The 57,671-nt window shown below is 55.7% G+C and carries 38 protein-coding genes (1 of these 38 running past the window's edge); 17 read left to right on the forward strand and 21 right to left on the reverse strand.

Translation table 11 applies throughout. The features are described from left to right. The 3 genes from VFO10_RS13615 to VFO10_RS13625 all read right to left on the reverse strand — a co-directional run. The coding region (locus VFO10_RS13615) for a (2Fe-2S)-binding protein (protein ID WP_325141003.1) at positions 1-448 on the reverse strand (448 nt) is incomplete at its 3' end. 175 nt (positions 449-623) lie between these two features. After that, on the reverse strand, positions 624-2,744 hold the full coding sequence (locus tag VFO10_RS13620) for a prolyl oligopeptidase family serine peptidase (RefSeq protein ID WP_325141005.1): 2,121 nt from the start codon (positions 2,742-2,744) through the stop codon (positions 624-626). Between the two features lie 199 nt (positions 2,745-2,943). Next, positions 2,944-5,454, reverse strand: a complete 2,511-nt coding sequence (locus VFO10_RS13625; protein ID WP_325141007.1) for a glycogen/starch/alpha-glucan phosphorylase — start codon at positions 5,452-5,454, stop codon at positions 2,944-2,946. Positions 5,455-5,542: 88 nt separating this feature from the next. Between VFO10_RS13625 and VFO10_RS13630 the strand changes: the two genes are divergently transcribed. From VFO10_RS13630 to VFO10_RS13645, 4 genes are all read left to right on the forward strand, one after another. Next, the gene (locus VFO10_RS13630; RefSeq protein ID WP_325141008.1) at positions 5,543-7,228 is read left to right on the forward strand and encodes an alpha-amylase family glycosyl hydrolase; all 1,686 of its coding nucleotides are present in this window, start codon (positions 5,543-5,545) and stop codon (positions 7,226-7,228) included. Positions 7,229-7,358: 130 nt separating this feature from the next. Beyond that, positions 7,359-9,311, forward strand: a complete 1,953-nt coding sequence (locus tag VFO10_RS13635; RefSeq protein WP_325141010.1) for an amylo-alpha-1,6-glucosidase — start codon at positions 7,359-7,361, stop codon at positions 9,309-9,311. A 34-nt stretch (positions 9,312-9,345) separates the two neighbouring features. Continuing rightward, the gene (locus VFO10_RS13640; protein WP_325141011.1) at positions 9,346-10,626 is read left to right on the forward strand and encodes a glycosyltransferase family 4 protein; all 1,281 of its coding nucleotides are present in this window, start codon (positions 9,346-9,348) and stop codon (positions 10,624-10,626) included. Further along, on the forward strand, positions 10,623-11,882 hold the full coding sequence (locus VFO10_RS13645) for a glycoside hydrolase family 57 protein (protein WP_325141013.1): 1,260 nt from the start codon (positions 10,623-10,625) through the stop codon (positions 11,880-11,882). Before VFO10_RS13640 ends, VFO10_RS13645 begins: the two co-directional genes overlap by 4 nt. 3 nt (positions 11,883-11,885) lie before the next feature. Here the strand turns inward: VFO10_RS13645 and VFO10_RS13650 are convergent, their stop codons facing one another. Continuing rightward, complete coding sequence (locus tag VFO10_RS13650; RefSeq protein ID WP_325141015.1) at positions 11,886-14,759, reverse strand: ATP-binding protein; 2,874 nt, start codon at positions 14,757-14,759, stop codon at positions 11,886-11,888. Between the two features lie 119 nt (positions 14,760-14,878). Between VFO10_RS13650 and VFO10_RS13655 the strand changes: the two genes are divergently transcribed. Continuing rightward, the gene (locus VFO10_RS13655) at positions 14,879-16,111 is read left to right on the forward strand and encodes an ABC transporter substrate-binding protein (RefSeq protein ID WP_325141018.1); all 1,233 of its coding nucleotides are present in this window, start codon (positions 14,879-14,881) and stop codon (positions 16,109-16,111) included. Between the two features lie 13 nt (positions 16,112-16,124). Here the strand turns inward: VFO10_RS13655 and VFO10_RS13660 are convergent, their stop codons facing one another. Next, positions 16,125-18,152: a 7TM diverse intracellular signaling domain-containing protein gene (locus VFO10_RS13660; RefSeq protein WP_325141020.1), complete on the reverse strand. Its 2,028-nt coding sequence runs from the start codon at positions 18,150-18,152 to the stop codon at positions 16,125-16,127. Beyond that, positions 18,149-20,920, reverse strand: coding sequence for an ATP-binding protein (locus tag VFO10_RS13665; protein ID WP_325141022.1), 2,772 nt, complete (start codon positions 20,918-20,920; stop codon positions 18,149-18,151). The genes VFO10_RS13660 and VFO10_RS13665 overlap by 4 nt, the downstream gene beginning before the upstream one ends. A 242-nt stretch (positions 20,921-21,162) precedes the next feature. Here VFO10_RS13665 and VFO10_RS13670 point away from each other — a divergent pair, with 242 nt between their 5' ends. Continuing rightward, positions 21,163-22,107 carry a pentapeptide repeat-containing protein gene (locus tag VFO10_RS13670; RefSeq protein ID WP_325141024.1) on the forward strand — a complete coding sequence of 315 codons (945 nt, stop codon included), beginning with the start codon at positions 21,163-21,165 and terminating at the stop codon, positions 22,105-22,107. Between the two features lie 44 nt (positions 22,108-22,151). Here VFO10_RS13670 and VFO10_RS13675 read toward each other — a convergent pair whose 3' ends face one another. The 5 genes from VFO10_RS13675 to VFO10_RS13695 all read right to left on the reverse strand — a co-directional run bounded on the left by VFO10_RS13675 (position 22,152) and on the right by VFO10_RS13695 (position 29,145). Beyond that, positions 22,152-23,513, reverse strand: coding sequence for a carbohydrate porin (locus VFO10_RS13675; RefSeq protein WP_325141026.1), 1,362 nt, complete (start codon positions 23,511-23,513; stop codon positions 22,152-22,154). A gap of 293 nt (positions 23,514-23,806) precedes the next feature. Next, positions 23,807-25,393, reverse strand: coding sequence for a hypothetical protein (locus tag VFO10_RS13680; protein ID WP_325141029.1), 1,587 nt, complete (start codon positions 25,391-25,393; stop codon positions 23,807-23,809). A 111-nt stretch (positions 25,394-25,504) separates the two neighbouring features. Further along, complete coding sequence (locus VFO10_RS13685) at positions 25,505-25,924, reverse strand: MarR family winged helix-turn-helix transcriptional regulator (protein ID WP_325141031.1); 420 nt, start codon at positions 25,922-25,924, stop codon at positions 25,505-25,507. A 24-nt stretch (positions 25,925-25,948) separates the two neighbouring features. Further along, positions 25,949-26,722, reverse strand: coding sequence for a trehalose-phosphatase (gene otsB, locus VFO10_RS13690; RefSeq protein WP_325141033.1), 774 nt, complete (start codon positions 26,720-26,722; stop codon positions 25,949-25,951). Beyond that, positions 26,719-29,145, reverse strand: coding sequence for a trehalose-6-phosphate synthase (locus VFO10_RS13695; protein WP_325141035.1), 2,427 nt, complete (start codon positions 29,143-29,145; stop codon positions 26,719-26,721). Before VFO10_RS13695 ends, otsB begins: the two co-directional genes overlap by 4 nt. A 51-nt stretch (positions 29,146-29,196) precedes the next feature. On the opposite strand from VFO10_RS13695, the gene VFO10_RS13700 reads away from it, so the two are divergent. Next, on the forward strand, positions 29,197-30,978 hold the full coding sequence (locus VFO10_RS13700; protein WP_325141037.1) for a glycoside hydrolase family 15 protein: 1,782 nt from the start codon (positions 29,197-29,199) through the stop codon (positions 30,976-30,978). A gap of 197 nt (positions 30,979-31,175) precedes the next feature. Here VFO10_RS13700 and VFO10_RS13705 read toward each other — a convergent pair whose 3' ends face one another. After that, positions 31,176-34,517 carry a WD40 repeat domain-containing protein gene (locus VFO10_RS13705; RefSeq protein ID WP_325141039.1) on the reverse strand — a complete coding sequence of 1,114 codons (3,342 nt, stop codon included), beginning with the start codon at positions 34,515-34,517 and terminating at the stop codon, positions 31,176-31,178. Between the two features lie 13 nt (positions 34,518-34,530). Then, entirely contained in the window at positions 34,531-35,142 is a 612-nt protein-coding gene (locus tag VFO10_RS13710; RefSeq protein ID WP_325141041.1) for a hypothetical protein, read from the reverse strand. A gap of 209 nt (positions 35,143-35,351) precedes the next feature. Between VFO10_RS13710 and VFO10_RS13715 the strand changes: the two genes are divergently transcribed. The 4 genes from VFO10_RS13715 to VFO10_RS13730 all read left to right on the forward strand — a co-directional run bounded on the left by VFO10_RS13715 (position 35,352) and on the right by VFO10_RS13730 (position 39,581). Next, the gene (locus VFO10_RS13715) at positions 35,352-36,212 is read left to right on the forward strand and encodes a TSUP family transporter (protein WP_325141043.1); all 861 of its coding nucleotides are present in this window, start codon (positions 35,352-35,354) and stop codon (positions 36,210-36,212) included. 18 nt (positions 36,213-36,230) lie between these two features. Then, positions 36,231-37,118, forward strand: coding sequence for a cation diffusion facilitator family transporter (locus VFO10_RS13720; protein WP_325141045.1), 888 nt, complete (start codon positions 36,231-36,233; stop codon positions 37,116-37,118). A 412-nt stretch (positions 37,119-37,530) separates the two neighbouring features. After that, positions 37,531-38,295 carry a sugar transferase gene (locus VFO10_RS13725; RefSeq protein WP_325141047.1) on the forward strand — a complete coding sequence of 255 codons (765 nt, stop codon included), beginning with the start codon at positions 37,531-37,533 and terminating at the stop codon, positions 38,293-38,295. Positions 38,296-38,378: 83 nt separating this feature from the next. Then, positions 38,379-39,581, forward strand: a complete 1,203-nt coding sequence (locus VFO10_RS13730) for a hypothetical protein (RefSeq protein ID WP_325141049.1) — start codon at positions 38,379-38,381, stop codon at positions 39,579-39,581. Here VFO10_RS13730 and VFO10_RS13735 read toward each other — a convergent pair whose 3' ends face one another. Beyond that, entirely contained in the window at positions 39,582-40,508 is a 927-nt protein-coding gene (locus VFO10_RS13735) for a hypothetical protein (protein WP_325141050.1), read from the reverse strand. Positions 40,509-40,604: 96 nt separating this feature from the next. Continuing rightward, entirely contained in the window at positions 40,605-42,251 is a 1,647-nt protein-coding gene (locus tag VFO10_RS13740; protein WP_325141052.1) for a hypothetical protein, read from the reverse strand. Positions 42,252-42,468: 217 nt separating this feature from the next. On the opposite strand from VFO10_RS13740, the gene VFO10_RS13745 reads away from it, so the two are divergent. Genes VFO10_RS13745 through VFO10_RS13760 form a run of 4 tightly spaced genes read left to right on the forward strand, consistent with a single transcriptional unit; the run spans position 42,469 to position 47,506 of the window. Next, complete coding sequence (locus VFO10_RS13745) at positions 42,469-44,982, forward strand: Hint domain-containing protein (protein ID WP_325141054.1); 2,514 nt, start codon at positions 42,469-42,471, stop codon at positions 44,980-44,982. 15 nt (positions 44,983-44,997) lie between these two features. Then, a complete protein-coding gene (locus VFO10_RS13750) occupies positions 44,998-45,684 on the forward strand; it encodes a hypothetical protein (protein WP_325141055.1) in 687 nt (228 codons plus the stop codon). Beyond that, positions 45,668-46,426, forward strand: a complete 759-nt coding sequence (locus VFO10_RS13755; protein WP_325141056.1) for a PulJ/GspJ family protein — start codon at positions 45,668-45,670, stop codon at positions 46,424-46,426. Before VFO10_RS13750 ends, VFO10_RS13755 begins: the two co-directional genes overlap by 17 nt. A gap of 3 nt (positions 46,427-46,429) precedes the next feature. Next, the gene (locus tag VFO10_RS13760; protein WP_325141057.1) at positions 46,430-47,506 is read left to right on the forward strand and encodes a hypothetical protein; all 1,077 of its coding nucleotides are present in this window, start codon (positions 46,430-46,432) and stop codon (positions 47,504-47,506) included. Here VFO10_RS13760 and VFO10_RS13765 read toward each other — a convergent pair. The 5 genes from VFO10_RS13765 to VFO10_RS13785 all read right to left on the reverse strand — a co-directional run bounded on the left by VFO10_RS13765 (position 47,503) and on the right by VFO10_RS13785 (position 54,516). Continuing rightward, positions 47,503-50,262, reverse strand: coding sequence for a 7TM diverse intracellular signaling domain-containing protein (locus tag VFO10_RS13765; protein WP_325141058.1), 2,760 nt, complete (start codon positions 50,260-50,262; stop codon positions 47,503-47,505). The two genes, VFO10_RS13760 and VFO10_RS13765, sit on opposite strands and share 4 nt — an antisense overlap. 93 nt (positions 50,263-50,355) lie before the next feature. Further along, positions 50,356-50,550, reverse strand: coding sequence for a hypothetical protein (locus VFO10_RS13770; RefSeq protein ID WP_325141059.1), 195 nt, complete (start codon positions 50,548-50,550; stop codon positions 50,356-50,358). An 8-nt stretch (positions 50,551-50,558) separates the two neighbouring features. Beyond that, positions 50,559-51,113 (reverse strand): polysaccharide biosynthesis/export family protein, encoded by a 555-nt coding sequence (locus tag VFO10_RS13775; protein WP_325141060.1) that lies wholly within the window; start codon positions 51,111-51,113, stop codon positions 50,559-50,561. Continuing rightward, on the reverse strand, positions 51,049-52,494 hold the full coding sequence (locus VFO10_RS13780; RefSeq protein ID WP_325141061.1) for an O-antigen ligase family protein: 1,446 nt from the start codon (positions 52,492-52,494) through the stop codon (positions 51,049-51,051). Before VFO10_RS13780 ends, VFO10_RS13775 begins: the two co-directional genes overlap by 65 nt. Before the next feature lie 3 nt (positions 52,495-52,497). After that, positions 52,498-54,516, reverse strand: coding sequence for a hypothetical protein (locus tag VFO10_RS13785; RefSeq protein ID WP_325141063.1), 2,019 nt, complete (start codon positions 54,514-54,516; stop codon positions 52,498-52,500). 168 nt (positions 54,517-54,684) lie between these two features. On the opposite strand from VFO10_RS13785, the gene VFO10_RS13790 reads away from it, so the two are divergent. After that, positions 54,685-55,686, forward strand: coding sequence for a glycosyltransferase family 2 protein (locus VFO10_RS13790; RefSeq protein WP_325141066.1), 1,002 nt, complete (start codon positions 54,685-54,687; stop codon positions 55,684-55,686). Beyond that, positions 55,676-56,266 carry a serine O-acetyltransferase EpsC gene (gene epsC / locus VFO10_RS13795; RefSeq protein WP_325141068.1) on the forward strand — a complete coding sequence of 197 codons (591 nt, stop codon included), beginning with the start codon at positions 55,676-55,678 and terminating at the stop codon, positions 56,264-56,266. Before VFO10_RS13790 ends, epsC begins: the two co-directional genes overlap by 11 nt. Here the strand turns inward: epsC and pulA are convergent. Beyond that, positions 56,263-57,671 carry the end of a pullulanase-type alpha-1,6-glucosidase gene (gene pulA, locus VFO10_RS13800; protein ID WP_325141069.1) on the reverse strand. 2,131 nt of this gene lie beyond the right edge of the window, so only the last 1,409 of its 3,540 coding nucleotides appear in the window; its start codon lies off the right edge, out of view; it ends in the stop codon at positions 56,263-56,265. The two genes, epsC and pulA, sit on opposite strands and share 4 nt — an antisense overlap.

Consider the following 57,671-nt stretch of genomic DNA (forward strand, 5'->3'; position numbering starts at 1 on the left):
CCGCGGCCTTATGAATGGCGCGGCGAATGTCAGCATAGGTTCCGCAGCGGCAGATATTTCCGGCCATCGCCGTATCGATATCCTGATCGCTGGGTTTGGGTTTTTGCGTCAGCAGCGCGGTTGCAGCCAGAATCTGCCCCGATTGACAGTAGCCGCATTGAGGCACGCTCAATTCCTGCCAGGCATTCTGAAGGGCAGCCCCGACCTTGCCTTCCAGACCTTCGATCGTCGTGATCTTACGACCAGCGACGGCGCTGATCGGCGTTACACAGCTGCGCAGGGGTTCACCATCGACGAGTACGGTACACGCTCCACACTGGGCCATGCCGCAGCCGTATTTGGTGCCGGTGAGTCCAACCAGATCACGCAGGGCCCAGAGCACAGGCATCTCGGCCTCGGCGTCCACCTTCACGGTTTGGCCATTGATGTTTAAATCATAGGCTGCCATCTTGAACCTCATATCTTGCAGGGTTGAAAAACGGGAAATTTTTCATTGCGAACAATGGGATGACTTTCGCATAACCGATGGGGGCTTGGATAGGGATTTTGAGTTGACGGGGGGTTGATACCAGGCCGGGAAGCATGGATAAGGCGGGACCGAAGCCCCACCTTGTCAGACGTGATCAGGGAGCGGCCGCAGGTTTTCCGGTCGCAGGTGCAGGACCAAGCTTCTCCCAAAGGTAGACGAAGCTCAAGGCCTGGCGTTCGGCCAGCTGCTGCAGGTTTGCGCTGGCGCTGTGTCCGCCTTCGATGTTTTCAAAGTAAAGGAAAGGTTTCTTCAGATCAGCCATGCGCGCCGCCATTTTCCGCGCGTGACCAGGATGCACGCGGTCATCCTTGGTCGACGTCATGAAGAAGACTTCCGGATATTTCTTATCAGCCTTCAGATTCTGAAACGGCGAATACTTCGCAATGTAAGACGCCTGTTTCGGATCATCAGGGTTGCCGTATTCCGCCATCCAGCTGGCGCCAGCGAGCAGACGGTGAAAGCGCATCATGTCCAGCAAAGGCACCTGGCACACGACGGCATTGAAAAGCTCAGGATTCTGGGTGAACGTCGCGCCCATCAAAAGACCACCGTTGCTGCCGCCTTGGATACCAAGATGTGCGGGCGTCGTGACCTTTTTAGCGATCAGATCTTTGGCCACCGAACTGAAATCATCAAAAGCCTTCTGGCGATTTTCCTTCAGAGCCGCCTGATGCCAGGTCGGGCCGAATTCCCCGCCGCCGCGGATGTTGGCCAGGACGTAAACCCCGCCGCGTTCCAGCCACAGCTTACCTGCCACGGTCAGATACGAGGGCTGCATGGAGACTTCAAATCCACCGTAAGCATAAAGCAGGGTGGGATTCTGTCCATTCATCGCCAGATCTTTGCGATGGATCAGGAAATAAGGGATTTTTGTGCCATCGGTGCTGCTGGCGAATTCCTGGCGAATCTCGAGTCCATCCGCTTTGAAACGCGCCGGCAGCTGCATGACGAGCTGCTTTTGCATCGTCGCGCCATCCATCGCATAAAGGCTGGTGGGAGTCAGGAAATCTTCGTAGCTCAGAAGGATGCGATTGCTGTCTTCATCCACCGAACGGAAATTGATCGTGCCCTTGTCATCCAAAGGCAGAAGCTGCGACGCCCATTTTTTGTCTTTCAACTCAAAGCGCAGCACCTTGTTCCGCACGTTATCCAAAAGCGCCACGTACACATAATCCTTGCTCACGCCCACACCATCAAGGGCCTGCGTAGCCGTTGGACCATAGACGAGGGCGATCGGTGTCTTGCCCTGAACGAGTTCATTCAATGGCGCGGTCAGGAGCGAACCCGGCTCGAAACCTGCAAGTTTCGTGCGATTGGCAAAAAGCAGCTGGCCTTGAAAAATACCTTTCACATCGACATCAGTTGGCAAAGGCAAACGGGTGATCTTGCCATCCTTATAAACAGAAACCTCTGCGGTGAAGAAGGTATCCGCACGCACCATCAGCACATGATTGTCTTTTCCATCATGCAGAACGAGCGAGCTGACGGAGACATCGGCTTTTTGCCCTTCGAAAACTTTGGTTGCGGCGCTGGGGGGCGTGCCGCGTTTCCAGATTTTCACCTGCATGGGGTAACCGGAATCCGTTTTCGGCGTACCTTCCAGAGCATCAGCCAGGAACACAGTGTCCATATTCAGCCATTCCAGGCGGGACTTGCTGGCGGGCAATTGGAAGCCGTCTTTCACGAATTCTTTTTTCGTCAGATCAAACTCACGAACCTGGGCCGCGTCGCTCCCACCTTCCGATAGGACAAGCAGACAGCGCTCGTATTGGGGCCGCAGACAGTCCGAGCCACCGAAGACAAAGCTCTTGCCTTCCTTCTTGGCCAGGGCATCGACGTCCAGCAGGACTTCCCACTGTGGTTTATTATTCTTGTAGGCATCCCAGCTGGTCCGGCGCCAGATACCGCGGACGTGCTCGGCGTCCTGCCAAAAGTTATAGACGTAGTCGCCCTGAATACGTCCGTCGGCTATTTTATCCTTGGCTTCCAAGATCTCCAGGGCCTGGGCTTTGAAGCTTTTAAAATCTTTGTGAGCGTGCAGCTTATCGAGAGTACGGGTATTCTGTTTCCGCACCCAATCCAACGCCTCCTTGCCTTCCACCTCTTCCAGCCATTGGTAATCCGAGTCATTCTTCGCTGCGGTCATCGCCGGTTTTCCTTCAACATGAGGCGTGATAAGGAGAGCACCCAGGGTCACCCCTTTCCAGAAATTCATTCGCACAATGATATCCTTCCTTCTGAAACAATTATCCGTGGCTCAGGGATGTATCGACGACACCTTAAAAGCCGATGGTTTTCTTGTAAAGGGGATTTCCGCAAGCCGCCCCGCCTACGCAGCCATTCGGCGCGCAAGTCCGGCGCATCTCACGGGTTAGAACACCGATGCGGATCAGAGGCAGGCCAGGGCTCGAGGCTTAGAACCCAAAGCGATCCTCACCCTCCTGCAGTTCCAAGGGACAAGGGTGCAAGTGCCACACATCGCGCGTATACTCCTGCACAGCGCGGTCGGATGAAAACCAGCCGATCCGCGCGATGTTCATCAGAGACTTCTGCTGCCAGGCCTTCTGATCGCCGTAGACGCGATCCACCTCTTCATTGATGCGCACATAATCCGGGAAATCCGCCAGGTGATAATAGTGGTCGCCCCAGGTCATGAGCGTATCCCAGATCGGTTGGAAGTGCTCCCGATCACTGCGATAGAAATAGCCTCTTTGGATTTCATCCAGGATGCGGCGAATGTTTTCGTGCTTATGATAGTAGTCCTGCGCGCGATAGCCCTGGGCCTGAAGCGTCCGCAATTCATTCACAGTATGCCCGAAAATAAAAATGTTGTCCTGCCCGACGTGATCGCGGATTTCGATATTCGCGCCATCCAGAGTCCCGAGGATCAAAGATCCATTCAAGCAGAACTTCATATTCCCCGTGCCCGACGCTTCCGTGCCTGCCGTGGAAATCTGTTCGGAAAGATTCGCCGCGGGGATGATGCGTTCCGCGAGCGACACGTTGTAGTTGGGCAGAAATACGACCTTCAGCCGATCGCGGGTCAGAGGATCACGGTTGATCATGGCCGCGGCCGCGTGAATGAACTGAATGATGAGCTTGGCCATCTTATAACCGGGCGCGGCCTTGCCCGCGAAGACCACGGTCCGAGGCTGCTGCTGTTTATCATAGTTGGTCCGCAGCTCGTGATAGAGATGAAGGCAATGCAGGATTTTGAGGAGCTGCCTTTTGTATTCGTGGATTCGCTTCACGAGCACATCATACATGCTGTTCGGATCGACCTTCTCGCCCAGCTCCTGGTGAATGAGAGTCGCCAGACGCTCTTTGTTATGCCGCTTGATCAAAGCCAGTTTCTCTAAAAACAACTGGTCATCGACGAACTTTTCCAGACCCTGCAGCTGCTCCAGGTCGGTCACCCAGTTCTCGTGCCCCAGGCTTTCGGTTATGAGCGCGCTCAATTCGGGATTCGCGAGGCGCAGCCAGCGCCGGGGACTTATGCCATTGGTCTTGTTATGGAACTTGTTCGGAAAGATGCGGTTGAACTCGGGAAAGACCTTTTCCTTTAGAAGAGTCGTATGCAAAGCCGCGACCCCGTTCACGGAAAAACTGGTGGCCACTGCGAGATTCGCCATGCGGACTTCGGGATTCGGTCCCTGCCCAAGGATGGAAACGCGATCTATGAAGTTCTTGTCATAGATCGGCTTATCCTTCAGCGTTCGCAGGAAACGCCGATTCATTTCTTCGATGATTTGATAATGCCGCGGCAGGGTTTGCCGGAACATGCTTCCTGGCCAGCATTCCAAGGCCTCAGGCATCACCGTGTGGTTGGTGAACGCGATGGTCTGCTGGGTGATGGCCTGGGCCTCTTCCCAGGACAGGCTTTCCTCATCAATCAAAAGCCGCATGAGTTCCGGTATGGCCAGCGTCGGATGGGTGTCGTTGAGCTGAATCACCACCTTGTTCGGCAGATCCAGGATGGAATCGTTGGCGTTCTTGAAGCGCCGCAGGATATCCTGGAGGGACGCCGCCACCAAAAAATACTGCTGCTTCAAACGCAGAAGTTTTCCCAGCTCATTTGAATCGTTCGGATAAAGGACTTTGGACAGCACCTCGCTTTGCACCTTGTCCATCACCGCACCGACGTAATCGCCGGAATCAAAGATATTGAAGTGAAACTCCTCGTCAGCTTTGGCCGCCCAGAGTCGCAGGGAATTCACATTATGCGTGCCGTAGCCGGGCACCGGCAGATCGTGCGGAACGGCCAGCACGCGGTACTCAGGTTCCCAGGCCGCAAAAATATGGCCCTGGACGTTTTCATGAAAGACGCTGCTGCCTCCGAAGCCTATTTCATAGGCATGGATATTCTTCTCGATCTCGATCGGATGACCGAAGCGTAGCCACGGATCCGGCACTTCCTTCTGCGCGCCGCGCTCGATGACCTGGCGGAACATGCCAAACTCAAAGCGGATGCCGTAACCGTAGGCGGGCAAATTCAAAGTGCTCAACGAATCCAGGTAACAGGCCGCAAGACGTCCCAGTCCACCGTTGCCAAGGCCGGGATCGACTTCAAGATCCGCGATGGCATCCAAATCCAGGCCCATCCCGCGCATGGCTTCTCGCCCGACCTCAAGAAGATCGAGATTGATGAGAGCATTCTTGACCAAACGCCCTAAAAGGTATTCCATGGAGAGATAATAGAGTCGTTTGCCATTACTCCGAAAGTAAGTTCCTTGAGTCGCGATCCAGCGACTCATCAGGAGTTCTCTTACGGTGTGGCATAGTCCGAGCAACTGTTCGCGTGCTGTGGAATGCTCCAGGACGGTACCAAAATTGTGCTCAAGACTTTTGCGAAAAGTGATCTGAAATGCCGCCACTTTCTCGGCGTCGGACGGATGATCCAGGATCACGTCTATGATGTCACGCATGGTGGGCCTCTTCGGGTCGGAAATTATGTGCAAGACTTACATTCAGCAACACGCCCCTACCTTAGCAAAGGGGTTCGAGGAAACCAATATGCATGCGAGATTAGATCGAAGATGCCGCCTACCCGCGAGTGGACTCCAAATCGGCAAGGAATCACAGGTTTTGATGATGGTGAAAGGCGGTCGCCACGGTCGCGTAAGGCTTAGGCAAGGCGACGTTCTGCAGATCGAACTGCAATTCAAAGAGAAGGCTTCGGCACCAGCCGTCAGGCTTTATTCGAATCTGACGGCCTCGGGTGACTTCGCGGACCTTGATGTCGTCGCCGATGCGAGCGGCTCTTTCAAGATCCAGGTCCCGACGCCCCAGGCGGGGACTTTCTTCTTCACTCTTCAATATACCATGGACGGCCAGCAATGGTTTTGGATGCGCGGCGATCTTTGGCAGCTGCTCGTCTTCCCCAAACCGCTTCAGGCACTCCGGCTCTATACTCTTATCCCAACAGCCAGCGGTCCGATGTCTCAGTGGAAAGCTGTACTGCAAAGAGCCGCTGAACTCGGCTTTAACATGGTTCATATTCTGCCAGTCACGAAACAGGGCTATTCCGAAAGCCCCTATGCCGCCACCGATCTCTTTGCGATCGAGCCGGATTTTCTGCCTGCCGGAGCCGATCCTGCCAGCATGAAAGACTTTGAAGAACTGGTCGACGAGGCCCGAAAACTCGGGCTGGGTCTTTGTTTGGACCTTGTGCTCAATCACGTGGCGATCGACAGTGAAATCGTCAGGCTCTGCCCGCACTGGATCCACCCCGACGCCATCGAAGACGATGGGCTCAAGCGCAACGGCTTCATGAATCATGATGGCTTTCACAAGTGGAATGATCTGGCCCTGATCAACTACCAGCATCCTGATCCCCATGTCCGGCGCGAGATCTGGGAGCATATGGAGAACTATGCGCTGTTCTGGGGAGCTTACGCCGCCGAGACAGGCGGCATGATCCGCCTGGATAATCTGCACAGCACAGACCCGTCGTTCGCCATGCATGTCACGCACAGACTGCGCCGCGAGTATCCTGGCCTTGGCATACTCGCCGAACTCTTCACGCATCCAGAAGCGACTCAAAAAGTCTTGCAGCATTATGAAGTCGACCTTCTTTTGGCGACGACCTGGGAACACCACTTCTCGGAAGAATTGCGCCGCTACTTTCGCTACATTCATGAAACCGTGCCGATGATCCCCTGGTTTACGCCGATCAATTCCCACGACAGCGGCGTGCCCGCCGAGGAATTCGCGGACGTCCTGGCCACGCGTCCACGCTATATTCTTTGTGCGCTGCTCGGCATTGGCGCCACGGGCCTGACGCAAGGAGTCGAGGATGGCATCGAGGAGAAAGTCAACTTCATCGGTCGTAATCCCGGTGTGCCACCAGCCGCGAACGCCAGCGATTTCTGGCCGATGATCCAACGCACGCATGAGCTGCTGGCTCAGCATTCCGTGTTTCAGCAGCAAGGCAATGTTGAGTTTCTCGATCATGGCCATGTGGCCATCATCGCAGCCCTGCGCCTTTCCAAGCAGACTGGAGAAGCTCACGCACTCGTCATCGCCAATCTCGACATTCATCAGCCCCAGAGCATTCATCTCGATTTGCAGTCAATCGGCCTTGGGCAATACTCGCTAACGGATGCGTTTAGTGCTGAGCGTTGGGCCCTGGACGGTCATGATCTCAGCTGCACCTTGGACGCCTGCGGTTTCCGGGTGATCCTGATCCAAAAAAACTGACATTGGTGATTTACGTCGACCTCTATCCTACCGGGCGGTGCTTGCCGTCCATCATTTACCTATTGATTTTTGACGAAATTCCTCTAAAGATGCGATCCAGGACAACATTGTCGGCAAAGCGAGATTCAACATGCTCCCTATTACCAAGGCCGCCCTCGCTGACCTTCCGCAGCTCCTTCAACGTGAGTGGCTTGATGCCAATTGTCGTGGCAGTTACTCAAGCAGCACCATCCTCGACTGCCCCACGCGGCGCTATCACGGCCTTCTGGTCAGTGATGCGGGCATGTTGAATGAAAAACATGTTTGCCTCGCGAAGCTTGAAGCGAGTCTGAGCCTGCGCGGGCGCACGATAGATCTTTACACGAATAAGCACCCAGGTTCGGTCTACTACCCCGAGGGTTACTCCCATTTTGAAACCTTCGAATACGATCTTTATCCCGTCATCACATGGCGCGTGGGTGCCTTTCTCCTGCAGCGTTCCTGTATGCTGCTGCACGACCGCGATGCCGTCGTCCTTCGCTATAAGCTCCTGGGCACAGAATCCATCCAGGTGGCTTTAAGGCCGCTCCTTTCGTATCGCAATCATCATCATCTGCAGCATGAAACCAGCGAATTCCAAGTCAAGACGTTTCCTGAGTCCACGGGCCATAAAATCGAACCTCTGCCGGGCAAGCCCGCTTTTTTCATGGGCAGTGATCGCGAGATACCCTTCTATCCCGGGCCCTATTGGGTCAAGCAGGTGGAATACGCGCGCGAGCAGGAGCGTGGCTTCGACTACCAGGAAGACCTTTTCTGCCCAGGCGTTTATGAAACGGTTCTGGAACCGGATCAGGACCTTTACCTGATCTTTGGTTTCGAACCGATTGCGCGCAGCAGCATCCGCGAACTCTGGAAGAAGGAAGAGCAGCGGCGGCGCTCGCTGCACCAGCGCTTTCTTGGGGAAGGCGAACCCATCGCCCAGGTGAAGTTCGAGGCGGAAAAATTTTTAGTCCAAAGGGCTGATGGCAGTCCCTCGATCGTCGCCGGCTATCCATGGTTCGGCGAATGGGGCCGCGATACGATGATTGCGCTGCCGGGCCTCACGCTCGGTCGTGGGGAACCGGAACGGCTGCTGCCTATCGTTCGCACCTATCTCCGTCAGGCGAAAACTGGCCTGATTCCAAATTATCTGGGCATCGGCGAGCACAGCGGCAGCTATAATTCCGTCGACGCCACATTTTGGATGGTTTCGGCCTTGCAGCAATACTGGACAGCCACGCGCGATCTGGAAGGCATGAAAAGTATCCTGCCGGATTTGGTACACATTATGGATGATCTGGTGCAGGGTCGTAATCATTTGGTACGGATCAGCGACGACGGGCTCATGCAAGCAGGCTCGGCCAATACCCAGGTGACCTGGATGGATGCCACAGTCGATGGTGTTCCGGTCACACCCCGCGGCGGCTATCCCGTCGAGATCAACGCGCTCTGGATTGCGACTCTGGCCTTTTTGCAGGATTTTTCGGCCCACATTCGGGTACCAGCCTGGATTGGCCTTCTGGAAAAGGCTCCGGCAGCTTTCCGCAATAAATTTTGGATTGCCGAAGGCGGTTACCTTGCGGATTGCGTGAGTCCCCATGGGGCTCCTGATCGCCGCATTCGGCCGAATCAAATCGTGGCCGTGAGCCTCGATTATTGCCCCCTGAACAAAGAGCAGCAGCAATCCGTGCTGGATGTCGTCACGAGTCACCTCATCACGCCCTATGGCCTGCGCACGCTGAGTCCCGAGGATCCTGCCTTCGTTCCCTTTTATCAAGGCGGCCCGAAGGAACGCGATGCGGCCTATCATCAGGGCACGGTCTGGCCCTGGCTGATCAGCCCTTATATGAAGGCTGTGCTGAAAGTCCATGAAGATCCCGAGAAGGCGCGGGAATTTCTGCGTCGCAACTTCTCTGCGCTCTGGCAGGAACACTTAATGCAGAGGGACGTGATGGGTGTTTCGGAAATTTTTGATGCCCTGCATCCATACAAACCGGATGGCTGTCTCACGCAGGCCTGGAGCATGGCGGCCCTGATCGAACTGTTGAACGAGTTAAAGGTCTGACGCAAAAAAATCTGACAGATGGTGGGATGGAGCTATGCGGATACTGATGTTTGGATGGGAGTTTCCGCCGTTTATCAGTGGGGGGTTGGGCACGGCTTGCTACGGCATGACCCGCCACCTGGCCGAAAGCGGTGAAGAGGTGCTGTTCGTCCTGCCCAAAGCCATGGACGGCATGCCACGCGATGGTTATCAGGTGATGTCCGCGGAAGAGGTCTGGAAGAAGCGCGAACAGGGCGACTTTCCCCTGCCCGAGCAGGTGACGGTCCTGACCGTCGAGACCGCGCTTTATCCTTACATCGAGAACAGGGAATACGCGCGCATGATCCGCCGCTTCGAAGGCGCGATCCCGCACGAAGGCAAGCCGGCTTCCAGCATCATGAGCATGTCGGGGCACTATTCGCACAACCTTTTCGAAGAGGTGCAGCGTTTTGCCGAAGTCGGCTGGCATCTGGCCGAGCAGTCGGAATTCGATGTGATCCATGCGCATGATTGGATGACCTTTCCCGCTGCGATTGCCGCAAAAAAACGGTCCGGCAAGCCCATGATTGCTCATATTCACGCCACCGAATACGACCGTACGGGTGATCATCCCAATCAAAGGATCACGCAACTCGAAAAACTTGGCATGGAGCATGCGGATCGCGTGGTGGCCGTCAGCCATCGCACCAAGCAGACTCTGGTGGATCGCTATCATGTCGATGAGGCGAAGATTGATGTCGTTCACAATGCAGTCAGCCACGATAAGCTGGTTGATCCTTTGACCATCAAGAAAAGCTTCAAGGAAAAGCTGATCATCTTCGTCGGTCGCGTGACCCTGCAGAAGGGTCCTGAATACTTCCTGCGCGCGGCGGCCAAAGTTTTGGAAACCCATCCCAACTATCGTTTCGTCATGTGCGGCGCCGGCGATATGCTGCCGCGCATGATCGAGGAAGCAGCCTCCCTTCGCATTCAAAACCGCTTCCATTTCACAGGTTTTCTGCGGGGCGCCGCTGTCGATAGACTCTATTCCATGGCCGATCTTTTTGTCATGACCTCGGTTTCGGAGCCCTTTGGTTTGACCCCTTTCGAGGCCATGCGCTATGATGTGCCGGTGATCGTCTCCCGCCAGGCGGGGGCCTCCGAGCTTATTCCGAAATCCATGCATGTCGATTTCTGGGATCGCGACAAGCTGGCGAAAATGATGATTGAATTCTGTGAGAACAGTCAGCTTCATAAGGATCTGCTGGAGCATCAGAAGAAAACCCTTTCGAAGATGTCCTGGCGGACGGTGGCCGAACAATTGAAATCCATCTATCGAAAGGTGATCCATGTATGACCAGCGTATGCTTTTACTTTCAGGTTCATCAGCCCTTTCGTCTGCGCAAGGATTATGATTTCTTCCGTATCGGCACCGATTCTCATTACGAGGATGATGAGGCCAATGCTGGCATCCTGAACAAGGTCGCCGATAAGTGCTACCGTCCGATGAATCAGCTTCTTTTGGAGGAAATTCATCGGTGGAAGGGCAAGTTCCGCGTGGCCTTTTCCATCAGCGGCGTCTGCCTGGAACAGATGGAACGGTGGACCCCGGATGTGATCGAATCGTTTCAGCGTTTGGTGGACACGGGCTGCGTCGAGATCCTGAGCGAGACCTATTATCACTCCCTTGCCAGTCTCTTCTCGCCTGATGAATTCATCGAACAGATTGCTCTGCACCGCGCGAAGGTATTGGAACTCTTCCATTACGACCCCGTGGTCTTCCGCAATACGGAGCTGATCTTCCAGGATCGGATCGCGACGGTTATCGAAGAGCTGGGTTATCGCGGTATGATTGCCGAGGGCGCGGATCGCATTCTGGCTTGGCGTTCCCCTAATTATCTCTATCAGCCGGCTCCCTGTCGCCGCATGGCTCTGCTTTTGAAGAATTATCGCCTATCGGACGATATCGCCTTCCGCTTCTCCAACCGCGGCTGGGAATCCTGGCCCCTCCGCTCCGAAACCTTTGCCAGCTGGGTGCATCAGGTCGCCGGCAATGGTGAAGTCATCAACCTGTTCATGGACTACGAAACCTTTGGCGAGCATCAGTGGGTGGACACCGGCATCTTCGACTTCATGCGAGCCTTGCCGGGGGATGTCCTCGCTCATCCTGATTTCTCGTTCGCAACGCCGCGCGAAGTCATCGAACGCTATCAGCCCATCGGCAAGCTGTCCTTCCCCGATCCTGTCTCCTGGGCCGATGTGGATCGTGATCTGACCGCGTGGCTCGGCAATTCGATTCAGGATTCCTCGGCGGAACGCATCTATCGACTGGAAGGCCTTGTGAAATCGCTGGGCGATCCCGAGCTGCTTCACACCTGGCGCAAGCTGCAGACCTCCGATCACTTTTATTACATGTGCACCAAATGGTTTGCCGATGGGGACGTGCATAAATATTTCAGTCCCTATGAATCCCCTTATGATGCGCATGTGATCTATAACAATGTCGTCAGCGACTTTGAAGAAACACTGCTCCGCATCTGGAATGCGCGTGATAAGGAAATCGACCCCGGATCCCGCCGCAGTCCCTTGCTTGATATGGCATTTGTGGACTGACGTTCAGGCGACCTGCTCATCCATGCCGCTCGCCATGGATGGGTGAATCGTCATACTCATGCGGAACCGGAAGCGCACGAACACCTGATCACCCCGAATCTGGTCGGGCAGCATGATTTCGATATTCCCTTGTTCTGTTTCCAGGAACCGCTTCACAGCGCTCATACCAATCCCACGGCCGGAAATTTGAGAAAGGCTTTGGGCGGTCGAGACGCCTTCATGAAACACTGTGTTCGCAATTTCAAGGGCGGGCGCGGAAGGCGTCAGCAGGCCGAGTGTGAGCGCTCTTTCTTTCAAGCGCGGCAGCGCCAGGCCTCGCCCATCATCCCAATATTCAATGACAAGCTGTTCTTCGACGCGCCAGGCCTTCACGAAAAGAGTCGCCTGCCGCGCCTTTCCCTGAGCCTCGCGTTCCGGGGCCTCTTCAATGCCATGGTCCAGGGAATTGCGGAGCAGATGCAGGAAACAGTTCTTCAGAACATTCTCCTGTCGATGATTGATAAGGATGTCGTCGACCTCAAGCTGAAGCCTCGGCGCTTCCTTTTGCAGATCCCGCGCAATCGTTGCCACCTGGCCCAGGATATCATCCAGAGCCGCTCGCAGGGAGACAAAAACAGCCTGAGCCAGCGTGTCCCGGCTCCGCTGAAGCGAGGGCTTAAGGTCAGCCGGCACCCCAGGCCGCTGCGCGAGATTCTGCAAGAGGGCATGGTGCTCCTCAAGGAAATCCCGATCCAAGGGCACTTTCGTCAAGCCACTGTCACGCCCAAGCACCTCGCGATTCACATGAAGGTAACGATCGAACATCGCCCTTACCCGGCGCAGATCCGCAGCCAAAGCCTGGGAGTCCGGGGTTTGAGCGATTCGAATCGCTTGCGCATAGCCTGATTCAGCGGCATGCAGCACAGCGGAGAGGGCTTTGAATTGCAGCGTCCGGGCCGCTCCCTTGATCGTGTGGATGTTGACGAAAACTATTTTCAAAGCTTCGCCGTCCACTCGATCCGCCTGGATCAAAAGCTCGCTTTCCCGCAGCAGCTGATCGCAGGAACTGAAGAACTGGACGCACTTCCGCACGCCCGCTTCCAGAAGCTGACGAATGATGCTGAGGTCCGTGTTTTTTTCTTCCAGTTCCCGCCTTGTCGTGATCTCAAGGGTGACATCGAGCATCGTCACGAGAATACGCAGCACCTCCTGCTGCGCATCGCATTCGATATTCCAGGTCAACTTCAAAATCTTGAGCTGCCCCTGGAAGCAATAGCCAACTTCGGATGGAAACTTATCACTGTTCAATTCAAAGGTGAGCGAATTCTCGCCCACGGATCCGATGATCGCCTGCCAGACCTGGTCTTTATCATCGAACCCGAGCTCCAGATGATCAAGGAACAGAGTGCGAAAACTCGCCCCGGCGATCGCCTTCTGCTCCAGGACATCCGGAAGGTGAGCCGAATAATTCGCCTCCACCGCGCCGCCAGCGCCAATGGAAAGTACGCCCTGGGGAATGTATTCCAAAAGCGCCCTCATTTCCGCAGTCCGCTGACTCACCTTTTGCTCCAGGCTTTGATTGAGCGCCTCGATCTCATGATTCTTGGCTGTCAGGGCCGCATTGAGCTGCTTCGCCGTATCAAAGGCCTTCGCGAACATGCGTGAATTGTTTTTCGCAAGAACCACCGAAAGCACCATGCCGCCCCACATGGCCAGCCATGGCCAGCCATGATTCCCAAGGGAATTGATGAAGTCGCTGAGCGTGCCGGCAGCCATGAAGAGGACGCCAATCGAAAAATTGGTGATTTCCTTGTTCCTGGTTCGAAAGGAAATCCACACCATGTAGGGAATGAAGAATATGAAGAATAGGATGGCATTCAAGACGTAGCAGTTCATCGTGAGGAAGGATGTATCAAGCCAGGGATTCGGAAATGGCATCAGGATGTTATTCACGGCGATGACGCAAAAATTCAGAGTGACCACGGCACGCAGGAAAGCCAGCCAGCGCGATGGGTATTTGAAGTGCAGATAGTGGATGGCCAAAGCCGTCACCAGGAGGGGCAGAGCCGTCCCGAACGCATGCACGACCTGAAGGCTGGCGCTGCTGGGTATGTAGTTCAAGACCACGGTCTGGGTCAGAACCTCACGAAAGAACGTCAAACCATTGATGAAGGCCAGGATCAAGGACTCCTCGTCCTCGCGATGGCGGGATTTATAGATCAGAAGGCTGTAGACGAACAGGCAGGCGAAGACCCCCATGGGAATCTTCAAAAACAGCTCGTGAAACTGAAATCTCTGCCGGATCTTATGCGCGCTCCCGAATTGGAAGGGGCCGACCAGGCCGGCGTTGCTCACCCATTCCTGACCTTTGCGTACGGGCGCCTGCTCATAGGAATAAACCAGATAGGAAACTCCAGCCGGCAAAAGCACGACAAAGGTCGGATGCGGGATCTGTAACCGTCCTCTTCCATCCGCAGGAATGAGTTCCGAAGGCGGACGATACACAGTTCGTGGTCCGTCGGCGGTCACAAGCGTAAGCTCGCCTTGAGCCACGAGGCCACCCAGCATCACACTGAAACTCATGGGCTGCTCAGCCCCAAGAGCCAGAATAAAATGGCCACGCTCCGGCAGATCGGAAAACATAGTGTAAAAGAAATCACCCGTCAGCGGATTGCGCAGCGGCAGCTCGCGAAAACGTGCGGCGTCCATGCTCGTCACCGGCTGCTCGGTAAAACGCCACGCGCCCTGAAGGACCTGAACCTCGTCCGGCGGCAACTCCAGTTTGAGTTCGCCCTGCTCCACTTGAACGGTCCGATGCAGCACCAACCCACTGGCCGCCACGACCGGAGCCTGAAAAAGTGCGGACAGGATCAGAAGCCCTCGACCAAGGATCTGCATTGGCATAATCTCCACTTTTTCACTGCCACTAGAATAACCTGGAACAGGGGAAAACCGCAAAAGCCGCCTGCCTCTCTGAGCACCAGCATGATAAGATTATCAGGGAAAAGGAGCCCCTCATGCCCAAACAAAACCTGATCGCAGCCTTCTTGCTTTCCTTGTCACTCAGTTCGAATGCAGCCCGCGCCACGGATCTTGAGGTCCTGCATTGGTGGACCTCCGGCAGCGAAGCCGAGGCCTTGGGCGAGCTTAAGAAAATGCTCAAAAACAAGACAGATTATCAATGGAAGGATTTCTCTGTCGTCGGGGGCGGGGGGCAGAATGCGCTCAAGGTTTTGAAGTCCCGCGTGCTTGCCGGCAAGATGCCTGCCGCCGTACAGCTCAAAGGCCCTGCGATCCAGGAGTGGGGCAAATATTTGACCCGAATGGATTCCATAGCCAACGAGGAAAAGTGGACTTCGATGATACCGGCCTCGGTCGCAGGAGGCATGCAGGTCGAAGGCCACTGGACCGCCGTTCCTGTGAACGTTCACCGCGTGAACTGGGTCTGGATGCACGCCGGCCTTTTCAAAAAACTCGGTGCGACCATGCCGCAGTCCATTGATGAACTCTTTGCTCTGGCCGAACGCGCCCAGAAAGAAGGCATTCGGCCCTTCGCCCATGGTGGTGAGCCCTGGCAGGACATGACGGCCTTCGAGGAAATCCTTTTGGCCTCGCAAGGCCCGGAATTTTTCCAGCAGTTTGCGCAGCTGAAGCCTGAGGCTCTGCAGAGCGACAAACTCAAGCATACCTTTGATTGGATGCGCCGCTACAGCGATCTGCTTCCCAAAAATCGCAAGGGCATGAGCTGGGATAAGGCCAGCAAAGAGGTCATCGAGGGCAAAGCCCTCATGCAGTTCATGGGCGATTGGGCCAAGGGTGAAATCACGATGGCCGGCAAGACCCCAGGCGTAGACGTCCTCTGCCTCGCTATGCCTGGAAGCGGCCAAGCCTTTATCTATAATGTCGACAGCTTCGCCTTCTTCGATACGCAATCCGATGTGACCAAAAAAGGCCAACTGAAGCTGGCCAGCCTTATCCTCAGCCGCGAATTCCAGGAGCCCTTCAATAAAAAGAAGGGTTCGATTCCGGCCCGTGTGGATCTCGATATGAAAGGTTTTGACAGCTGCGCGCAGGCGTCCATGGAAACCTTCCGCAAAGGCACGCTGCTGCCGAGTATCGCCCACCACATGGCGCTGCCCTCCAAACAGGTCACAGCCATCCAGGATCTCGTTTCGGAGCATCTGAACAGTCGCATGACGAGCGAGGAAGCGATGCGGAAACTCAAAGCGGCCATCAACGCGAGTCGCTAGATGAGCGCGAAACTCACGAAGCCTGCAGCGAGGCGGAACGGTCCAGGAGTTCAAGACAGCGCTGATAATCAGCGGGGGACAGCTGGTCCCTCCAGATCGGATGCAGCAGGAAGGCTTTCAAATCGTACTGGGCCTCGCGGTTTTTGAAATAAGACTGAAACAGAAGATCAAGCGTCGTCCGATAGGACTGCAGCTCCAGCGAAGCGATCTCATCCTTGCCCAGGATGGCTGTCAAAAGACCAAGATGCTTCTTCTGCGCCAGCTCTCTGAGCTTTGCGATGTCCTCGTTCTTCCAAACCTCGCCCAGCATCCCGGCATCCGCAGCGTTCAGGCTCATCAGCTCCGTAAGCGCCCCGAGTTCAGTTTCGAGGCGCAGGCTTTCCCTTTGAATTCTGGTCAATGACGTCACATCAAAGAGGAAGAGGTAGGCCCCCAGTATATCCTCCTGACTGCGGATGGGTATCCAGGCCAGCCGCAACTCAACCGCCGGCCGCCCCGCGTCTTCGAAAGTCCAGGTGTATTGATCGCCAGTCAAAGCGTGAAAGTCCGCTGCCTTGGAGGACAGGATCTGCACGCAGGCGGCTTCGAGTTCGCTGGCGCTCTTATAAGGAAGCCTGGATCCGAGCCTGGAAAGAAAGACCAGAAAGCTGTTCCAATCACTGACGCTGATTCCCAGCGTCGCGGTCAGGAACCGCGAATAGGATCCGTTCACCTTCCAAAGGCCACTGGCATCCTTGCTGATCAAAATGATGCCGGTTGGCAGCGATTCGATCAGAAGCCTCAGGCTCATGGTGCGTTCCTCAATCCGACGATCAAAGAGCGCGATGTCCTCGGTGAGCTTCTCCGTCTTCTCCTTGATATCAAGCTCCTGGACCTCGGCGTGGGTGAAGGCTTCCGAAATGCGCTTCGAAAACAGAACCGAAGCAATGATGCTGCTGAGCAAAAAACCCATCGGGTGCATGCCGGGAATCAACTCGATGTTCACGCGTGTATTCAGGACTTCCAAAAACGTGGACGACGTGATGGTGGTAGCGGCGATGGCAAATAGCACGGTAGCTGACCGTTTGCTTCTCAGACCGCTGCGAACGGTCAGAATGAATGACACGATCGTCATCATAATAATGATATAGGTAATCAGCATGAGAGGCAGGAACAGGGCGCTCTTGGCGAGGACCAGGAGAGCGAGGGAGAAGCAGGCCAGCCCCCAGGACCACCTTTCGATCCGGGCCGGTGCATCCAAGGGGAAAATGGCTCGTGACATACTGATGGTCGAGGGTATCAGGAGATTGACGATAAAGATTTCAAGACGCCAGTAATATTCTTCAGAAATGCCCAGGTAGTAATGGAGCTGCCCCTGTCCCGTGAGAAGAATTCTGAGACAAAGGCAGAAGGACATGGTCGCGATCATGAAGCCAGCATTGTAGCGCCGGCGCAGAAAAGAAAAGGCGACATGATAGATGAAGCAGAAGGCCAGACCGGAAAAGGCAAAGAAGTCCAAAGCCCGGGATCGCTGTTCAATCTGGGGTCCTTCCAGCTCGGTGCGCACCTTGAACGTCCCGCGGAAGCCGCACATGGGGCTTTCTCCACAGGTCAACGCGAATTCCACCTTCAGTAAAGGGCTGCGCACATGATACAGAAAGTCGATGCGCTCCGGTTCATGACCGGACTGACTCCAGATCGGCTCATAATTAATCCAGAGTCGTCCCTGACCGAAAACGCGAATCAAACTGATATGCACCAGCTGCCCCACCAGGGCTTCGGGCAGCTGCATATTCCAGCAGTAGTAACCTTCGTGCTCCTTGATTTTATCGCCGAGCAGGAGCTTATATTTCAGCAGGGGAAATTTTCTGAGCTTCGCATTGTCCGTATGTTCAGCTTCACTGCACGGCACGTTCTGCCAATAGACGTCACCGCGAACATAGACGCCGGCCGCATGAGCCCCCTGCCCTTCCCAGGTGAAGGTCGGTATATCCTGAGGCGCCGCCAGCAGCGTGAGACTGAAGAAGAAAGGGATCAGCGCCAGAACTTTGAGAAGAGTCATACCGCCTCCTCCAGGCACACGCCTCGGGGCAGACTGATGCGCCAGATACATGCCCTATATCCATCCGCTCTGCGGGCCTCTCTCCAGATGACCTGAAGCGATCCACCCAGTTCTTCGATCATGGACCGTACAGCATCCATGCCCACGCCGCGGCCCGAAACGTCGCTGGCCTCGTCCTTGGTGCTGAAGCCCGGCATAAAGATGAAACCCGCGATATCATCATCGCTCAGGGCGCGATCGTCCTGAACATAGGCTTTGAGTCGAGCGCGTTCATGGACTCGGTTCAGGTCAAGCCCTTTCCCATCATCATAAACATCAAGGATGAGATGCTCCGCTTCCAGCTGGGAATGAATCGCGATCGTACCCTCGTGACTTTTGCCTAAAAGCCGCCGCAGATCCGGCGCTTCGATGCCATGATCGAGAGCGTTGCGAAGGAGGTGAATGAAAATACCCGAGAAGGCCCCCAAAAGACTGCGCTTCAAAAGGCAGTGCGCGCCCTCGATCTGAAGGCTGGGCGTCGGTTTTCCAAGCTGCGCCGCGATCTCGACCAGACCGCTGCGGAACGAGGTGACGAGGTCCGAGAGCGGAATAAAATAGCTGCGCTGGACGATCGTCCACTCTTTTTTCCAGGCCTCATCAGGCGGCGATTGAGCGATTCGCTGGGCCGCTCTGAGAAAACGCTCAGCCAGGTGCCCGTCATCCAACAGCCGTCCGTTGCCTTCGATCTTGAAGATGATATGGTAGTCGCGCGCATAGTTATCATAACTGTTCCGTACGGCTCCCAGTGTTTCCGCGATGACGTCGAGGCTCGACTCATGGATGAGCCGTTCTTCCGCTTCGTGAGTCACGCGCGCCAGATGCTTAAAACCAAAGGCCCGCGACAGCCCTTTGAACGTGTGCAGGTCGCGCATCAGCCCGGCTTTCCAGTCTTCCTGGTCTTTTTGCAGAGCCGAACGCAGGGCCAGGCGCATCCGATCCAAAAGCGCCCCGCATTCGGGAATGGCCATTTGCAGCTTCACGGAATCGAGGCTCAAAAGTTCGGAGAAACGCATGATCCTTTGATGCTGCTGATCAAAACGAGCCGAGCCGATGGCTTCGCTGGACACATCGATCAGGATCAAAAGCACGCCCGAGACGAGCTCCCCCTCGACCTGGGGCAGCCACGAGCAGATATAAACCCGGGGCGCATCAGAACCTTCGGTGATCTCCAGCTTATCCGGCAGCAGGTCACGGTTCATATCGAAAAGGAACGATGGAATGCCAAGACTGGCGCTCAGGGCCGCCATGGTTTGCGCCTGCTGATGGCCATCCAGTTTGGAGCGACTCAGAAATCTGGCGAAGTCTTCCACGCCCAAAGACTCTGCGCCCAGCATCCGGGTTCCCGCCTGAGACACCATGGGGCTGACGTCGACAGCGCCATCGCGCTCGATAAAGAGGATGATTCCGGCATCGGTGTGCTGAAGAATCGCGTTCAATTCCTGCGTGACGAGCCTGACCCTGCTTTCCAAGGCCTGGGCCTGTGAACTGAGGTTCTGATTCAGCTGGCTGATGTCGCGGTTCTGTGTTTCAAGCGTCTGGAATATCTGTTCGAAGCGAAAGGCCTGAAAAAGACAGGCCAGGAGCGCAAAGACCATCAGGCCGGGCCCGACGATGAAAAACGGCAGATAAATGATCTGCAGCACATAGAGAAGGTCGACCACGGAACAGGCGATGGCAACCATCATGCCGCTGAAAAAGAGCAGACTGCCGGGAGTCTTTCGGATCATGGACAGCACCACGATCTGCATCATGGTGCCGAAGATGCAAAGCGTCAGGATATGAAAAGGCTGAAGAAAGCGCTGGGCAAAGGTCGGGGCGCTGACGGCCGTGATGACGACGACGGCGCCGCCCAGGCTATAGAGCATGCGGTTCCAACTCACAAAACAATTGCGTCGATAGATGACTTCGACATTGTAAAGCGAAATAAGGACCAGCAAATAGTAGGTGATCAGCTCCATTCTTCGATGCAGGACTTCAGGCAGATGAAAACCAAGACCCCACTGCCCTGCTCCCGTCACGGCGATACGCAGCATGGCGACGAAGAAGAAAAGACCGAGGATCAGGTAAGGGAGCCACTGGCGGCGGAAACTATAGAGCCAGATATGATACACCGCGGCAAAGAGCAAGGAACCGAGGATGGCCGCATCCATGAAAGAGAGCTTCGCCAGAAGCTCCTGCAGAAGGTCGGCGGGGGCCACCAGCATATCCCAATCAAAGCCACCGGATTGCACCTGGCTATTGGCATTCTGGACAACGATGTCCAGCGTTTCGCTTTGAATCCGAAAATAGTGAATGAATGAAGCGGTGATTTGCGTGTGCTGCGTTCCTTTGGGATCTATCTGCGAGGGATTGGGAAGTTCCACTCCATTCACCCAAACCCGGCTGGCTCCATAGATTCGCGGCAGACGCAGTCCCCACACTTCTCCGAAGGCTTCCAAAGGCAGGATAAGGCGCAGGCTGTAGGTCGCCTTGCCGATCTTATGTCGTGATTGCTCGGGATGGCCATGCCACAGCTTGGGAAAAGGCACTTTTTCCATGGAATCCAAAGCCGGATCGCCAGGCATCAAAAGTTTATCCCAAATCCAAAGGACATCGCCTGTCATGCGATAGATGCCAGGTCCGGACGCAGAAAGATCGGCCTGTCCATCGACCAGCCGTATATCCTGATAAGCCAGAGCGAGGCTTTTTACAGGCATAAGCGCCAGGATTAAAAGATAAAGGATCTTCATCGTCTATGTGTGCCCTGCATCCAGGTCGACCCTTCCTCCACTTTATCATGGAAGGGACCGAACATAATTGCCGAGGGCCGGGTAAGGATCGAGGATCGCAGCCCCTCCCCCTTCCATAAATACCAAGGGAAATATCTGCGCATTCCTTTGTCATATCGGCTCTTTATACAACTCCTTCAGAACCTCCAGGCTACCCCAAACCTTAAGCCGATAAGGAAACACACTTCGCTGAAGAGGTCCCCATGCCAAGCCTAAAGGCTCCTTTTGCATTCGTGCTCGTCATGCTCCTGACGGGTTCCATGATGGGGTGCATGCCCAAAAATTTTAAAGACATCTCCACCACGGATAACGCCTCTGCGATTCAAAAACTGGACGTGGCAGATGCAGGCGCCGAAGCGGAGAAGAGCGGCGAATCCGATGAGTCTTCAACAACGGCCATCGAACCCACATCGATTGCCGGTGGTTTCCTGATGGATCCGAAAAAGTTATTCATCCAAAGAAGCGGAGGCACCGTGGATATCAAGTCCGATTCCGCAGCCGTGGTGCAGATGCCGTCCGGCCTGCCCAAGGACGCCGATATCGAACTTTATGCCTACGACAGCGCGACCAGGAACTTTGAAGCGTCTGGCGATTACCTCATACTCAACTTGAAAAAATTAGCGGCGACACGCGCACTCCCGGATGGCAGCTTCACCGTCCAGGCCAGCATCGCGAGCAGCGATTGGCTCTTCATCAAGGTGGCAGACAGCAGCGGCGCGACCCTCCGTGTCAGTCCGAAAGAACCCAAAAGCTCGATCGTCTGGATTGATAGCGACGGCAATCGACCTCGTTCCCTGGATCAAGCCTCGGCCCATACCCTGCGTGGGCTCATCAGTCCCACCGCCACTCTTTTGGAGGCAATCGATCGCCTCAGGACGACGAAAGCCTGCGTGGACTGTGACCTGAACGGTGCGGATCTCAGAGGCCAGAACTGGAATGCCTATAACTTCATGGGCGCTAAACTCATGGGGGCGAAATTCAATAACTCATCCATCACGAACAGTGATCTGCGGAACACGGATCTCAGAGCTGCAGATTTCTCCTTTACCTTCCTCGCGTTCAGCGACTTTACGGGAGCCGTCACCACGGGAGCCAATTTCGAGGGTGCTGATACCCAAAACGCGATAGGTCTTGTCATCAGCCCCTGAGGCTGGCGCAAAGCCGGTCTCTGACAGACCGGCGAACTCATTCCTTACCACCAGGCCTCGACCTGGGCACCTGCCGAAAGTCCGGCCGTTTCATCACTCTGCGCAGCGCCCTGCAGAATTCTTCCTTTTGAAGCTTCATTCCACTGAGCATAGGTCACGAAAAATCGCAGGGCTGGGCGTACCCAGATGCCCACGGCAGGGGACACGGTGGGTGCGATCGTATACTTGGTGAGCTGGGCATCGTCATAACGATTCTCGGCGGTATTGAGGATCGCATTCTCGACCTTCTGATAGCCGATTTCCGAGACGAGGGCGAACTGGGGACTCAGTTTGAAAATCGGCCGTATACCGACCGTCAGTTCCTTTTTATCGGGTATGGCAAGGGTGGTGCTGGGAGCGATCTCGCCGTTATAATCCACAGTCTGATACATCAGGACCGAATCAAAGGACACATTCTCGACCACGTTTTCCGCCCGCAGCATCTCGATCACGCGCATGGTCTTCGAACCTTTTCTTTGATCCAGAAGATCACCGCTGCCTTTCGCAATGTTCTGACCGCCGAAACCGCCGCGCTGGTCGATCATGCTGCTGCCCCACTCCCCGCGCGCTCCGTAGAGTCCTTGACCATACTGAAGAGCGAGTGAGTTGCTTAAACTCTCCGTCAGCGGAGTATCCAGGAAAAGATGGGCCGACACTCCGTTCAGAGCCTCGTAAAGATCCTCGCCGGTCTGCGAGTCACGACTTCCCACTGAACCATGCAGAAGAGCCAATTCCAACTGACCGATGCCCACGGGCAGCCCGGAATAGCGCACATCGAAGTTATTCTGGGCCGGTCCGCCATCCAAAGGAACATGACGCGTCATGGCCAAATGCAGAGCACCCGGCCCCGCTTCAATATTCTCAAGGCCAAAGCCCGGCCCCGAATTATCGAAATAATAGAAATCCAGCATGTGCACATCTTTGCGGCGATAGAAGCGCTTGCCGATCCAGATCGAACTCTTGGGACTCAGCACGCCCGTCGCAGCGACAAAAGCTTCGCGCAGGGCGACCGTGAATTCCGAGGAGACCGACACCGCACCGCTCGCATCGGTCTTGGCGTTCGGGGTCGTCGGTTCCCAGTCCCGATGGGCGTTTGACTGTAGCGCCAGAGTCACCTTTCCACCCCAGGTCGTGGTGGACTCACCTTCCTTGGGGACCCAGTTGTGAAGGAACGACGTCTCGATGTAGGTGTCGCACTCGTTGCCCAGACGGAATTTTTCCGGCGCGCCCGGCACCTGAAAGCAGGGCTGATCATGCCCCCGTTCACCGAAGCCTGTGCCGCTGCGCAGATAGCCATGATACTCAAAGGCCAGCGCCTCGGTGGCGACTAAAGGCAGAAGCAATGATAAAGCCTGAAACGTTTTCATGGAGATTCCCCTTCTTGAGAACCGATGCAAGGCAAGTCCCGTCCGACTTTGTTTGCTCGCGGTCCAGTTGAAGGGAATTCATCTCTTGGTTTGACGAAGAAAGAAAGTGCAATCACGGCTCTACACATTTTTCCGGAACATAAAATGAAAGGATGGAGCCGGGTCAGCCGCGGAAAGCGAATGTTTCGTGACCACGTCAAATGGTTAGCATACAAGGTTATAGCGGCGCGGATGGCCCGAAAATAGACAGGGCCTCTCTGAGGAGGCCCTGCTCATCATGCAATGCGCGAAATTCAGTTGAACGTACGGTATTCAAAACGATAGGTCGCGTCACCGATCTTGTACGAGAAGTGCGTGTGGCTGACATCTGTCGTCGCATACTCGCTGTCAAAGGTGGCTTCCATCGTTGCACCTGTGGTGCTGAAGTTGGCCTGAGCACGCTTTTCTTCATTGCCAGCCGTGATTTCAACCCCAGCTGTCACTTCGGTCAGAAGTTTCTTCAGCGGGGTCAGGTCGGTGAGCTTCACCAAATCGGTGCCATTCCAGCGATAAAATTCCGTGACGGCGCCGGTAAACTTGCCCGCATCCGAGACGATGAATTTGGTCGAAGGAATGAAGACCGTAGGCTTGCCGTTGGCATCCAGTGGAGTGGACGCGGCCAAATCAAAGCGGCCCACTTCCGTACCATCATAGCTGAGGCGCCACAGGCCGGCTGGGATCGCACCGTCTATCCCGCCGCCAGTTGCAAAGTTCAGCATGAAATCACGCGTGTCGTCTTCACGGGCATAAAATCCACCGATTCCACCACCCTGGCAAACACGTTTGTCGCCCTGACTGGTGGTGCTCACGTTCACGTTGGCGAATTTGGTGACCGACGCCGTGGTGTTATCGAACTGGCGAACATTCACAGCGCTGGGTGGTGTGAATTCAACTGCTTTGGGCGAGGCGGCGCAGATGTCTTCGAAAACGAAGGGCGTATCCGTCCGGCTGCCGATGTAAAAACCTGTTCCCCGATACTGAAGCTTGCTGACGTCCGTGAAGGCGTTCAGCATGGAAGTGGAGCTGCCGCTGTAGCTCCAAAGATAGAAGGGAGAAGCTTCCCAGGCGGTATTCATATAAGCGTTCTTCAGGGACTTCAAAGCTTTGCCGGCATCGGCCAACGCATCCTGGGCTTCCGCAGGCAGATCAAGCGCATCAGCCGATGACAGTTCCGACTTCGCCTCATCGCCATCCGCATCCGTGATCGACCCGAGGTTGGTGTTGCCGATCAGAGCCTGATCAACGATACCAAAAAGGTTTTTACCGGACGCCGTGGGCATACCGATGAAACGGAAGCTATCCGCCTCGGTTTCCTTGTTGCCGGTCTTGGTGTACGCCACCAACACAGTCATCGTACCTGCGCGCTCCAACTCTTCCGCATAACCTTTGACTTCCGATTGGATTTCAGCTTCTGGCGTGGTGTTCAGAAAGTTTTCGGCCTCGCTCAACGAGACGCCGAAGTAGTCCGCCAAGGCCTTGGCCAGACGAGCCTTGTCACGAGCGGCCGGATCTTTGGCCAATTCTTCGGTGAAGACTTCTTTCGCTTCGATGCTCTTTCCAACGCTGGCTGTGAATTTGCCGTCGGCATCCACTTCCAGTTCCACGGGAGACCCCGAGGCCTTGCCGCCGGACAATTTGAACTGAAGAACGCCAGTTTCATTGGCGGTCAAACCCATATTCAACGCCAGCTGGCCGGTCAGGGATACAGTGGCTTCATCCGAGGCTGTCACGCCCGGACCATCGGTGGTGGCGGCTGTATCGCTGCTTTTGCTCTTTCCACAGGCCGACGCGACCAGCACCAAAGGCAAAACGAGAGACGATTTTTTAACTGTGTGTTTCATGCCAGAACTCCAAAGTGGACAGGTCACATAATTCTCGTCCAACTATCGGGCCTGACTTTTTGGAATTAATGGGAAAGCCGCAATCTGCCTAAAAAGTAAGAAAGTCTCATCCTAACTCTTTGTTTCCTGTAGCCTTTGGGCCAGGGTCACGGTCAGAAAACGCGTGGCATCGATGGGGTCGTCGCGATCCTTGACCTCCAGATTCTTCAGAACAGAGCGTAAGGTTTTCTCGAAGTGCATACAGACTTTATACCCTTTATGACTGACAATCAGCATCTTCTGCCGCAGGTCAGAGGGCCGTTCGAGCATGTGAATCCACTCGGAATTTTCCAGCCTTTGCAGGGTGGGCGTCAGGGTACTGGGGTGAATACCCGAGAGCTGGGCCAGCGAGGACGCCGAGATCGCTGGCGAGGCCAGGATCTTCCGCAGGACCAGCCATTGCACCAAAGAGAGTTCATGATGTCTCTGCGCCTGAGCGTTCAGGTTATGCAGCTCAACACTCAGGCGGACCAGGACTTCAATATGATGCAAGGATTCGATAGAAGATTTCCTGCGTTAAAGAGAGCGTTTGCGCCCTATCTTTTTGTACGTATCCAAACAATGCCGCAGCATCCTATCAATTTCCCCTTGGTTTTTCAAATAGAAGAGGGCCGCCGAATTCTCGTCCTCCCCGACGCGTATGGTCAGAAGGCTTTCTTCTCCCAAGCGGAACACGTCTTCATCGTTCTCGTCATCACCCACATAGACGGCGGCGCGCTTGCCCGTGCGGAGCATCAGCTCCAAAAGCGCCACGCCTTTGTGCGGCGCGCCCGAAGCCACCAGATTGACCACGTACTTGCCGAGCAGGATACGCGGCGCCGGCACCAGGCTGCTGGCCAGTTCCAAAAGTTTCAGCTTGACCTTCCGCTTGTCGCTCGCCTGCCGATAATGAATGGCAAGGCTGAAGCTCTTGTCTTCAATCACCACACCCGCGGTTTTCACCAGGGCGGGCTTCAGCTTCTCATGCCATTGACGGGTCATGTCGGCCGCGATATCGAGGCTGCCAGTGGAACTTGGCAGTCCTTCCAGTCCATGATTCCCGATCGCAAAGTCCACCTTGAACGGCAGACGCTTCAAAAGGTCAGGACGGCTGCGCCCCGAGATGACGACGATGCTCGTATTCTCGTGCAGACTGCGCAGGTAATCATCCGTCTTCTGGGAAACCTTGGCATCATCAGGATTCGGCACGATCGGAGCCAGGGTTCCGTCGAAGTCGAAGGAAAACAACGCATCAGCATAACAGAAGGCTTCGAGCATCCGGAGGCCTTCCTCGTCAAATAGATATTTCATAGTCGTATCGGACCTCCGGAAGGCAGAATGCCAAAGTTATAGGAATCATCGTCATTGTCCCCATTATGGGAACCGAGGCGTACATGCTGCAGCTTCTCAAGCAGGCGAATGCGGCTCGCATCCATCAGCATCCGACCCGCCCAGCGATAGACGTTAAACTCCCGAATGAAGGCCCGCATCAGTTGCATGCGCTCCCTCTGCTCTTCGGGGCTCATCCTCATACCGAACGACAGAGCCTGGGCCGTCTGATCGATATCATAGGGGTTGACGATCAAAGCGCCGGTCAGTTCGCGCGAGGCACCTGCAAAGGTACTCAAAATCAGGACCCCCTGCTCATCGTCGCGCGAAGCCACGAATTCCTTCGCGACCAGGTTCATACCGTCATGGAGCGAGGTCACAAGGCAGATGTCCGCCGCCCGCAGATACTGGTAAACCTCTTCAGCCTCATGATGCACCGGCAGATACACGATAGGCTGCCAATCATCCTGACTGTAATCCGCGTTGATCTGAGCCACCACCTTATCCACTTCAGCGGCAAACTCACGGTAACTGGGAATTGAGGACCGGCTGGGCGCACTGATCTGCACAAAGACAAAGTTGCCGATCGCGGCCGGATCTTTCTGCAGGAGTTTTTCCACCGAGCGCAGGCGTTCGACGATACCCTTGGTGTAATCCAGGCGATCGATGCCCACCCCGATCTTGGATTTCGGATGAATGCCATGTTTCTGCTGCAGATGCAAACGGCATTCCTCGCGCGTAGGCGTGGTTTCGAGAGCCTTGGGCGGCCATTCGATCGAGATGGGATAGGCCCGGATCTGGGTCGCCTTGCCTTTATAAATGATAGTATTGGTCTCCCGATCGATTCGGGCTTCCAGATAACGATCCACGCATTCCATAAAGTTATTGCAGTGGAACTGGGTATGGAATCCCAGGATCGAACTGCCGAGGAGCCCGCTCAGGATCTCGTTCTTCCAAGGACAGATCCCAAAGGACTCCGCGTTGGGCCATGGAATGTGCCAAAAACTCAGGATCGTGGCCTGCGGCAGCTGCGAACGAATCAAAAGCGGCGCCAGGGCCAGGTGATAATCCTGCACCAGGATCACGGGTGAAAGATCGGTGGCTTCCTCGCAGACGGCCTGCGCGAATTTCTGATTGGCCCGCATATAGCAGTGCCAGTCCTCGCTCCGAAATAGCGGGCGCGTATGCGCGATGTGACAAAGCGGCCAGAGTCCTTCGTTGGCAAAGCCGAAGTAATAGCCCTGCTCCTCTTCCTGCGTCAGCCAAATCCGGCGAATCGAATAGCTCGGTTTTTCCGGGGGCACGCGCACGCGATCATGTCCATCCACAACTTCACGGTCGGCATTGCCGCTGCCGTGTGCGACCCAGGTCCCGGAACATGCGCGCAGAATCGGCTCCAGCGCGGTGACAAGGCCGCTGGCGGGTTTTTGCACCTTGATCACATCACCCTTGCGATTATGGATATAGGGTTCACGGTTCGACACCACGATCACCCGTTCCCCGGACAGATGCTTTTTCAGGATCTCGCGCAGGGTCGTCGCGTTCCAGGTCATGCGCGTTTCATCCTGCTGCTGGCGCGAAACTTCCATCTCCTTCACCAGAGCCTGCACATCCTTCAGAATAGGCAGAAACTCCTGATTATTCTGCACGGCAAGTTTAGCTTTCTGCGGATTGCGGATCCCGGTGACAAGATTCCGCACGCTTTGTATCCAATTCGAAAGACTCCAGCGCACGATAGCCAGGACTAAAATCGCTACCAGGATACCGATCGACAGAAATACGGCCGCCATGTAAAGGGTCGTCTCGCGACTTCGGCGATCGACATAGCTCATATCCTGAACGATCATCAGCTTCAGCGGATAAAAGCCCACCGTTTGCGCCAGAATCTCGGGCGGCATGGGCCTGGGGGATGGAGTGGGTAAAGGTTCGACCTCGTCCTGAAGCCCCGATGAAGGAGCCTGCTCGCCTTGTTCGGTCGCTTCCGGTTCCGGCCATTCGATCAGAGCATAGGAAAAATGAATCGAGCCGCCCGGCAGCTTGAAGAGTTTCCCATGATACGCAGGTTCCTTCTCCATGGTCGCGCAGTTGAATCCTGCGGGGAAATTATCGGTTTTTACGAGGACCCTGTCTTTGGAATCGCAGACCTGCAAAGCCAAAAGTCGCTCGTCTTCCGTCGCCTTTTCCAAAGTCGCCTGCAGCTTCTTACGATTTTTCGCCACATCATCGGGGGTGATGAGCAGCCTTTGCAAATCGGGCCCAACAGTTTTCCCAATGAGTATGCTTCGTATGTTAAGATCCCGAACGGACCAGACCTCCATGAGGTTTTCGACAAACGGCACCAGCGCGTAAGCCAGAAGAGCCAACGCAGCCAGGACCGGGAGCAAAAAGCGGAGTGTGAGTTTCATCTTGTCTCCGTGAATTACTTTGATATAAAACTATTTCAAAGAGGTAGCACTATGTATGATTTTTCGCTCATCGGCAACTGTCAAATCTCGGCTCTGATCAAACAGGACACCAGTATTGTATGGCTCTGCATGCCAAGGCCGGACTCGGATCCCATCTTCGGCAAGCTTTTGGATCCCGACGGCGGATTCTTTTCGATTAGCATGGATGGTCCCGTCCAAAGCGAGCAGTCCTATCGTCCGAACACCGCGATCCTCGAATCGCGACTCAGCACGGATGATGGACAGAAGATTACCGTGACGGATTTTGCTCCGCGCTTTGAACAGTACGGGCGCATGTATCGTCCGGCGGCTCTGATGCGCATCGTCAAACCGGAAGGCGGACGGCCGCGCATTCGCGTCTGCTGCCAGCCCGTGGCCGGTTGGAGCAAGGAGCCTTTGCGCGCCCAGCGCTTCAACAGCCATGTGCGTTATGAACATCCGATGGGCAGTCTGCGACTGGTCACCAATATTCCTCTGACCTATCTGATGGACGGCCAATCCTTCTTTCTGGATGAACCGGCCTACTTCGCCCTGCTTTGGGATATGCCGCTCGAAGACGACCTTACGCAGGTGGTCCAGGGCTTCATGAGCAAGACCGAGCGCTACTGGCAAACCTGGGTTAAACACTGCACGATACCCGTGCTCTTTCAAAAGGAAGTCATACGCTCGGCGATCACGCTCAAGCTTCATTGCTATGAAGACACGGGCGCGATCCTTGCCGCGACCACCACCAGTCTTCCCGAAACATTTGGCAAGGAACGCAACTGGGACTATCGCTTCTGCTGGCTGCGTGACACCTTCTTCACGTTGAGCGCCTTCAATAACCTCGGGCACTTTGAAGAGATGGAAGGATTCTTCAAATTTTTGATCAACATCGTGCGTTTCGATCACGATCTCGCTCCGGTTTACGCGCTTGATCAGAGTCTGCCTCTGCCCGAACGCTGGCATCAGGAGTGGGCTGGTTATATGGACTCACGACCTGTTCGCACAGGCAATGCGGCGGCCCTGCAGCAGCAGCACGATGCGTATGGGGAGATGATACTGACTCTGGCGCCCATCTATTTTGATGAACGCTTTGTGTCGCTTCGCTCACCCCATCTGAACGTGCTGATGGACTGGCTCACCGAACGCTGCATGCAATCCATAGGCCAGCCGGATGCAGGACTCTGGGAACTTCGCGGCACTAAAATTGAGCACACCTTTACCAACCTGATGTGTTGGGCAGGTCTGGATCGTAGTTTAACGATCCGGCAGGCGGGACAGCTGGGTCCTGCGGCCCAACTTACGATCGACCGTATTGCCGAGGCTCGGCAGAAGGCCATGGACCATATTAGGGCCGCGACACAGGACCTGGTGGTTTATAATAGTCCTGTGGACAATACACTGGATGCGTCCATGCTCATGATGCCGATTCTGCGCTTCCCTGATGCGGAGATCAACCAGGCCACTGTGCAGGCCATAGCGTCGAAATTAGGGGCGAAGGGTCTCCGCGAGGATGCCGGCCTGTTGCTCTACCGTTATCTGCGCGAGGATGACTTTGGTCAGCCGCAGGACGCGTTCCTCGTCTGTTCCTTCTGGCTGGCGCATGCCTATGCTGCGGTCGGCAGGAAAAAAGAGGGCCGCGACCTTCTGCAGAAGCTGCTTCACTATGCGACGGCTCAGGGCCTTTATCCCGAGCACGTTACGCTGGGACACCCGACCCATCATTCAGGCAACTTCCCGCAGACCTATAGTCACGTGGGACTCATCAACGCGGCCTTCGCCCTAAGCCCGAACTGGAGCGAGGTTCTGTAATGCGGACTACCGCAGAATGAGGATTTTCTTTACGGCGACAGTTTTATTTTGATATAAAAGTAATAGTTCTTCTCGGCAGCCAAGAGTCGCGAAGATGATGGCTCTCTCGACTTCTCCATCAGATGAAGATCACTGTCTTCATTGAACTACCTCCAGGGAATGCGCTCCGTAATCGAGCGCGTTTCTTTTCTTCTCCCTTACTTTGTACAGAGCACAGAGAACTCAGGCGGAGCGTCCGGGCTTTGGATCCAGGCTTCGAGCCAGCTGCAGAGCTGCGACTGCAGTCGATCAAGGTTCAGGTCCACGATGCGGACCCACGGGCCGGAACCGACGGCTAAAATGTCGGGATCATGGCTGAGCCCCATGGAATTCAACGAATCCGTGCCTGGAAAGGCCTGAAACTGATGTTCCATGCTTCCTTCCCGACTACGAACACTGACAAGTCCAGCCTGGGCATAGATGAGGCGTGAGGAATCCGAAGTCCACTGCAGTCCTTTATCAAGATTCGTCGAGGTGAGAGGGATGTCCTGGAGTATGGACCACTGGTCTGAATCTCTTTGACCAATGACCAGGCTGCCGCCGCGCAGGGCGGCAAAGCGTGTTCCGTCGGGTGCAAAGCTGAAGCGGGATAGGTTTGCCGGTGCGGCCAGGGCTTCTTCCACCCACTGGCCGCTTTGGTTTCTAAAAATGCGCGCCTTCTGCTGGGCGTCACCGATGGCGAGTCGTGCGCCATCGCGCGTCCACTCGATCCATCTCAGTTTTTGCAGGGGCGGCAGCCCTGCTTCCGTAACGAGGCTGCCATCCGGCGTTACGACCAACGCCCGACCGACATGACCTTTCATAAGCCGCACCAGAATCCGCGGAGATCCGGGCAGGCGCACGAGCGCATCGAAGCCCGGACGTTCGCCCGATTCAAACGGGATGGTTATGGTAAGTTCTTTCCTATTGGAATTTTGAAACCAAAAAGCCAAAACGCCTTTTCCTGCAGTCAGCATATGCTCGTTGTCAAAGGCCAGGGCCGCATCACGCCACGCGGCGCTCGCCACACCTTCAAGGCTGAGGTTTGCGTCCATCTCGCCCTTCCGCGTCCATAGTCGCGACGTGAAATCCTCGGCGCTCGATACGAAAAGATTCCATTCAGTAAGAAACCTGACCTCATTGATTTGCGCTGTGTGCCCGATCCATTCCTGAAGCTTCTGACCGCTTCGATCCCAGAGTCGAATCACGCCATCGAACCCGGCAGTGAAAAGGGTTTCGCCCTCCTCACGTCCGTCTTCGAAACGGCTGACCACGACCTGGCTGCGATCACCGCGAATCTGCGGCAACGGCGTGCGCTGCGACCAAAAACGCAGACGCGAGCCGGTCATCGTCACGAAATTCTTCCTGTCCTGATCACAGCGCACCGCAAAGGATGTGCGCTGCGTTCCGAGCGGCCAGTCCCCGAGCTTTTTAAATCCAGGCTCGGCTGCGTCCTGCCATTCCCAGTAACTGAGGCTGCGATCATCCTGCATCCAAAGGCCGCGCTGACAGGGATCGACCTTCCAATTCCGCAGGTTTTCCCAGGAAAAACCACTAAATTTCAGAGGCTGCAAAGTCTTCCCGGGGACCGTGGACCATTCATAGAAACGGCCGCCGCGTTCCATGAGGCCCGTGCTGCCATCACCCCAGGCCTGCACATACTGAAGCTTGATGCCGCTCGCTGATTCGGTCGGAATCTCTCCCGACGCGCTGTCGATATCCTTCCAAAGCACGCCGGGACTCCACGAAATCAGGCGTCCGTCTTTCAAAAGAACGATGAGACGCTGCGTTGCGCCGCCTCCGGCAAAGGACAGTCCTGCAACGGAAAGTTCGTCGCTTTTATCGGTCTGGACCCACGCTTCACCGCTCGTGCTCCAGAGCTTGATCACGCTATCGCCATCAACCGTCGCAATGCGTGATCCATCGGCCGCCACCGCCAGCTGCCTATTGTTAAAGGATGTCAGCCTCTGCGTGAGCGTCAGCCCTTCAGGTCCTGCGTTCACGACTGCCGGTTCGGAGTTGGGGAAGGTGATCACCATCTGCCTCGTCCCGGGGATCCACTGCAGAGCATCGGGCTCGGAATTGATATCCTTGTGATCCATCCAGCGGAGTTTCATCGGCTCGGAAAACTTTGCGTCGACCAACTGCATGACCCAAAGATCTTCAGCCGTGCCGAGCGCCAGGCTTTTAGTGGCAGGCGACCAGTCCGCTGCCCAGGCGTAAGGCACGGGAATTTTTTGCAGCAGCTGACCCCGCGCGGACCAAAGCGAAAGATCGGCATCGGAAAGCACCAGCCACGGGCTGTCAGGGCTCTGGTCCACGGCCCACGCTTGATTCCCCGTACTGGCAAGATTCGCACGCTGATATTCCTGAAGATAGGGCGCGGCCCCCAGGATGCCATCGACGAGTTTGGCCCGCACCTGGTTCTTTTCCTTGTCGATGCTGAGGCGCTGATAATCGCTGAGCGCGCGCAGAAGACTTTGTCCCGCTTCCCAGCCCTTTTCATTTTTTTCGGCCAGGGCCTGGTCCACGCGCGCTGAAATCCCCTGCAGCAGATCGCGGCGTACGATGTCGATCACCTGCTGCAAAGCTTCGGAGCTATTCCCCGCCGCGTCTTTCGCTTCGGCTTTTAAAACCCAGCGACCCTGATCCGGCATCGGCAGGCTGACTTCACCGGCTACGGTTTGCCAGTTTTGCGGATTCTCACACTGAGTGTGATCCATAGGCTGAAGGCACCAGCGAAGTAGCGCCGGATGCGGGTCCACGATTTTCAAAAGCAGCAACGCCCCCGGCGGCATGTCGAGGTCCTTCCCAGGCTGCGGAGCAGGCGTAAGGCTAAGGGCAGGAGCCTGCCGATCTATAATGAAAGGGCAGGATTCCTCGACTTCAGCCAGGGCCGAACGCGGATTCTGCAAAAGATTTTTCTGTTTTAAGAATAACTGACCCGGACCATCAGGCCAGGCCTCGGGCCAGAGCAGGGTTTTCCCGGCACTTTCGAGCGAGAAGTTCTGCTCCGCCTCACGCCCCTCAGCATTGAAGAGCCGCGGGGCGAAAGCCCAGGCTTCCAGTCCGTCCGCAGCGTTCACCTCAAGCGGCAGCTGAAAACGGCCGTTTTGAATCCAGGGATCAGGACAGCGCAAGCGCACGCGGGCCTGGCTGTTATCCTGCAAACGCACGAAGGCCAAGGAAGGATCATCCTGGGTTTTAACCAATGCGCTCCAGCTGCGATCCTGGGCCAGGGAACGAATCACGATCCGGCCCGTGCCGCGGGTGTTCACGCAGTGCTTTTCACTGACCGGCAAGGCCGGCGGAAGATTGCCGGCTGCATTCAATTCCAGCGCACGCGCATCGAGCTGCTCCATGGCTGCCAGCTCCTGCCCCTGCGGATCGAGCACCTTGATCCAAGGCCCGCCGTCACGGGCGGATTCACCACAGTCCAGAATCCGCGAGTTCAGCCGATTGCTCAGCTTCTCGCAGCTCATAAGGAAGGGAAAGGTCAGGAGAAGCAGCAGCATTCGCATGGTTTCGCCTCGATTAGCAGGGATCCAGATTCACCAGCAGGGAATTCAAACTCACTTCGGTGAACTCGAACGTTTGCGGATCACTCCACACCGTCGCACGCAGATCCTCGAAGCGAAGTGTCAACTGATTGCCACACACGGTGTTGGATTCCACCTGGGCGTCGAAGAAATTGCCGCTGTCCACGCGGGATTTGCCGAGCTTCCAGTATTTATCGAAGCCGTCCTTCTGATTGGTGCCTGTGACCGTGGTCAGGCCCTGAACCTTCAGTTCGATCGTGCCCTTTTCGGAACCGATGTAGGCGTTGTTCACATTCACCGCGAAATCTCTGATTTTAAAGCGTCCGCCATCGGTCAGCGTCACGGTTCCGGGGCAGCGGGCTTCCACGCGGTATTCGTTGCCCGTATTGGTCGTGCCCACGCTGTTCATCGCATTGCTGGCATTGAAATCCACCACCAGGGTCCGGCCGCTCATGTAGAGATTGGCGGAAGACCGTTTCTCCCAACTGCCACCCTCCTGAGAACGGTACTCACAGTTGAAATTGGCTGATTGAATCTGGGGGTCGGCCCGACCTACTTCAGCACCAGCCACTACAAAAAACACCGCAGTCCATAAGGCAGCTTTCATCGCTCAACTCCTCATCCAATCCAGGGTTCACTCATTTACGAGGGTCAGCTTATACCGAATTTGGGTGCCCATAAACAAGACAAGATTGTTTGTCTCGCGGACATTTTCTCCATCACTAGCGACTACATCAAAAAGTTAAGGCTGGTCTTGCAGAGAAACTCGCACTATTCTCGCCACCGATTCTGCATCATCTGCAAAGAGGCCCTTGGATGTCCCCTGATTGGCTTGCGCTCGAATCCCTGTCTTTTACGGAGAGTCTCGTCTTCCTGGCCACCTATGCCTGGCCGCTTTTTGTTGCGGCAGCCATTGCCGGACTGGTTGATTCCATCGGAGGCGGAGGCGGGCTGATCACGATTCCGACCTTTCTGAATCTGGGCGTACCAGCCCCGCTGCTCCTGGGCTGCAACAAATGCGTATCGACGCTGGGGTCCTTGCCGGCGGTCCTGCGCTATCGTCGCGCGCGACTTCTGCCCGACCTGCCGCGCGCGCGTTGGGTGAGGCTCTTTATAGGTGCAGCCCTGTGTTCAACAGTCGGGGCCTGGCTTTCGCAGCAGAAGTTGATCCTCGATAATCTGCATTTCATGGTGCCTGTCCTTCTTTTCAGCGTGATGGGTTTCATGCTGAAACGCTGGTTTTGGGATGAACGCAGGATGAAGCGCGTCGCGACGCTGGGGCCAGCCGATGTGGATCCCGTGCATCCGATTGAAGTCGCTCTGCGGCGACCGACCGCACGGACGGGCATCGCAGGGATTGCGCTTTATGATGGGCTCTTTGGTCCGGGCACAGGAACTTTCTTCCTGACACTTTTCGAAGGACTGGGACTGAAGACGGTCAGCGCCAATGCGATTACGAAAATTTTCAACCTCGCATCGAATACCGGAGCCATCGTCTGGTTTGGTCTGCATGGGAAAGTCATTTGGCCGCTCGGGCTTTCAGGGGCCGTCTTTTATCTTTGCGGCAATTACATCGGCGCGGGTTTGGTTCTGCGCCGCGGTCAGGGGCTGGTGCGTGTGGTGGTTCTTCTCGCGACTTCAGGCTTACTGATCAAACATCTTTTGCGGTATGTTTGATAGAGGAGGATCTCTTGCATGGCACTGAAGCAGGCATTTCTATTGAGTCTTGGGCTGATGCTGTTCAAGCTCCTGGGGTTTTATCTCTCCGGCTCCATGATCGTTCTGGCGAGTTTTTATGACTCCTTAACAGACAGCCTCGTGTCCTATCTCAACTTCATCTTCTATCGCAAAGCCCGCGAAAAGGCCGATCCGCAGCATCCTTTCGGTCATGGTGGATTTGAAGTTGTCAGCAGTCTGGTGCAGGGGATATTGATAACCATTCTCGCCTGTCTTCTGGCCTATCAGTCCATCGCGCAGCTTATGCACCGCACGCAGCCGAATCTTGATACCGGCGCCATGCCCTATGTTTTAGGGATCATGATCGTCTCTGCATTCTCCGGATTTGGCATTCAGTGGTTTCTGGGTCGTTTTGAAAGGGATCTGGCCGAGCAGGGTGAAATCTCGTTAACCGTTTCATCGGACCGCGCGCATTATCTTTCGGATTTCTACACGAATGGCCTCGGGGCGCTTGGGCTGCTTTCCGTCTATTGGTTCAAGAGCACGACTCTCGACAGCATCCTCGGGCTGGTCGGTTCCCTCTTCCTTTTCAAAACCGCGTGGCCTCTTCTCGTCAGCACCTTCACGCACATCATGCATGTCGAAGCCGAACCCGAGGTGCAGGAAGAAATTCTGCGCCTCGCCCTGGGCACCAACGGCTTTGTCGAAGGCATCCATCGTCTCCGCACGCGCCGCCTCGGTCCCAACCTCTTCATCGACTTTCATCTGAAACTCCCCGCCGCCATGCCCCTCGCCGAGGCGCATCGTTTGGGGGACGAAGTGGAAGCGCGGATCATGCAGCGCTTTCCACGGGCGGATGTTTTGATTCATTTGGATCCGGATGATCTGCCGGATGAGGATGTGTGAGTTCTGTTCAGCCCTAATGTTCCGTAAGAATTATGCAGCTTTTCCCGGATGGACCAAAACGGGCCCTTTTCTATCTCCAGGACATTCCAGGCAAAGCCCCTCGACCCCCATGTGCAGCCCCGGCGGAAAAGCTTAAAAGCGCGGCCCTGTCGTTAGCCGCAACAGTTCGCATTCTGTGCAAGTAAGCCCAGGATATCTCTCCATTTTCCATTTCGTCAAAATGTCAGTCAACGTCTGAACCGCAGGCAGTTTATTCGCCCGCGTAAGAACTTTTCCTCCTGCAATTTCCACAGCTTATATACGATTGGCACGCCATTTGTACTGGCTCTCTTCTTGCAAATCTGACGTAGGGTTTTTCTCAAACACACGTCGTCCTTTTTTCCCGGACGGCGAACGCAAGAGGGTCTGCACCATGCATGCACAGGTTCAACACCAGGAGATTTCTCGAGGAACGTACGCGTCTCCCCGTCCTGCGAAGCGCCGCTACGAGCGTCGCCACGGTTCGCGAATCGAACGTGATGAACAGCCGGTTCGTCGTTTCACGCCCGGAAGAATTCCTGTGGTCAGAAGGCAGCCGCATGTGGAAAAATTAACAAGAACTTTGGATGTGGTGGGCGCGCTGGTCGGTCTGATTCTGGCGGCTCCTGTCCTTTTGTTGAGCATGGCTTTAATCAAGCTGACCAGTCGTGGTCCCATCTTTTTCTGTCAAATCCGTGTGGGAGAAGGCGGACGCCTCTTCCGTATGTATAAGCTCCGGACCATGGTCGTGGACGCGGAAAGACAAAGACGTGCGCTGCTGCATCGCAATGAAATGAGCGGCCCGGTGTTCAAGATTCGTCGGGATCCAAGGATCACCTGGGTTGGCCAGTACCTTCGTAAGTTCAGCATTGATGAAATGCCCCAGTTCTGGAACGTCTTGAAGGGTGAAATGAGCCTCGTCGGCCCGCGCCCTCCCCTGCCGCGCGAAGTGAAGAAATACAAGCGCTGGCAGCTGCAAAGACTGATGGTCAAGCCCGGCCTCACCTGTCTCTGGCAGGTCAGCGGTCGCAACACCATTGGCTTTGAAGACTGGGTTCGCCTGGATATTCGCTACATCCGCACCCGCTCCTTCTGGGTCGATATGAAAATCATCCTGCAAACTTTCAAAGTTATCTTCATAAGGCCGGACGGAGCCTGATACCATAGAGGAACGGTCACCTGCCTGGACAAGGTTCCAGGCTCGCCGTTCTTCGTCCCATCACGATCGACAAGGATGTCATCATGGGTTCAAGGCTTTTGCCGGCTGCTCTGCTTTTATCCACGGTTCCGCTCCACGCGGCTCCAGTTCGAAACCTCAACACGATTGAGTACGAATACCGCGACCAGCAACTTCAAAGCCGCAATCCCAAGTTGAAGCGCCCGGATCATCTGAATATCCTGGGGGGACGCAGCCTCTTCCTCTACGATCAATCAAAACTCAACGCCCAGGCCGAACTCGGCGCCTCGGCCGGCAATTCCGGGGATTCCTCCTTCACCGCACTGCAGGCGCGAACCGCTGCGACCTGGCGAAGCGCGCACAGCGCAGATACCTTGGAAGCCGGATGGCTCAGAACACATGGAGCCGATGCCACGCAAAGACCCTTGGAACAAACCATCCTGGACGTCGGCGCGCCCTTTACTTCGACCCGCGCCGCCTACCGCCATGATCATCAGCTTGATTTGATGAACAGCGTCACGGCCGCCGCCGGCATCAGTCGCAACCTCGACGGCGACTCCGATTTGGAATCGCGTGAAGTCGCGGCCAGCTGGGCCCACCTTCTGGATCGCAACTGGACCAATACTTTGAGTCTGATTCGCGGCACCCAGAAAGTACGCGAAGGCATCAGCTCCAGCAGCTGGGAAATCAAAAACGATGACCTTTGGGTCCTGAGCAACGACTGGTCGGTCCAAACCACCCTGGGCGCGCTGCAGCAGGATATCGCCAAGGAAAAGAAAAACAGCTTCATCATGGGCGCGGCCGTTTCCTATGTTCTGCGCAGCGCCGTGCCCGAGGAACAAAAGGGCAAGGCCCAGTCGATCGCCCAGGATATGATCCGGCGCCCCGACCTCGATCGCATCGAAAACGTCAGGACGCAAAGTCAATTCCGCGCCGGCTGGGATCGGAACCTCGATCAAAGGCGGAAAGGCGATCCTCAGTTCCTGGCTGATCAATTCTATATCCAGGGACTCTGGGCCATTGATCCTGAACAGAACCTGCAGGTCGATCTGCAGCGCAGTCAGTCCATTGATAAAACCACCCCAGGCGCGGCCGGTTTGATCACCAACCTCGCGAACCTCGATTATCGCTGGACCACTGCGGTCGGGCCAGCGGCTGCAGGCGTCCTGGGAAGTTTTGGGCTTGGGATTACGCAGGAGCAGGTCAAACAAAACCCGCAGCGCTTTGATCGTCAGCTGCTGCGGGTCAGTTATGCGGTCACATTCTGATCAGATGTAATCTATGGTCACGTTCATGCGGAAATCCAGATGCTGACAGTCGCTGTCATCGTTGTCACCTGTGGTCATGAACATCAGCGTCGCCTTGGGCACGGCCTGAATCTGCTTATCAAACACGAGTCCAGCCTTGGCGGCCAGCTTCAGGAAGGCATCCTGCGGCAGCTTCAAGGACATCGTGCCATTGGTTGATGTCTTGGGAATCTGACAGAGCTGGGCGAAGTCCGCCTGCTTGGGATCAAGGCCCAGGCAGTACTTGTTCAAATCCCCGTTCAGATAATTCAGATTCTGCATGCCGTTGGGTGGCAGCCACTTATAGGACATGAGTCCATCATTATCCACGCTCAGACCGTTCGGGTAAACCAGCTGATTATTCTTCCTATCACGCGATTTGGTGGAATAGTCCTGGCTGCTGGCGACGACCAGGTTGTTCAGCGTGATCATGATCTCATCATCAAAACGCATCGGCTGCTGGGGCGCATCGAATTTCATATTGCAAAGACGGGTCATGCCCTGGAGCGGAAGCTCGACCGTCTCCTCGCGACGAGCGCGAATCACTTCGTTCTTGCGGCTCAGGTTATCGTTCTTCTCAAATTCACAGGTTGCCGTCTTGGCCGGAAAGAAAAGAGGCACGGCCTTCGACTTGAGCGTGCCGTTTTTCGCGGCGTCGGCGCAGGCCACCTTCACGTCATCCACGACGGGAGGGGGAGCCGGCACCTGGAGTTTGGTTTCCGCTGTGATGACTTCGACCGCTTCGATCGGTTCATCGATCACGGGCGCAGGTGAACCCGAGATTTCGCCAGTGGCGTCCTCCGAGACGGTAGGCTCGCTATCCGCAACGTCTTCAACGCTTTTGAAGGCTGCCGGTTTGCACGATGCGGCCAGGATCATGATGAAGAGTAAGGTGAAGCTTGCTTGCATGAGATCGTCCCTCCCCAACACATTATCGGTGGGTTGGACCAAAACCTTGCCCGGTCCTTTATTCCTTTTTGGAATCATTTGCTTAGGCACTTCATTTCATTCGGCAAGATTTTTCCGCATTTCCCATAGCAAATGGCTTAAATAGGGCCGCCGATTCTCGCCGGTCGCCACCATCAGAAGCTTGGTGATCTTAAGATCCTCGGGTTCAGCCAGGGCCAGAAGGACAAGCTCCCGAATATAATTGGTGCCAAGGGTTACATAGTTATCCGTACCCACCCCCAGATCCACGCCCTTCTTTTCCCACCAGGAAAAGGGGTGATCCTTGAAGCCCGGCACGACCGTCGTCAGCTTCTGATTGCTGGTCGGCAGGGCTGTCACAGTCATGGATTTATCCAGGACCCGGTTCAGGACATCATGCTGATAATGCTCCACCTCGCGCGCATGATGGAACTTCACCTTCACAAAGCGATTGATCTCCTGGGGTGACAGCGGAACACCCTGATAAAGCTTATCCAAAACTCCGCGATGCTCGGTCCACTGCATTTCGTCCAGCTCCCGTCCCAGGGTGGACTGGGGATGGACGCTCAGCTTCTGATCATTCAGATCCAGGGCCTGCTCCAGCATGATGTGATAGTAGGAGTTCGGGTTGATGCCCAGCGCCAGACCGTGCTCCAGGGTATCAATTCGCCAGATATTCATGGCGTTATCCACGGCCTGGATGCCGCGTTTTAATGTATGGAACGTTTCACCGTGATGACTGCGGATCGAAAAGCCGCGTGACGCCAGTTTTCGCAGGCCCTGCTGCATCTCGGCGAAGTGTTCCTTGCGATAAAGGCTGCGCTCATCACCCACGGTATCGACTTCCTGCAGATACGGCACCAGCTCAGGATAGCGATCCAGGATGTCGATGATCTCATCCACCTGGGCCTGGAAATGAAGCTTTTTCGTCGCAAAACGCTGATCATAGAAACCCGGTTCCTTACGGAAGCAGGGCGAAAGCGCGAATTGAAACTGCGGCACTTCCTTCTGAAAGGCGCGGAATCCTTCGTAAAGCCCGAGCAGGCCTTCCTCGTTGGTCAGGTTCTCGGCACCCGGGATCTGCTCCTTGGGATCTGTCGTCAATCGGGAATAGGTGAACTTGATGCGGATGAAGCCGACGTTATGCTGCTCCATCATCGTGCGCGCCATGTGATAAGCGGCGGCCCGGTGCGCCTCGCGATCGATGAGCACCAGCTTCGGCAGATAAAGCACCTGCAGATAGCGTTCGAAGCGTTCGCTGTCGCGCAGGGTGAGCATGCGCTCCACATCATCCACGGTCTTCAGCTGATCGGCCTCGTCCCCATAAACCGCCCGCAGCTTGTCCAGGCAGAGTGGTCCCTCGGGACCGTCCAGGCGCTTCTTCAAAAGCGGATAAAGAAACGAAGCCTGAAGAGCGCCCGTGAGATGCGTGTGCTCCTCGCGGAAGGGCAAGGGGAAGGCTTTAAAGAATCGGTAAAGAGACTGACCGACCGGATGATCCGCGAGGCTCTGGATATCACCCACTCCTCTTTGGCAAAGGATCAATTTTTGCCGAAAGGCCGCAATCATCTGCTGCAGATCCGTGTGACCCTTGAGCCTTCTGGAGTTCTGAAAGATCTCCAGAGTGGGCATAAGGGGCAAACCGTTGGTTTCCGCGATGAGCGAAATCAGCTCCTGGGTGAGACGTTCCTGAAGGTCCTGCGAGCCAACCACCGATTTCTGCATGTCTTCCACCTCCTTGCAAGGGCCGCCGCTCATGGGATGTGCCCGGTATACCGATCGTAAAGTATAGCGGGATTGAAGGGCTTCGTCTTTGGCTTTTTGCCAATCTTTAATCTCGCCAGTTTTTACGGTGTTTCCAGACGCTTAAGTATTTTTTTAGCTAGTGATCCGGGGGGTTCCGATACCTCATTTAAGCGTCATAGCATGAGGGGAGTCAGCAATGGGTCGTAAGTTTTTGAGCCTTGGGAGCGAGCGAGGGGATGCATCCATCTTCCTTTCCATGATCCTTGCCCTCAGTGTAGGGACAGCGGTCTACTACAATATGGATAAGCTGAACCAGACGCTGAAATCGTCGAAGGTCACCGGCCAGAAGCAGAAGGCCGAGACGCGCAATATCTCGGGTCTGTCGACAGCGACGGCGCTCATGAACTTTTCAGGCACAGAGTCGAATGATCCAGACTCCCTGCCCTATATCTATCCCGATCCTTATCTGGGTGGCGGTAAAACCATCGGTACACCGCGCCTCGCGCCCAGTGTTTCGACCTGGTCGTTTGCCAACATGAACCTTGACGTGGCGAGCCCGGCTGATGGAGAGCTGACGCCCGAAAGCTTTGCTGCCTATGTGAAAGGTGGCGAGCGTCCGAAGCTGAGCAGTCACTCCAAGATCCGTTTCGTCAAGCCGATCTTTGATAAGGACAACAAACAGCATATCAGGCAATACGAGGTTGAAGTCACCAGCCAGTCCTTCGACAATCAGCAGCTGGTGAACAAGGCCACCATCGACGTTCCAACGCCTCTGGCACCGAAATGCATACTGCGCAGCGCCGATGGCCAGAACAGATTCCAGCCGAACGCACCCATCAGGTTGGAATTGGTGGTGTCCGGAGTTACGGAGGAAGCCTACGTTCCCGTATCAGCAGAGGCGATCATGTCGCCTCTGGGCGTAACGAAGAACCATACAAAGGCGGGCCTGGAAACACGGGCAGGGAGCGTACGCTTCATGAATACCGTGGTTCACCAATGGACGGCCACCGCTCCGCGTCCTCTGGTGGCTGTCGATGGCCAGACCGATGTTGAATTCATAACCTACGCCTATCTGAAAAAGGTCGACCTCGGGAATGCGGATGGCGAATACTGCAGCTTCCGTTACTACGTTGCGCCTCCTGCTTTCTGTAAACTTTGGACTGACAAAGCCAGCGTGCCTCCGGGCCAATGCGTGAATATCACCTCGGAGTACGAAGGTCCCGTCCAGCCCAACTCGCTGGTCATGTCGGCGACCGATCCTACGGGCAAGCCCATCAGTGGTCTGACCCAGAACGGAGGCAACGGAACATTCTGCACGCCGGCATCGAGCACATACAGCACCGGGACTTCCGTACCTCCCGTCAAGGCTTCGGCTTACTCAGCGGCCGTGGGCGTGCTGACTGTGGATCAAAGAAAAGCTCTGTGGGAGGAGCTGGATAAGCTGAAATCTGATCTGCAGCGTCTCTTCAATAATTCGGGCGGCGGCAAAGGCGGCGGCAAAGGCGGCGGCAAAGGCGGAGACGGCGACGACTCCGAAGTGGACTTTACAGTCCTCCAGAGCATGTCCATCAAGCAGTTCAACGATCTTTGGAGCCTTGACCCCAGCGACTTGACGGACATGAGTTCTGTCGATCTGAGCACGTTCACATATCTTTCCACCCTGACGCCTGAACAGCAGGATGCTCTGAAAGCCATGGATGAAAAAGACTTCAAAGACATGAAATCCATGACGCAGAGAAGTCTGAAATCCATCACGCTTCTGGCGACCGTGGATCCCGCAGTTCTCGCGAACCTTGAATCGTATGATTCGAAATTGCTCCAGGCCTATGTCGGCGGTCAGCTGGATGCGGCTGCGAATGCAGCGGCCAGCCCTGTGAATTATAGGCTATTGGGTACGGTGACGGCCTTGGACGGAACCAAGAACAGCTGTATCGTTCACGTTACGGCCGGCACGAACAAGTGCCCCTTCTTCGGTTCTCAGTTTCCTAACTACAGCCAGACTCAAACGCTGACCGTCGTCTCCGGCGGCAACGTCGGCACGATGAACTTTGACTTCAAACCTTATAAACCCAACTGGGAAGTGGCCGGTGTCGCAACCTCGCCCACCAAGGTGGAGGCCTGTCCCACCGGGGCCCGTTGCTTCGCGGTGGATATTGGCGGCAACCGTACGCCTTTCACGATCGTGGATTCAGCCGATTCCGCTTCGTGCAACGCCACCACCAACCTGCGCGTTGACCTTGGCTGCTTCGAGGCCAACACGAAAATCCGCATGGGTGATGGCAGCGAAAAACCCATTCGCCAGCTGAAAGAGAATGATTTGGTCTGGAATCCCATTCGGCAGAAGGCCATGGCTATCAAACGCGTGACGCCAGGTCCTGAAAAACTGCCTCTCTGGTCGATTGAAACGGCCAGCGGCATCGTCCGGGTCACGTCCAAACACCCCTTTCTGACTCCCGCTGGCATTCGTCCGGCAGAGGACCTGAAAGCGGGAGACCGAATTCTCGGGGCCAAGGGTGAAGAGCTGATTCGCTCGGTGGCCGCGGACAAGGAAGCACCCGCGGAATGGGTCTGGAACTTCGAGATCGCAACCGATTCTAAAGAGCCGGCTGATCATGCTATCCTTGCTGATGGAGTTGTCACGGGCGACCTTTATCTCCAGGAACAGCTGGGCCATTCTTTAACGGGCAAGCTGTCCGAGCTTAAGCCTTAAAGAGGGAGTTTTCTCTTGACTAACAAGGCATGGAACAAGGAATCCGGGGCGTCCCTCGTGGCCATCATGATGTCGCTGGCGATTTTTGCCATCGTCTCGCTGATGGCGTCGCGAAGCTTTCAGAACATCAACGTCTCCGGCCGCAAGGTGGAAGCGGCGATGTCCGCGCGCGAAGCGGAAAACCTGATCCTTCAGAATCTGACAAGGCACTTTCGCAAGTATATCGAAGAAGGCTGCGCGCAGAATCCGAATAATTTCTTTCTGAATCATGAGATTGGCACTTTGGTGACCGTGAACCACAAAAATCCGCGTTTTTACAGCCCCAAAGATACTGTGACGGCGCCTCCGGCTCAGGCCAGCAAAGATGTGGAGCGCTGCCAAGGCACGCCCTTCGCTGCGGGCGTCCTTCCCAATAACGCCCATACTTTCTACGGTTGCTTCGATCTTAGAACCCAGAGTGCAGCCCGCACAAACGCATCCAAAGACGCCTTCGCCGGCAACCGGGGGGCCTTCATCGAGATGTACGTGAAGATGAAAAATCTGAAAACGGATCAACCCGTGACCTGTGCGGCCATGATCAAGAGCCGAGGCTTCGGTTTTGAAATCTACTATGCCCTGCATTGGGCGACGTCGGCAGGCGATACGGTTTTTTATGACAGCAAATTAGGAACCTTCAATGTCGGCTATGAAGACGAAACTTAAGGATAGCGAAGCCGGTATGACCCTGGTGGAAATGGTGATCAGCATCGCCATTGGCAGCGTATTGGCCTTTGGTGGCTATCAGATGCTGGTGCGTTCGCAGAAATATCTCGCCTACAAAAAAATCGACCAGGTCACGCAAACCGAAGTCGAGCAGCTGCTGTCCATCATAAAAAAGGACTGGGACTATCGCATGCGGGAGTCCCAGCCGAGTATTCCCGGCAGCGGCCAGGAAATGCTGAACGCCGCTGGGGCCAGCTGCGGTCCAGGCGGCACGATTTGCCCTAAATTGAGGCTGTGGATTCGCCGGATGGTGAATGGCGTCTCGGTCATCGACAAGGTCACCATTGAGAACATCTGTCAAACTCCTGGGACCAAAGAGATGGTGAGCTTCGTCTCGGGGCTCGACTATGCAGGCAGTTTCAACGCGAGCTGCCATAGATGCCCCAGGGGGCAGGTGCCCGCGGTCAGGATCACCGGCGTGAACAATGCCACGGGCATCGCGCTTTTGGCCGCAGAAAACCGCATCTTTCCACAGAACGTCGCCAATGAAAACCTCACGAAAATGAACCGGGATAACGTCCTGGGCATGCAGGCCTGCTTCAGTCAGGCGGCCGCCGATGCCGCCATGACTGTTGACGTGCGGGCCGTGATTCGTGATCAATCGTCCACCTCGCTCAGGCTTGTGAAAAAGAATCAGGTCTATCCCTTTGAAAACTTCGCTGGAATTCGACTGGAGCAGTAAGCTATGGCGGCACCGAATGATCCCAATGACAAATCCAAAGTAACCCTCGATCTGAATTTGAACGAGCCCTCCCGGACTGACAACAGCCCCCAGGAGGTTTCGCAGATCAAACTACGGCCGCAGGCAAAGGCTCCTGGAAAGCCGGAAAAATCGCAGGGCCAGACCCCTGTGAAACCGATGCGTCCGATAGCAAATCGCGGGCGGGCAAAGAAGAAAAACGAGAAGAATTCCAAGCCCATCTTTATTCTGACCGGCATTGTGATCACGGCGGTCCTCGTTTCCCAGTATATGATGAACAAAGAGATACCTGCATTGGAAAGCCCCAGCGCAGCGCCTCCGGCGATGCGGGCGAAAGCGACGAAGAATGTTACGACGGAGTCCCTTCCCAAGGGTTCCACGGCCGAGACGCCCAGTCCCACAGATCCCTACCAGGGCATCCGTGAGGCTGACCTGGATCAGATGGGACTGGAAATAGATGAAAAAGGCCGCACCTTTTTTGCAGTCCGCGTCAAGCCTCGGTATGTGTGCTATCCCGGTGATATCGAAGCGATCCGTAATGTGGTCGGCAGCACGGGATCTGTCCTGCTTTCTCTGGAGCCTATGGCTGAGGGCGGGAAAGCCAAGCCTGCCATCACCCATACTCTTTCCTTCAACGAGCTGACCCAGGGCACGAAGGTTTCTTTGCCTGTGGACATGAGCCAAACAGGAATTTATGGAATCTATATCTGCGGGGACGCTGCGGGCAAAAAATCCTGTGGCGGAAAGCCGGCTGCGGACTTCAACAAGATTCTGAATCATCGCGACCTGAATATTGCCGCGAACTCGATCTTCTATTATCAATTCGCTGTGCTGGGTCTGGATTACGCGACCGTTTACAGCGGTCTTCCCTCCGGCATTCCCGAGGCGCGCGAGCAGCTGAAGAATCAAAAGCCACAGAGGGATTGGAAGGCCGAACTTGATAAGGCTTCCGCCATGATGAGCGGCGTGAAGTCGCTGCCGCCGACGACCAAGGTGGAAAAAAACGTGGTGACTCTGGAACTGCCCCTCGCCATGGTGAACCCGGACGGATCCTGTCGTTAAGAAGCCTCGCTGATCAGCATCTCGATCGGCCAGCTCGCGCGCAGGTGAAACGCCTGCACGGACTGGTCGGCCTGATCAGGGATAAGGGCAATCGTCCCCCCACTCTCTTCCACCAGGAGGCGCACAGCGTCCATGCCGATGCCGCGACCGGAGATCATGCTCGCTTCTCCTTTGGTACTGAATCCCGGTACGAAAATAAAGGGGGCGATATCCTCGGGTCGCAGGGGCGTTCGCGGTGAGACCAGACCCAGCTCTTCAGCTTTCCTGCGCACCTTTTGCAAATCCAGCCCCCGGCCATCATCACGATAATCCATCTCCAAAATCCCGTTACGAATCGCAAAGGCGATGGTGATTCGACCTTCAGCCGCCTTGCCCTTGGCCTTGCGTTCCGCAGCTGATTCCAGACCATGATCCAAGGAATTTCTGAGAAGATGCTGCAGCGCATAACCAAGGCTTCGGAACAGCAACGGCGGCAGAGGCTCTTCCATAAGACCTTGTCGTTCCAGAACCGCGATGGGTTTGTCCAAATCCCTGGCGAGGCTGTCCATTTCACTCTGCAGCGTGTCGAGAAGCTGGCCCGTGGTGATATCGGGCAGCGACTTCACATAACGCTCCATGGCCTGATCCAGTGCCTGCCGCTGGGCTGCGCCCGCTTCGTAGTGATAACGGTACCAGGCGCCCAGGAGGTCTTTCATTTCTGCGCTCATGACTTGGGATGGAGCGAGGCTCGACATATGCCCGAGCCGTTCCGTGCCGACCTTTTCATAGGCGCTCAGCTTGTTGGTGAGAGCGTCCAGCTCCGCCGTGACCAGCGACCGATCATGAGCTGAGATCCCGCTCAGGATCTTCTCCGCATCATGAATGCTCGACGTGAGAGACTTCATGTGAAGACTTCGCGCAAGACCCTTCCAGGTATGAAGGCGCATCAGAACCTTGCGCTGCATCAGGAGGAAATCGCTTTCGTGGGTATCGAATTGCGCGCGACGAAGCATATCCTGGCTTTGCTGCATGAAATCGCGGAAGCGATCCGGTGCGATCTGCACGATTTCGAGCAGGCAGGCAAAGGCCTCCTGGTCCTTGCGCAGCGAGGCCTGCAGACCCCTAATTTCCGTGACGTTGCGGAGGGTTACAAGAACCCGATCGACCAGCCCGTCCCGATTCACGATCGGATGCCATTCCATGGTGAAGGTCTGCTGGGCATCCCCTTCGAACCTTTTGAATTCCTGCGGAAGGTTGGGCAGATTGAGTTCCCAAACGAAAAGAGGCTCGTGAAAGATACTGACCAGGATGCTGTCGATGATCGAGCGATCCTCGTCGGTGAGTTTGGAATTTTGAAAGAGCATAGGCAGGGCCAGTCGGCCGGCCAGGTTCTGTTCACCCAGGAGCATCTCCAGTTCCCGCGAATAATGCCGCTGGATCGTGCGATCGGCCAGCATGATGAAGACGCCCTGCGGAATGTTTTCCATGATGGAGCGCAGTTCCAGAGTCTGCCGATCGACTTCGTCCTTCAGTCTTTCACTCAAATGCTCAGCCACGCGGAAGGCCTTGGCAAAGCGCTGCGCCACGACCTGGCTCTGCATGAAGACGAAAAACGACATGCCGATCGACGTCAGGTAAGGTTGCGAAAAGATGTTGAAGGTGACGAGGATATCATAGAACACGCAGCCTGACAGGATGAAGCAGCCGCTCGCCGCCAGCAGGGCTTCATGCCGGCGCTGAATCACGGCACGGGTGACAACGGTCAGACCAAAGGTGATTTGAACGACGATGACCAGCTGGATGGGCACGAGGAGCAGGGATCGCGTGTAGGTATCCAAAGTCAGAATCACCAGTCCTGCCAGAAGGCTGAGATTGACCACGAAGCGATAGAACCTGGGCAAAGAGCAGGCCGCGAACGAGAAATGAAGAAAGCTGATGCAGGCCAGGGGCCCGAGGACCATGGTCGCATATTCCAGAAGGTATTTCATATGATAGAGGCGTGCATCCAGGGCAGGTATGTACCAGGCGATCAGGTTATCCGCGACGCAGGAGCGAAGGCAGACCACCGCGCAAAAGAGCGCCAGCATCAAAGTCGGTTTGTCGGAGGGTCGCCTGATGAAGAGTACGATGTTATAAACACCGATCACAGTGATCATGCCGAGGCAGAAAAGCAGCAGTTCGCGATCTTCGGTCAGACGGAACTCAGCGAAGTTCCCATGACTCAGGAGCGGACCCGTCCAGAGTCCTCCGCGGCTGTAATGAAAGTTCGAGACATGGAGCAGAACCACCCACTCTTTTTCATCCGGCTCGGGAAAAAAGCGGATATGGGTGGCACGCAGCTGTGGAATTTCCTCGTTCATCGAGGTACCGACTCGCCCGGCTGTGACCACACGGATTTTTTCAGGTTTGTGCCTGGGGTACATCATGAACTTCATGGCGACGGAAGCGCTGCGAATGGCCAGTGAATAGCCGTCCATACGAGGCTCCAGGTCGGTCAGGACCAGCCGGTAGCTGGCATAACCCTGACCAGTCTTTAACCCTGGATCCAGATCGTGGGACCAGGACCTGGCGCTTGCTGCCTTCTGGGGAGCCGGACGCTCGTCGCCGGCCTCGATCCATTCACCCCAGAAAAAATCCCATTCGCCTCGTATTTCGAGGATCTCGTTCTCCTGGAGCTTGGTCGCGGAGAGGCTTTGCATTTGGGCGTGAAGGGTTTGGGATATAAGCGACAAAAGCAGACCAAGCACCCTGAAACGGGCACTTGCAGCTTTGCGCATGATGAGGCTCCCATATCCTTGCACCGAAATTTCCTGCTTTCGCTGTTCGCAGATTATATCGGTAGATTAGGGAAATGATTGAGCATCATGAAGTCAGAGCGCGACCCGCGGATCGATCAACCAGGGGAGCAGTTTGAAAAGCACACCGAGCGCCGTGAAGAGGAGCAGATTTCCAAGCAGGGTATAGAACCAGATCTTGGGCGAGACGGCCCAGGGTCTCTGGGCCAGCCAAAGACCGGGAATGACCATCCAGGCCAGGAGAAAGAGCACCAAGGCGTTGGCGTACATGAGGCACCTCAGTAGACGTTGATCACATCACCGCGTTCCAAAAGAAAACCATCCAGCCGGTCCTCGCCTTTCAAAACGCTTTCATAATCAGTGACGAACTTTTCGATGGCGCCGCTCTTCGCGCCGCGATGCAGAATGATTTCACCGCGCGCGAATTCACCCAGGCCGCCGGCTGTGGCAATGCCCTGCAGCAGCGTGGTCTTTTCCTGGAACGTATAGACTCCGGGCTTTCTGACTTCACCTGTGATATAGATCTTATAGCTGTCGTAGCCTGTCACGCCCACCGAGACGCTGGGGTTTTTCAAGAAGGTCTTATAGTGCTCGGTCAGGATCCGCGACAGGTCGCGTTCCGTGCGGCCTGCAGCCTGGACGGCGCCGATCAGAGGAAGGCTGATATTGCCGGCCTGCGAGACCACGAATTCGCCGTTGATATCGTTGCTGCCGATCACGCGAATGGTGACCTTGTCGTTCAGCCCGATAATGTATTCGCCCTGGGCGTTAAATGTGCGTCCGCGCGGCGCCAGCTTGAGGTCGTTGCCACTGTAGTGACGGAGGCAACCCAAAAGGCTGCTCAGACTGCACAGCAGGACCAGAGCGTAAATGTTCCTGATACTTCGCATAAGATTGCTCCAAAAGGATGCGTCCGTAGACCGGGAAAAGACCGCCTGCAAAGACGCCCATCAGCATGGATGTACGGCTTTCCAGAAGACCCATATCGAAACTCACATACATGCCCCACTGGGTGACGGTGATCAAACCCAGGAAAGCGAGCAGCAGCTCACGCTTGGAGCGGGCCAGTTGCCCGACCCGTGACAGCACGAGCATCATGAAGCAACTGGCTGTCATCAAACCAGCAATACCGAAAGGTCCCGCGAAAGTCCAAAGATAGAGCAAGGTATTGTGCGGGATCGCATCGAAGAGTTCAAAAGAGAACGAGATGTCCGGCAAGGGCACGGCCTGTGGAAACCTTGTGCCAAAACCCAGTCCCAGGAGCGGCCGTTCGATGACGCCGATCATCAGGTTGTAGTTTTCAATCTGCCGGTAGTCGAGGTTGCCGACATCCACCACTTCTTCCCCATATTCCTGCTGCCCGAGCCTGGCGGGTGCTTTGCTGAACACCACCTTATAGGAAACGAGGACGACGGCCACGGCCAATGCGAGGCGGAAGGTGGAGCGCAGGCGCAGGCGTATCGCTTTGGGCAGAATGAAAGGAACCAACAAAAGGGCCGCCATGAGACCCACGAAAGAGGTGCGGCGATCATTGAGGATATAAGGCCAAAGCATCAGGGCAAAGGCCGCGCCATAGGCCCAGAGGCGGCGAAGGTTCTCGCGCTGCGTGAAGGCCTGAAATCCCGCATAACCGAGAGCCATGGCCAGGAACCCTGAACTGGCATGATCTATAAGGTATTCGCGCGTTCCCATTCGCCCTCCATAGACGAAGAGGAACACATAAAGGGCATAGACGCTGCGCCAGATGCAGATCCAAAACAGAATGCGCACCGCCTTCTGCAGAAAGATGGGCTGCATGCCCAGATAATAACCGATCACCAACCAGATGGGGATCATGGGCACGAAATGAAGCTGACTGAATGCGAGCCCAAGGACGTTGCCGCGCAGGATCCCGGTGACCGTGCCCATGGCGCAGGCCAGGGGAACGAGAAAAGCCGAGAGGGCCAGGATCAACCAAAGCCGCGAACGCTGGGTGCCCCAGCGGATCATGATCAGTCCGGCCAGACCATAACTGAGCACTTCAAAGAGCGTGAAAGACAGGGGAATGCCATAGACTTCATTGATCCCGTGAAACAGAAGCCTGCCGATTTTCGCCGTCCATGCGGAATGCTCATTATAAGCGCGTGCCGCGGGAATATCCAAAAACAGAGCCAGACCGAGCAATATCAGAATCGCTCGGGGCAGCATCGAAGGTTTTTGGTAACGACCATTCATCACTTAAGTTCCCAGGGCCACGAGGCCACGCAGTTTATCCGACTTGAGGTGAGTCAGGGTTCGCTGCAAATCGAAATAGCTGGTGTGATTGGCGTCGACGAAGACGAAGCCATCGCTCGACACCTTCAGTAGAGCCATATTCTCGATAAAGTGAGACTCAGGCATGGCGCGGATGAAGACCTTCTTATAATGACCTGGAATCTTATCCAGGGCGAGTTCAATGCGGTCTTCGCGGAACGCGCGGGTTTTTTCGCCACTGAGTTTGGGCATGGGGGGGATCACATCAAAGGCGAATCCATCCAGCTCCTCGCGCGGCAGCATCACCTTTTCAAAGCTGGCCCGGCCTTCCCAGAAATCAACGAGATCAGGACCGTCCCCGACTTTGCGATAGACGGGATCCTGAAGGTTGCAGTCGATCAGAAGGTAATCATCCTGATGATCGGTCGCATAGATGTTCAAAAAGTTCTTGATGGCCAGCGCCGTCTCGTCGAAAGGACCGGCGTTGATCAGCATCACGACCCGCCCCTGGCAGCCGCGCTCCATCGCCAGTTCCAGGCGGCGATAGGATAGAAGAGTACGGGCCGCGTCATCGACCCGATTGATCTTGGAAAGATGCGATCGCAGTTTGTCCGCGAGATTCGGCGTGATATCCGAGAACTCGTTGGCGCTCTTCAGTGAGATCTGGGCCACGATCTCCTGGCCCGTGCTGCGCTCCACGCGCCAGACGTCGCGGGCGCGTGGGTTGCGAATCTCGCGCAGGATGATCAGAATACCGATCACCCCAAGGCCCGCTGCGACCACGGCCAGGGCCATGTTGCGGCGATTGTTCTTATAGGGCGTCGGTTCATAGGCGGCCGGGTAAATGATGCGAAGGCGGGTCCGAAGGTTGGGATCATCCTTCTGCCGAATCAGGTTCTTGCGTTCCAGTTCGATATCCTTGATCCGATCGGAAACGGCCACGAAGAAACTGCCCTGATAGTCCTGGGAATCACGAATGTCGAGGTTGGTCACGTCCGGCCCCAGAGCCGACGACGACCGCAGCGCGCGCAGTTGCGCCCTTACGGCTTCCAGACTGTTTTGAATCTTGTTCTCGTTATTCGCATACTGCGAGGCGATCACATCCAGTTCCTTGCGCTTCTCAACCACCTGGGGATGATTGGGCTGCAGCGTCGTCTGCAGGCGCACGAGTTCCCGCTTCACCTCCGCCATGGCCTGTTCACGATCAATGCGGGCATTATCCAGCTGACCGTTCAGGGTGCGCAGGCGGTCTTCGAGCTCTGTCTGCTTGTCCGCGGCCTGCAGCTTATTCACCCGTGAAGCGCGGCTTTCCTGAGGCTCCGCGCGCCTCGATGATCGGGCTTCCGGCTGCTTTGTGATGTTTTTTTGCAGAAAGTTCAATTTGATGTCAAGGCTCCGGATCTGTTCATCCAGTTCCTTCCGGATGAAAAGCTCCATGGCCTGGTTGGCGAGATCCTGCGACAGCTTCGGAGTGTGCGTATAGGCCGTGAGGGTCAGAACCCCCGACTCTGGTTCGGGGAAGGCATCGAGCTGCTTGCTGAGCACCTTGGCGAGGATGACCTTGTCATCCTTGGCTTCTGCATCATCGTTCAAAAGGTTCACGCGGCCCTTTAAGACTTTTTGCATGAGCTGTCCGATGGGACTCTCGCGCATGAAGACGTCGCGACCGCCGAGCTTGTTGGCGATCTCGGTCAGGAAGTCCTGAGATTCGAAGCGGGCCCGGAAAAGGCGCGCGACGGTATTGTACCGCACCTGAGGCGAAGTCCCGAGTCCTGAACCGGAAACATCCACATGATCAAAGATCGCGTAGACGCTCGATTTATAGGTATTGTCCACGATCAGGGGCAAGGTCAGGGCCAGGGCGCCCGTGATCAGGATGCCGAGTCCCATAAGCCCAAAATTGCGGCGAAAAACCTTGAAAAAGTAAATTCGATCAGGCAAAGGTTTTTGCCGACCCCATTGACCGAGAATTTCCTCTTCCAGTTTTTCACTGAAGTCCTTCATAGAGACCCCTGCTAACGATGACTGTGATGGTGCCATTCCAGTTTCGGCTGGCTTCACGGGGGTCTTGAATTTTTTCTGCGTAGGTTTTACACTTTTAGTTAACTTCCAAGATCTTTTTGGTCCCTTGATAAATCACGCCTTGCGCCATCAACGTGGTACAATACATTCATGAACATACTTCTCAGCGTTATTATTCCGACTTACAACCGAGCCCGACGCCTGCCGGTGCTGATTGAAGCCCTCCTTTTGCAGACGATCGATCACGGCTGCTCGGAAGTGATCCTGGTCGATGATGGCAGTAGCGATAGCACCTGGAGCGTGCTGCAGAGCTATCAGCAAAAACAAAAAGACGGCTGGATCCGAATCCTTTCGCAGTCCAACCAGGGCCAGGCGGTTGCAAGGCAGTACGGAGTGCGCGAGGCGCGCGGCCAGAACCTTCTGTTCCTTGACGACGATATGGAAGCGGCTCATCCCGGATTCTTGCAGAGCCACCTCGTCTTTCATGAAAAGAGCGAGGTTCCCACCGTGGCTCTGGGCGCGATCCTGCCTCCCCGGGATAATCCCCGGCGACCGGCGTTCGAATGGTTCTATGAAAAATCCATCCGCACCATGTATGAAAATTTTGAAATGGGGACGGTGGCTCCGGCCGGTGTGCATTTTTTCAGCGCGAACGTCTCACTGCCGAAGGAACTCTTCTTAAAGGTCGGCGGCTTCAATGGCAACTTCCGCCAGGCCGAGGACCGCGAACTGGGTCTGCGCCTTCAGTATGATGGCGGCGCACGCTTTGCTTTTGTCCGGGAAGCTGCCGCCTATCACAACTCCCCGACCGGCCGCTTCCGTTCCTTTATGAATCGCGCACGCCTTTATGGGCACTATGATCTGGCGATTGCGCTGCTGTATCCCCAGCAGCCCACGCTGCATCCGAGCCAGATCTTTCAGAGCCCCAGCCTTGTGAAGCGCATGCTGGCGAAACTGGCTTTTCGCTATCCCTTTGTGATTACTCCCCTGTCCTGGCTTGTCCTGCCACTGGCCTGGAGTCTTCCCCTGCGGATCGCTGTTCCGCTCTGCAGCGTCCTTTACTGCCTGCAGTATGTGGGCGGTTACAAGACCTCCCCACTCAGGGGCGCCGATCCTTACGTAAAATCGGAGGCGAAAGACCATGCCGCGTAAACCTGTGGGTCAGTCCCTCTTTTATGATGTGTCGCGTGATATTCGCATGATCCTGGCCTATGAAAACCGGCCGGCAACAATCAGGAATTATCTTTGGATCTGGCTGGCCTGCGATGCCTTCGCGGTGCTCTTCAGCTTCCGTCTGCGGAAACTGTTCCGGCGCTGGCGCATCCCCTTCATCAATCGTCTCATCCGCCTTTGGCAGACGATGTTCTATGCGATAGAACTCGGGATTGATATCGAGCTGGGCCATGGTGTTTATTTCGTGCACACGGTAGGCACCGTGGTCGGTGGAGATGCGAAGGTTGGCGAAGGCTGCATCTTTTTTGGCAACAACACCATAGGCGCGGCGCGTTTCCAGGGCAGCCCTGTGATTGGACCGCATACTGTGATCGGGGCCGGCGTGCGCGTGCTGGGGGCGATCCAGGTCGGAGCCTATGCTTTTCTGGGAGCCAATGCTGTGGTGGTGGATGCGATACCGGAAGGCAAGGTGGCTGTCGGCATTCCCGCTCGGGTCATTGCCGACAACGAACTGATGCCCGAGACTCGCCGCATGGCTGATCTCGGGCAGGTTATTTAACGGAAAATCATCGAGGCCTCAGGGCGGCACATGGAAAGCCCCGTGGTCGGTTTCGCCACAAAGACCGCTGCGGTGCGTGCCGGAACCTCCAGAGTCAAGCCATCGGACTTCGCCAGCTTCACGACGCTATCCGTACCCGCGGCCTGGAGCGGATGGAGTTCCATCTGCTTGCGGTAAGGCAGCGTCTGGCTTGTCGGCTGCATGTTGAAGACGACCACGATTTCGCTGACGTCCTTATCCAGATCAGCAGCGCCGCAGACTTCATCCGCAATACGCATCGCGATCACACCCGGCAGGGCTTCCGTTCCCCCGATGAAATCCACACGCTGCTCGACATCAGCCGCTGTTGCAAGACGGAAGAGCGGTGAGCTGCGGCGAATCTTCAGAAGATCGAGGAACATGCCAACGGCTTTTTGCGTGTCGGCCAAAGCCGGTCCTTCCGGAACATTTTTCACGACATCACGAATGACAGCGAGGTTGTCGCCATCCTTATCAGCGGATGGCAGACCGCGGTTCCAGTTGCTCCGTTCAAAGGTGAAGTCCACCTGATTGTACCAGTCACCCGCGTTGTAGCTGTCGCGGACCAGGGATTTGGAGCGCAGGAATTCAGCGCCCATTTCAAAGTAGGGCACGCCCATCGCCAGCATGTTGAAACTTAAACCAAGGCCATGCACGCGGACGCGATCCGTCATGCTTAAGGCGTAGGGAAGTTTAACCTGCGTGATATCCCAGAACGTTTGATTATCGTGGTTCTCGATGTAGTTCAGCGTCTCGCGTGGAGAACGGGTATAGCCAGCACCCGTGCCGTTGTAATCCATCTGGCGACCAAGGACCTTCTTGCCGGCATTATTCACCAGGGAGTATTCGCTGAGAGTACCCGCCAGGCCCAGGCGCAGGCGATCCTGAAGGTTCAGAAGGCTCTGCTTTTTCACATCCAAAGGAGCGTCGACGTAACTGTCGCGATTGGTGCACGAAGCGCCGAAACCCTTTTCCTGCAAAAGCCCACCGCGACCGTTGTCGTCAAAGAACAGACCATTGATGGGACTTTGTTGGAGCAGCTTCACACCGCAGTCCATGGGGCCACCGCCCCGCGCCGCGTCGCGGAAGCGGTCATTGAAGGTGCCGATGCCAGTTCCCGCCATATTCGCCTGACGGGCTGTGCTTTGGCTGCGAACGTCTCCATTCAATTCCCCCATCGCCCAGCCTTCACCGAAGATGAAGACATCTGGTCCCAGGGCCTTTTGAATGTTCAGCATGTTGTCCTTGAAGTGAAGACCCATGAGGTCGAAGCGGAAGGAATCCACCTTGTAATCCACATACCAGCGCTTCAAAGTATCTATCATGAGTTTTTCCATCATCATGCGTTCGCTCGCGGTGTTTTCACAGCAGCTGGAGCGTTCGATGG

Origin of the sequence: Oligoflexus sp. (assembly GCF_035712445.1) — a bacterium.
Taxonomy (GTDB): Bacteria; Bdellovibrionota_B; Oligoflexia; order Oligoflexales; family Oligoflexaceae; genus Oligoflexus.

Bases quoted from the DNA above. Each gene is read 5' to 3' on its own strand.
- VFO10_RS13680 (WP_325141029.1), bottom strand. From the start codon at position 25,393: ATGAAACACACAGTTAAAAAATCGTCTCTCGTTTTGCCTTTGGTGCTG.
- VFO10_RS13785 (WP_325141063.1), bottom strand. From the start codon at position 54,516: ATGAAGGACTTCAGTGAAAAACTGGAAGAGGAAATTCTCGGTCAATGG.
- VFO10_RS13645 (WP_325141013.1), top strand. From the start codon at position 10,623: ATGACCAGCGTATGCTTTTACTTTCAGGTTCATCAGCCCTTTCGTCTG.
- VFO10_RS13695 (WP_325141035.1), bottom strand. From the start codon at position 29,145: ATGAAACTCACACTCCGCTTTTTGCTCCCGGTCCTGGCTGCGTTGGCT.
- VFO10_RS13655 (WP_325141018.1), top strand. From the start codon at position 14,879: ATGCCCAAACAAAACCTGATCGCAGCCTTCTTGCTTTCCTTGTCACTC.
- VFO10_RS13705 (WP_325141039.1), bottom strand. From the start codon at position 34,517: ATGCGAATGCTGCTGCTTCTCCTGACCTTTCCCTTCCTTATGAGCTGC.
- VFO10_RS13730 (WP_325141049.1), top strand. From the start codon at position 38,379: ATGGGTTCAAGGCTTTTGCCGGCTGCTCTGCTTTTATCCACGGTTCCG.
- VFO10_RS13650 (WP_325141015.1), bottom strand. From the start codon at position 14,759: ATGCAGATCCTTGGTCGAGGGCTTCTGATCCTGTCCGCACTTTTTCAG.
- VFO10_RS13765 (WP_325141058.1), bottom strand. From the start codon at position 50,262: ATGCGCAAAGCTGCAAGTGCCCGTTTCAGGGTGCTTGGTCTGCTTTTG.
- VFO10_RS13740 (WP_325141052.1), bottom strand. From the start codon at position 42,251: ATGCAGAAATCGGTGGTTGGCTCGCAGGACCTTCAGGAACGTCTCACC.
- VFO10_RS13720 (WP_325141045.1), top strand. From the start codon at position 36,231: ATGGCACTGAAGCAGGCATTTCTATTGAGTCTTGGGCTGATGCTGTTC.
- VFO10_RS13620 (WP_325141005.1), bottom strand. From the start codon at position 2,744: ATGAATTTCTGGAAAGGGGTGACCCTGGGTGCTCTCCTTATCACGCCT.
- VFO10_RS13745 (WP_325141054.1), top strand. From the start codon at position 42,469: ATGGGTCGTAAGTTTTTGAGCCTTGGGAGCGAGCGAGGGGATGCATCC.
- VFO10_RS13770 (WP_325141059.1), bottom strand. From the start codon at position 50,550: ATGTACGCCAACGCCTTGGTGCTCTTTCTCCTGGCCTGGATGGTCATT.
- VFO10_RS13675 (WP_325141026.1), bottom strand. From the start codon at position 23,513: ATGAAAACGTTTCAGGCTTTATCATTGCTTCTGCCTTTAGTCGCCACC.
- VFO10_RS13670 (WP_325141024.1), top strand. From the start codon at position 21,163: ATGCCAAGCCTAAAGGCTCCTTTTGCATTCGTGCTCGTCATGCTCCTG.
- VFO10_RS13735 (WP_325141050.1), bottom strand. From the start codon at position 40,508: ATGCAAGCAAGCTTCACCTTACTCTTCATCATGATCCTGGCCGCATCG.
- VFO10_RS13725 (WP_325141047.1), top strand. From the start codon at position 37,531: ATGCATGCACAGGTTCAACACCAGGAGATTTCTCGAGGAACGTACGCG.
- VFO10_RS13640 (WP_325141011.1), top strand. From the start codon at position 9,346: ATGCGGATACTGATGTTTGGATGGGAGTTTCCGCCGTTTATCAGTGGG.
- VFO10_RS13660 (WP_325141020.1), bottom strand. From the start codon at position 18,152: ATGACTCTTCTCAAAGTTCTGGCGCTGATCCCTTTCTTCTTCAGTCTC.
- VFO10_RS13700 (WP_325141037.1), top strand. From the start codon at position 29,197: ATGTATGATTTTTCGCTCATCGGCAACTGTCAAATCTCGGCTCTGATC.
- VFO10_RS13760 (WP_325141057.1), top strand. From the start codon at position 46,430: ATGGCGGCACCGAATGATCCCAATGACAAATCCAAAGTAACCCTCGAT.
- VFO10_RS13715 (WP_325141043.1), top strand. From the start codon at position 35,352: ATGTCCCCTGATTGGCTTGCGCTCGAATCCCTGTCTTTTACGGAGAGT.
- VFO10_RS13780 (WP_325141061.1), bottom strand. From the start codon at position 52,494: ATGAATGGTCGTTACCAAAAACCTTCGATGCTGCCCCGAGCGATTCTG.
- VFO10_RS13790 (WP_325141066.1), top strand. From the start codon at position 54,685: ATGAACATACTTCTCAGCGTTATTATTCCGACTTACAACCGAGCCCGA.
- VFO10_RS13710 (WP_325141041.1), bottom strand. From the start codon at position 35,142: ATGAAAGCTGCCTTATGGACTGCGGTGTTTTTTGTAGTGGCTGGTGCT.
- VFO10_RS13635 (WP_325141010.1), top strand. From the start codon at position 7,359: ATGCTCCCTATTACCAAGGCCGCCCTCGCTGACCTTCCGCAGCTCCTT.
- epsC (WP_325141068.1), top strand. From the start codon at position 55,676: ATGCCGCGTAAACCTGTGGGTCAGTCCCTCTTTTATGATGTGTCGCGT.
- VFO10_RS13755 (WP_325141056.1), top strand. From the start codon at position 45,668: ATGAAGACGAAACTTAAGGATAGCGAAGCCGGTATGACCCTGGTGGAA.
- VFO10_RS13665 (WP_325141022.1), bottom strand. From the start codon at position 20,920: ATGAAGATCCTTTATCTTTTAATCCTGGCGCTTATGCCTGTAAAAAGC.
- VFO10_RS13625 (WP_325141007.1), bottom strand. From the start codon at position 5,454: ATGCGTGACATCATAGACGTGATCCTGGATCATCCGTCCGACGCCGAG.
- VFO10_RS13630 (WP_325141008.1), top strand. From the start codon at position 5,543: ATGCATGCGAGATTAGATCGAAGATGCCGCCTACCCGCGAGTGGACTC.
- otsB (WP_325141033.1), bottom strand. From the start codon at position 26,722: ATGAAATATCTATTTGACGAGGAAGGCCTCCGGATGCTCGAAGCCTTC.